Annotated in this window: 60 protein-coding genes, 2 tRNA genes, 1 pseudogene and 1 other annotated feature (2 of these 64 running past the window's edge); of the genes and pseudogenes, 53 read left to right on the top strand and 10 right to left on the bottom strand. The window is 45.2% G+C overall.

Annotation, left to right across the window (positions count from 1 at the left end; translation table 11 throughout):
- The 14 genes from QBE54_RS11265 to speE all read left to right on the top strand — a co-directional run.
- Positions 1-39, top strand: the 3' end of a protein-coding gene (locus QBE54_RS11265; protein WP_369018279.1) for a TRAP transporter small permease. It extends 435 nt beyond the left edge of the window; only the last 39 of its 474 coding nucleotides appear in the window; its start codon lies off the left edge, out of view; it ends in the stop codon at positions 37-39.
- Between the two features lie 3 nt (positions 40-42).
- Positions 43-1,329: a TRAP transporter large permease gene (locus tag QBE54_RS11260; protein ID WP_369018278.1), complete on the top strand. Its 1,287-nt coding sequence runs from the start codon at positions 43-45 to the stop codon at positions 1,327-1,329.
- Between the two features lie 26 nt (positions 1,330-1,355).
- A complete protein-coding gene (locus QBE54_RS11255) occupies positions 1,356-2,381 on the top strand; it encodes a uroporphyrinogen decarboxylase family protein (RefSeq protein ID WP_369018277.1) in 1,026 nt (341 codons plus the stop codon).
- A 105-nt stretch (positions 2,382-2,486) separates the two neighbouring features.
- Positions 2,487-2,748: a binding site (T-box leader), on the top strand.
- 29 nt (positions 2,749-2,777) lie between these two features.
- Positions 2,778-4,193, top strand: coding sequence for an anthranilate synthase component I family protein (locus QBE54_RS11250; RefSeq protein ID WP_369018276.1), 1,416 nt, complete (start codon positions 2,778-2,780; stop codon positions 4,191-4,193).
- On the top strand, positions 4,190-4,459 hold the full coding sequence (locus tag QBE54_RS11245) for a hypothetical protein (RefSeq protein ID WP_369018275.1): 270 nt from the start codon (positions 4,190-4,192) through the stop codon (positions 4,457-4,459). Before QBE54_RS11250 ends, QBE54_RS11245 begins: the two co-directional genes overlap by 4 nt.
- The gene (locus QBE54_RS11240; RefSeq protein ID WP_369018274.1) at positions 4,389-4,784 is read left to right on the top strand and encodes an aminodeoxychorismate/anthranilate synthase component II; all 396 of its coding nucleotides are present in this window, start codon (positions 4,389-4,391) and stop codon (positions 4,782-4,784) included. The genes QBE54_RS11245 and QBE54_RS11240 overlap by 71 nt, the downstream gene beginning before the upstream one ends.
- Positions 4,762-5,826: an anthranilate phosphoribosyltransferase gene (gene trpD / locus QBE54_RS11235; protein WP_369018273.1), complete on the top strand. Its 1,065-nt coding sequence runs from the start codon at positions 4,762-4,764 to the stop codon at positions 5,824-5,826. Before QBE54_RS11240 ends, trpD begins: the two co-directional genes overlap by 23 nt.
- Positions 5,810-6,613, top strand: coding sequence for an indole-3-glycerol phosphate synthase TrpC (trpC, locus tag QBE54_RS11230; RefSeq protein ID WP_369018272.1), 804 nt, complete (start codon positions 5,810-5,812; stop codon positions 6,611-6,613). Before trpD ends, trpC begins: the two co-directional genes overlap by 17 nt.
- Positions 6,600-7,235, top strand: a complete 636-nt coding sequence (locus QBE54_RS11225; RefSeq protein ID WP_369018271.1) for a phosphoribosylanthranilate isomerase — start codon at positions 6,600-6,602, stop codon at positions 7,233-7,235. Before trpC ends, QBE54_RS11225 begins: the two co-directional genes overlap by 14 nt.
- Positions 7,232-8,413, top strand: a complete 1,182-nt coding sequence (gene trpB, locus QBE54_RS11220; RefSeq protein WP_369018270.1) for a tryptophan synthase subunit beta — start codon at positions 7,232-7,234, stop codon at positions 8,411-8,413. Before QBE54_RS11225 ends, trpB begins: the two co-directional genes overlap by 4 nt.
- Complete coding sequence (gene trpA / locus QBE54_RS11215; protein ID WP_369018269.1) at positions 8,410-9,201, top strand: tryptophan synthase subunit alpha; 792 nt, start codon at positions 8,410-8,412, stop codon at positions 9,199-9,201. The genes trpB and trpA overlap by 4 nt, the downstream gene beginning before the upstream one ends.
- 18 nt (positions 9,202-9,219) lie before the next feature.
- Entirely contained in the window at positions 9,220-9,945 is a 726-nt protein-coding gene (gene pgeF, locus QBE54_RS11210; RefSeq protein ID WP_369018268.1) for a peptidoglycan editing factor PgeF, read from the top strand.
- A gap of 90 nt (positions 9,946-10,035) precedes the next feature.
- Positions 10,036-10,413 (top strand): adenosylmethionine decarboxylase, encoded by a 378-nt coding sequence (gene speD, locus QBE54_RS11205; RefSeq protein WP_369018267.1) that lies wholly within the window; start codon positions 10,036-10,038, stop codon positions 10,411-10,413.
- Positions 10,382-11,212, top strand: coding sequence for a polyamine aminopropyltransferase (gene speE / locus QBE54_RS11200; protein ID WP_369018266.1), 831 nt, complete (start codon positions 10,382-10,384; stop codon positions 11,210-11,212). Before speD ends, speE begins: the two co-directional genes overlap by 32 nt.
- Before the next feature lie 9 nt (positions 11,213-11,221).
- On the opposite strand, the gene hisD is transcribed toward speE, so the two are convergent.
- The 3 genes from hisD to hisZ are packed head-to-tail and all read right to left on the bottom strand — an operon-like array spanning position 11,222 to position 14,374.
- The gene (gene hisD, locus QBE54_RS11195; RefSeq protein WP_369018265.1) at positions 11,222-12,541 is read right to left on the bottom strand and encodes a histidinol dehydrogenase; all 1,320 of its coding nucleotides are present in this window, start codon (positions 12,539-12,541) and stop codon (positions 11,222-11,224) included.
- A complete protein-coding gene (gene hisG / locus QBE54_RS11190; RefSeq protein WP_369018264.1) occupies positions 12,516-13,175 on the bottom strand; it encodes an ATP phosphoribosyltransferase in 660 nt (219 codons plus the stop codon). Before hisG ends, hisD begins: the two co-directional genes overlap by 26 nt.
- Positions 13,163-14,374 carry an ATP phosphoribosyltransferase regulatory subunit gene (gene hisZ, locus QBE54_RS11185; RefSeq protein WP_369018263.1) on the bottom strand — a complete coding sequence of 404 codons (1,212 nt, stop codon included), beginning with the start codon at positions 14,372-14,374 and terminating at the stop codon, positions 13,163-13,165. The genes hisG and hisZ overlap by 13 nt, the downstream gene beginning before the upstream one ends.
- Before the next feature lie 119 nt (positions 14,375-14,493).
- On the opposite strand from hisZ, the gene purC reads away from it, so the two are divergent.
- The 7 genes and pseudogenes from purC (at position 14,494) to QBE54_RS11150 (ending at position 19,740) form a co-directional block, all read left to right on the top strand.
- Positions 14,494-15,525, top strand: a complete 1,032-nt coding sequence (gene purC, locus QBE54_RS11180) for a phosphoribosylaminoimidazolesuccinocarboxamide synthase (RefSeq protein ID WP_369018262.1) — start codon at positions 14,494-14,496, stop codon at positions 15,523-15,525.
- Entirely contained in the window at positions 15,525-15,920 is a 396-nt protein-coding gene (locus tag QBE54_RS11175; RefSeq protein WP_369018261.1) for a PspC domain-containing protein, read from the top strand. The genes purC and QBE54_RS11175 overlap by 1 nt, the downstream gene beginning before the upstream one ends.
- An 84-nt stretch (positions 15,921-16,004) precedes the next feature.
- Positions 16,005-18,059: a transketolase gene (gene tkt, locus QBE54_RS11170; RefSeq protein WP_369018260.1), complete on the top strand. Its 2,055-nt coding sequence runs from the start codon at positions 16,005-16,007 to the stop codon at positions 18,057-18,059.
- A 125-nt stretch (positions 18,060-18,184) separates the two neighbouring features.
- Positions 18,185-18,261 (top strand) — tRNA-Lys (locus QBE54_RS11165).
- Positions 18,262-18,885: 624 nt separating this feature from the next.
- The gene (locus QBE54_RS11160) at positions 18,886-19,155 is read left to right on the top strand and encodes a transposase (protein WP_369018259.1); all 270 of its coding nucleotides are present in this window, start codon (positions 18,886-18,888) and stop codon (positions 19,153-19,155) included.
- 192 nt (positions 19,156-19,347) lie between these two features.
- Positions 19,348-19,398: pseudogene (locus tag QBE54_RS11155) on the top strand (hypothetical protein); the annotation flags it as partial.
- Positions 19,399-19,407: 9 nt separating this feature from the next.
- A complete protein-coding gene (locus tag QBE54_RS11150; protein WP_369018258.1) occupies positions 19,408-19,740 on the top strand; it encodes a DDE-type integrase/transposase/recombinase in 333 nt (110 codons plus the stop codon).
- A 567-nt stretch (positions 19,741-20,307) separates the two neighbouring features.
- On the opposite strand, the gene QBE54_RS11145 is transcribed toward QBE54_RS11150, so the two are convergent.
- Positions 20,308-21,363 carry a hypothetical protein gene (locus QBE54_RS11145; RefSeq protein WP_369018257.1) on the bottom strand — a complete coding sequence of 352 codons (1,056 nt, stop codon included), beginning with the start codon at positions 21,361-21,363 and terminating at the stop codon, positions 20,308-20,310.
- Positions 21,364-21,579: 216 nt separating this feature from the next.
- Entirely contained in the window at positions 21,580-22,923 is a 1,344-nt protein-coding gene (locus QBE54_RS11140) for an ISNCY family transposase (RefSeq protein WP_369018256.1), read from the bottom strand.
- Positions 22,924-23,139: 216 nt separating this feature from the next.
- On the opposite strand from QBE54_RS11140, the gene QBE54_RS11135 reads away from it, so the two are divergent.
- The 11 genes from QBE54_RS11135 to QBE54_RS11085 all read left to right on the top strand — a co-directional run bounded on the left by QBE54_RS11135 (position 23,140) and on the right by QBE54_RS11085 (position 33,087).
- Positions 23,140-24,075 (top strand): LacI family DNA-binding transcriptional regulator, encoded by a 936-nt coding sequence (locus QBE54_RS11135; protein ID WP_369018255.1) that lies wholly within the window; start codon positions 23,140-23,142, stop codon positions 24,073-24,075.
- A 25-nt stretch (positions 24,076-24,100) separates the two neighbouring features.
- Complete coding sequence (locus tag QBE54_RS11130; RefSeq protein ID WP_369018254.1) at positions 24,101-24,925, top strand: TIM barrel protein; 825 nt, start codon at positions 24,101-24,103, stop codon at positions 24,923-24,925.
- A 244-nt stretch (positions 24,926-25,169) separates the two neighbouring features.
- Positions 25,170-26,513: a sugar ABC transporter substrate-binding protein gene (locus tag QBE54_RS11125; RefSeq protein WP_369018253.1), complete on the top strand. Its 1,344-nt coding sequence runs from the start codon at positions 25,170-25,172 to the stop codon at positions 26,511-26,513.
- Between the two features lie 130 nt (positions 26,514-26,643).
- Complete coding sequence (locus tag QBE54_RS11120; RefSeq protein ID WP_369018252.1) at positions 26,644-27,543, top strand: carbohydrate ABC transporter permease; 900 nt, start codon at positions 26,644-26,646, stop codon at positions 27,541-27,543.
- 13 nt (positions 27,544-27,556) lie between these two features.
- Positions 27,557-28,384: a carbohydrate ABC transporter permease gene (locus QBE54_RS11115; RefSeq protein ID WP_369018251.1), complete on the top strand. Its 828-nt coding sequence runs from the start codon at positions 27,557-27,559 to the stop codon at positions 28,382-28,384.
- Between the two features lie 87 nt (positions 28,385-28,471).
- Complete coding sequence (locus QBE54_RS11110) at positions 28,472-29,491, top strand: zinc-binding dehydrogenase (RefSeq protein ID WP_369018250.1); 1,020 nt, start codon at positions 28,472-28,474, stop codon at positions 29,489-29,491.
- 352 nt (positions 29,492-29,843) lie between these two features.
- Complete coding sequence (locus QBE54_RS11105) at positions 29,844-30,911, top strand: Gfo/Idh/MocA family protein (RefSeq protein ID WP_369018249.1); 1,068 nt, start codon at positions 29,844-29,846, stop codon at positions 30,909-30,911.
- An 18-nt stretch (positions 30,912-30,929) separates the two neighbouring features.
- Entirely contained in the window at positions 30,930-31,778 is an 849-nt protein-coding gene (locus QBE54_RS11100; protein ID WP_369018248.1) for a sugar phosphate isomerase/epimerase family protein, read from the top strand.
- Positions 31,779-32,111: 333 nt separating this feature from the next.
- Complete coding sequence (locus QBE54_RS11095; protein WP_369018247.1) at positions 32,112-32,309, top strand: integrase core domain-containing protein; 198 nt, start codon at positions 32,112-32,114, stop codon at positions 32,307-32,309.
- Positions 32,310-32,446: 137 nt separating this feature from the next.
- On the top strand, positions 32,447-32,737 hold the full coding sequence (locus QBE54_RS11090) for a nucleotidyltransferase family protein (protein ID WP_369018246.1): 291 nt from the start codon (positions 32,447-32,449) through the stop codon (positions 32,735-32,737).
- Complete coding sequence (locus QBE54_RS11085; RefSeq protein ID WP_369018245.1) at positions 32,734-33,087, top strand: DUF86 domain-containing protein; 354 nt, start codon at positions 32,734-32,736, stop codon at positions 33,085-33,087. The genes QBE54_RS11090 and QBE54_RS11085 overlap by 4 nt, the downstream gene beginning before the upstream one ends.
- Before the next feature lie 82 nt (positions 33,088-33,169).
- Here QBE54_RS11085 and QBE54_RS11080 read toward each other — a convergent pair whose 3' ends face one another.
- Positions 33,170-33,301 (bottom strand): hypothetical protein, encoded by a 132-nt coding sequence (locus QBE54_RS11080; RefSeq protein WP_369018244.1) that lies wholly within the window; start codon positions 33,299-33,301, stop codon positions 33,170-33,172.
- A 182-nt stretch (positions 33,302-33,483) separates the two neighbouring features.
- Here QBE54_RS11080 and QBE54_RS11075 point away from each other — a divergent pair, with 182 nt between their 5' ends.
- From QBE54_RS11075 to QBE54_RS11030, 10 genes are all read left to right on the top strand, one after another.
- Positions 33,484-34,374: a DUF4097 domain-containing protein gene (locus QBE54_RS11075; protein ID WP_369018243.1), complete on the top strand. Its 891-nt coding sequence runs from the start codon at positions 33,484-33,486 to the stop codon at positions 34,372-34,374.
- Positions 34,374-35,186: a tetratricopeptide repeat protein gene (locus QBE54_RS11070; RefSeq protein WP_369018242.1), complete on the top strand. Its 813-nt coding sequence runs from the start codon at positions 34,374-34,376 to the stop codon at positions 35,184-35,186. The genes QBE54_RS11075 and QBE54_RS11070 overlap by 1 nt, the downstream gene beginning before the upstream one ends.
- A 67-nt stretch (positions 35,187-35,253) precedes the next feature.
- A complete protein-coding gene (locus tag QBE54_RS11065) occupies positions 35,254-36,486 on the top strand; it encodes a M16 family metallopeptidase (protein ID WP_369018241.1) in 1,233 nt (410 codons plus the stop codon).
- A complete protein-coding gene (locus tag QBE54_RS11060) occupies positions 36,483-37,736 on the top strand; it encodes a M16 family metallopeptidase (protein WP_369018240.1) in 1,254 nt (417 codons plus the stop codon). Before QBE54_RS11065 ends, QBE54_RS11060 begins: the two co-directional genes overlap by 4 nt.
- 357 nt (positions 37,737-38,093) lie before the next feature.
- Positions 38,094-38,171, top strand: a tRNA-Pro gene (locus tag QBE54_RS11055).
- Between the two features lie 313 nt (positions 38,172-38,484).
- Positions 38,485-39,324: a carbohydrate ABC transporter permease gene (locus tag QBE54_RS11050; RefSeq protein ID WP_369018239.1), complete on the top strand. Its 840-nt coding sequence runs from the start codon at positions 38,485-38,487 to the stop codon at positions 39,322-39,324.
- On the top strand, positions 39,321-40,196 hold the full coding sequence (locus tag QBE54_RS11045) for a carbohydrate ABC transporter permease (RefSeq protein ID WP_369018238.1): 876 nt from the start codon (positions 39,321-39,323) through the stop codon (positions 40,194-40,196). The genes QBE54_RS11050 and QBE54_RS11045 overlap by 4 nt, the downstream gene beginning before the upstream one ends.
- Positions 40,197-40,271: 75 nt before the next feature.
- Positions 40,272-41,531, top strand: a complete 1,260-nt coding sequence (locus QBE54_RS11040; protein ID WP_369018237.1) for a sugar ABC transporter substrate-binding protein — start codon at positions 40,272-40,274, stop codon at positions 41,529-41,531.
- Between the two features lie 194 nt (positions 41,532-41,725).
- A complete protein-coding gene (locus tag QBE54_RS11035) occupies positions 41,726-41,905 on the top strand; it encodes a hypothetical protein (protein WP_369018236.1) in 180 nt (59 codons plus the stop codon).
- Positions 41,906-41,980: 75 nt separating this feature from the next.
- Positions 41,981-42,127, top strand: coding sequence for a UPF0236 family transposase-like protein (locus tag QBE54_RS11030; RefSeq protein ID WP_369018235.1), 147 nt, complete (start codon positions 41,981-41,983; stop codon positions 42,125-42,127).
- Positions 42,128-42,212: 85 nt separating this feature from the next.
- Here QBE54_RS11030 and QBE54_RS11025 read toward each other — a convergent pair whose 3' ends face one another.
- The 4 genes from QBE54_RS11025 to QBE54_RS11010 form a co-directional block, all read right to left on the bottom strand.
- The gene (locus tag QBE54_RS11025; protein ID WP_369018234.1) at positions 42,213-42,731 is read right to left on the bottom strand and encodes a TM1812 family CRISPR-associated protein; all 519 of its coding nucleotides are present in this window, start codon (positions 42,729-42,731) and stop codon (positions 42,213-42,215) included.
- Positions 42,644-43,042, bottom strand: a complete 399-nt coding sequence (locus QBE54_RS11020; RefSeq protein WP_369018233.1) for a TM1812 family CRISPR-associated protein — start codon at positions 43,040-43,042, stop codon at positions 42,644-42,646. The genes QBE54_RS11025 and QBE54_RS11020 overlap by 88 nt, the downstream gene beginning before the upstream one ends.
- Before the next feature lie 60 nt (positions 43,043-43,102).
- Positions 43,103-47,389, bottom strand: coding sequence for a PLAT/LH2 domain-containing protein (locus QBE54_RS11015; RefSeq protein WP_369018232.1), 4,287 nt, complete (start codon positions 47,387-47,389; stop codon positions 43,103-43,105).
- 281 nt (positions 47,390-47,670) lie between these two features.
- The gene (locus QBE54_RS11010; RefSeq protein ID WP_369018231.1) at positions 47,671-48,201 is read right to left on the bottom strand and encodes a hypothetical protein; all 531 of its coding nucleotides are present in this window, start codon (positions 48,199-48,201) and stop codon (positions 47,671-47,673) included.
- 157 nt (positions 48,202-48,358) lie between these two features.
- Here QBE54_RS11010 and QBE54_RS11005 point away from each other — a divergent pair, with 157 nt between their 5' ends.
- The 11 genes from QBE54_RS11005 to QBE54_RS10955 form a co-directional block, all read left to right on the top strand.
- Positions 48,359-48,679: an ArsR/SmtB family transcription factor gene (locus QBE54_RS11005; protein ID WP_369018230.1), complete on the top strand. Its 321-nt coding sequence runs from the start codon at positions 48,359-48,361 to the stop codon at positions 48,677-48,679.
- 7 nt (positions 48,680-48,686) lie between these two features.
- Positions 48,687-49,859, top strand: a complete 1,173-nt coding sequence (locus tag QBE54_RS11000; RefSeq protein ID WP_369019446.1) for a permease — start codon at positions 48,687-48,689, stop codon at positions 49,857-49,859.
- A gap of 22 nt (positions 49,860-49,881) precedes the next feature.
- Positions 49,882-50,133: a thioredoxin family protein gene (locus QBE54_RS10995; protein WP_369018229.1), complete on the top strand. Its 252-nt coding sequence runs from the start codon at positions 49,882-49,884 to the stop codon at positions 50,131-50,133.
- Between the two features lie 181 nt (positions 50,134-50,314).
- Complete coding sequence (locus QBE54_RS10990) at positions 50,315-50,635, top strand: ferredoxin family protein (RefSeq protein WP_369018228.1); 321 nt, start codon at positions 50,315-50,317, stop codon at positions 50,633-50,635.
- A gap of 110 nt (positions 50,636-50,745) precedes the next feature.
- The gene (locus QBE54_RS10985; RefSeq protein WP_369018227.1) at positions 50,746-51,294 is read left to right on the top strand and encodes a hypothetical protein; all 549 of its coding nucleotides are present in this window, start codon (positions 50,746-50,748) and stop codon (positions 51,292-51,294) included.
- Between the two features lie 253 nt (positions 51,295-51,547).
- Positions 51,548-52,534: an autoinducer 2 ABC transporter substrate-binding protein gene (locus tag QBE54_RS10980; protein WP_369018226.1), complete on the top strand. Its 987-nt coding sequence runs from the start codon at positions 51,548-51,550 to the stop codon at positions 52,532-52,534.
- A gap of 38 nt (positions 52,535-52,572) precedes the next feature.
- Positions 52,573-54,081, top strand: coding sequence for a sugar ABC transporter ATP-binding protein (locus QBE54_RS10975; protein WP_369018225.1), 1,509 nt, complete (start codon positions 52,573-52,575; stop codon positions 54,079-54,081).
- A 9-nt stretch (positions 54,082-54,090) separates the two neighbouring features.
- Positions 54,091-55,029, top strand: coding sequence for an ABC transporter permease (locus QBE54_RS10970; protein WP_369018224.1), 939 nt, complete (start codon positions 54,091-54,093; stop codon positions 55,027-55,029).
- Complete coding sequence (locus QBE54_RS10965; protein ID WP_369018223.1) at positions 55,026-56,009, top strand: ABC transporter permease; 984 nt, start codon at positions 55,026-55,028, stop codon at positions 56,007-56,009. Before QBE54_RS10970 ends, QBE54_RS10965 begins: the two co-directional genes overlap by 4 nt.
- Positions 56,010-56,071: 62 nt before the next feature.
- Positions 56,072-56,902: a hypothetical protein gene (locus tag QBE54_RS10960; RefSeq protein WP_369018222.1), complete on the top strand. Its 831-nt coding sequence runs from the start codon at positions 56,072-56,074 to the stop codon at positions 56,900-56,902.
- A 182-nt stretch (positions 56,903-57,084) separates the two neighbouring features.
- A protein-coding gene (locus QBE54_RS10955) for a thiamine pyrophosphate-dependent dehydrogenase E1 component subunit alpha (protein WP_369019445.1) crosses the window boundary here: on the top strand, positions 57,085-57,221 show its start. 820 nt of this gene lie beyond the right edge of the window; only the first 137 of its 957 coding nucleotides appear in the window; its start codon is at positions 57,085-57,087; the stop codon falls past the right edge of the window.

Here is a 57,221-nt window from a genome sequence, read left to right as displayed (position 1 = left end):
CAAATTGCTCTAAAAATTAAGAACTTGTGGAGGAGATAAACCATGTCCTTCCTTTATGCCGGTCTAACTTTTATAGTACTCCTCCTCTTTAACGTTCCTATAGCATTTACGCTGGGAATAACTGGGATAATGTACTTTTTAACCCAATCCAGTATTCCCCTTCCCATAGTAGCTCAAAGGCTGGTTTCAGGAACTCAATCTTTTCCCTTACTTGCCGTACCTTTTTTCCTTCTAGCTGGCCACCTTATGAATGCTTCCGGAATAACCGTACGACTTATTCGTTTAGCAGATGCCCTGGTAGGCCACCTACCGGGTTCCTTAGGCCAGGTGAGCTGTGTCCTCAGTATGTTCATGGGAGGAGTGTCCGGCTCTTCAAATGCAGACGCGGCAATGGAAACCAGGATTCTTCTCCCCGAGATGCGACGCAGGGGTTACGATGACGGCTTTTCTGCGGCAGTATTAGCCTGTAGTTCACTCAGTGCAGCAGTCATTCCTCCAAGCATTGGTCTCGTACTTTACGGTTACGTCGGGCGAGTGTCCGTTGGAAAACTCTTTATCGCCGGTATAATACCCGGCATACTTATGGGTCTCACCATGATGGGGGTAACCCACTGGAAAGCTGTGCGCAACAAGTATGATTGGGAAAGAAGAAGGAGAAGAAGTTCCACCCAGGAAATATTTACAGCTTTGCGTGAGTCAATATGGGCTTTGCTGTTTCCCCTGTTTTTGGTCATAACGCTGCGCTTTGGCATTTTCGCCCCGGTAGAAGCAGCAGCATTTGCTGTTTTTTATGCTCTCATTGTGGGTAAATTTATCCACCGCGAGCTCGACTGGAAAAAGTTCTGGGAAGTTATGCGAGATGCCGCCGAAGATACCTCGATAATCATGCTTATCGTCTCTATGGCCGCAATTGTCATGTATGCCCTGGCCTTTGAAAAAGTTCCTGCCAAAATGTCGACCTTTATATTGACCCTGGGCGCCAATCCCTTCTTGCTTATGCTCGCAATAACAGCCTTTCTTCTTGCCGCAGGAGCCGTCATGGAGGGAACGGTAAACATCCTGCTTCTCACCCCCATTCTTCTTCCCCTAGTGGTCCAAGCAGGCTTTGACCCCGTTCATTTTGGAATTATCATGGGTATTCTAATTCAGATTGGAGGAGTAACACCACCTGTGGGAGTCAACATGTACACAGTGTGTTCTCTGGGAGGCATTCCTGTAGAAAAATATATCAAGCATAGTTGGCCCTACATATTTGCATTGATCGGGCTGGTGATATTGCTTATCCTAATACCCCAACTGAGTCTGATCCTGGTTGGTTTAATGAGATAAACATTTTTTCAAAAGGGGTGAAAACAATGGACGATCATCGCTGGCAGCAATTCGTAGAAACTGTCTCTGGAAAAAGAAAGGAAACCGCTGTGGCATTGATAGTCGACAGTCCCTGGATTCCAGGGTGGTCAGGCATTTCCCACTTTGATTATTATCTTTCTTTTGAAACCTGGCTGGAAGCCAACTTAAAAGTCTATCAAACCTATCCGCATATCATATTTCTGCCCGGTTTCTGGGCAGAATATGGAATGGCTACCGAGCCGTCAGCATTTGGTTGCAAAATAAACTGGTATGAGTCAAGCACACCTACTATCAATCCCGTACTTCAGCAAATTGAGGATGTAGATAAACTTTCCCTGCCCGACCCCAAAAAAGATGGGTTAATGCCCTTTGTACTATGGTGGTATAAAAAAGCGAAAGACAGCGATATCCGCGTACACATGGTTGCCGCTAGGGGTCCACTAACTCTTGCTGCTCATCTTCGGGGTTTGACTGATTTTTTGATGGAACTCAAAACAGAACCCGACAAAACCAGGAAATTCCTTGACTTAACTACTGAAACTGTTATTAGCTGGCTTAAAGCACAGCTTGAAGTAGCATCTCAAGCTGAAGGAATAATGGTGCTTGACGACGTAGTTGGTTTCTTGTCCAGAGCTGATTATGAGAAGTTTGCCCATCCTTATCTCAAAGCCATCTTTGATGCCTTTCCTGATAAAATACGAGTCTACCATAACGATGCCAACATCCTTCCCTTTGCAGATTTGCTACCTCAAACCGGTTTGCAGGTGCTCAACTTCAGCCATACCATCGATATCGAAACGCTCGCGGAAAAAGTAGGGAACGAAATCTATCTTATGGGCAACATTCCTCCTCTTGAAGTGCTGGTCCAGGGTACCCCTGAAGAAGTGAAAAACTCCGCCCTTCAGTGTCTCTCCAAAGCTAAAAGGGCGGGGGCAAAACTCATCCTTTCGGCAGGAGGAGGAGTTTCACCGGGAACACCAGGAGAAAACCTGGCTATCCTGGAAAAAATAGCAGGAGGTTCTTCCAATTAATCGGATGAGTACATAAACTCGGGTTACAAAAAAACCGGCAGTAAAAACAGCAAGCTCCTTGACAAACCAGGAAACGGATGTTTTAATATAAGCAAACCAATAAGGCTTAAAGCGAGGAAGAGGACGAGTAGCTTCTTTCTCTGATCAGAGAGAGCCGGGGGTAAGGTGGGAGCCCGGTATCAGAGAGGAAAGCGAATGGACCTCGGAGCAGCTCACCGAAAGCCAACAGCAAGTAGGCTGGGCCGGGGCTTTCCCGATAAAGAAAGCAGGGTATCGGTCATTAAGACCCGTACCTGGTCGAGAGGGTAGGTATGGGTATTACCTACCAACAAGAGTGGCACCGCGAGCAAAAGCCCTCGTCTCTTGACGAGGGCTTTTTTTGTTGGGGTGAAAGCAATGAACATCAAACCCAGTATCGAAGATTTCGGGAAAATAGAACCAGGAGAATATGACCTGGTTCCCCTGAAAACTGTTTTCCTGGCCGACCGGTTTACTCCGGTATCGGTAACTGAGCTTTTTCAAGACAAAAAACCATTGATTCTCCTGGAAAGCGCTGAAAAGGGTGAGCGTTGGGGAAGGTTTTCCTTTCTGATTTTTGACGTTGAGAAAGTGATAACCATAAACAAGTTTACCGACGTAATTGGTAAACTGGAAAGAACTTTCCCTCTCCGAAAACTCTATCCCGGGCTGGAAACTTCTTTCAAAGGCGGAGCGGTAGGTTTTTTAAGCTACGATGCTGTAAAAACCTGGGAAAAAACTGTTCCTCGAAAACCCCTTTCCTATCCTCTGGCCTACTTTGTGGAAAGCAGGCGTTTCGTGTATTTTGATCACTTGCGTCATCAAATTGGCATTGTTTATCTTGCCCAAGCCGGAAATGAAAAAGACTACCAGCAAGGCAAAGCCTGGATAGAAGGGGTCTGGGAAAGGATTTCTGCATCTCAGCATATCTCTGAAGACGATGAATTTTCCATTCAGGGCGAAGTGTATTCAAATTTCGAAGAAGAGGCATTCAAAAAAGCGGTGAGCAAAGTCATAGACTACATTGTCGAAGGACATGCCTCTCAGGTAGTCATTTCACAACGTTTCAGTGTCCCCTATCAGGGAAATCCCTTTACGGTTTACCGCTTTTTGCGATCGCTAAATCCATCACCGTATCTTTTTTATTTGAATACCGACCACTTTCAGCTGGTAGGCTCTTCCCCAGAAATGCTGGTCAAGCTTGAAAGCGGAAAGGCGGTAACCAAGCCCATTGCTGGAACCAGAAAGCGCCTGCCAAATATTCCAGAAGATGCAATTATCAGAGAACTTCTTGATGACGAAAAAGAAAACGCCGAACACGTTATGCTCCTTGATCTGGGAAGAAACGACCTGGGCAGGGTATGCATTCCGGGGAGCGTGCAAGTCGAAGAGTTTATGGAAGTAGAACGCTACTCGCACGTATTTCACATCGTATCAACGGTGTCTGGAACGGTCCCCGAGGGAAGCAGTGCCTGGAAATTGCTCCAGGCTTGTTTTCCCGCTGGCACTGTCAGTGGAGCACCAAAAGTGCGTGCTATGGAAATAATCGAAGAAATCGAGCCCGATGCACGTGGACCTTACGCGGGGGCACTGGGTTATGTTGGTTTTGATGGCAACATGGACACCTGCATCATCATTCGTACCTTGTTTTTTAAAGACGGCCTGGCTTCAGTTCAAGCTGGAGCAGGTATTGTTTACGATTCAAAACCTCAAAATGAATACGAAGAAACAGTGAGCAAAGCTCAGGCTTTGCTCACTGCCTTAAAAATGGCAGAAGGGAGGATAAAAGCATGATTCTGGTCATTGATAACTACGATTCCTTCACCTACAATCTGGTGCAGTACGTCGGAGAGCTTTCCAGAGAAGAAATACGAGTTTTCCGAAATGACGAAATTAAACCCGAAGAAGTGAATAAGCTCAGACCTTCACACATCATTATTTCTCCGGGTCCCAAGGACCCTCAGTACGCAGGAGTGAGCAACGAAATTATTGCACGCTTCGCCCCTTCTATTCCCACCCTGGGGGTGTGTCTTTGGCCACCAGTGCATTGCATATGTTGAAGGCGCCAGGATTGTAAAGGCATCAGTACCAAAACATGGCAAAAAATCCACGGTAATTTTGCTTTCTTCGGTTCTTTTTAAAGGGCTTCCTCCCAAAATCGAAGTGGGTAGGTACCACTCCCTGGTAGTGGATCCTTCGAGCCTCCCTCCCACATTAAGGGTCATTGCCTGGACAGAAGACAAAGAAATAATGGCCATAGAACATGTAAAATATCCACTTTTTGGTGTGCAATTTCACCCCGAATCAGTGCTCACTCCCCACGGAAAGCAAATTTTAAAAAACTTTCTGGAGGTGAAACCCGGTGGAAGCCCCAAAAATTCTTGACAAAATAATCTCTGGGGAAAAGCTGGATTTTAACCAGGCTGCTTCACTCATGAAAGCTATAATGGAAGAAAAGCTTTCTCCCTTACACACTGCCGCCATTCTGGCCTCCCTCCGCCTGCGGGGAGAAACACCAGAAGAAATAGCCGGCTTTGCCTCCGCCATGCGTGAAAAAGCCGTACCTTTTCTTATCCCCACCCAGGAAGTTGTGGATAATTGTGGCACCGGTGGTGACGGGAAAAGCACCTTCAACGTCTCCACTGCCAGCGCGCTTCTGGGCTGGGCCTGTGGAGTACCGGTGGTCAAGCATGGTAACCGCTCCATATCCAGTAAAAGCGGCAGTGCCGATCTTCTGGAAGCACTGGGCATAAAAATTAACCTTGTTCCCCAAACCATGCAAAAAGCATTTTTGGAAACGCAATTTGCCTTTTTGTTTGCTCCGCTTTACCATCCAGCAATGAAAGCAGTACAGCCAATTCGCAGAGAACTGGGTATCCGAACCGTCTTTAACATACTGGGACCATTAACCAACCCTGCTCCCGTGGCCTATAGAGTGGTAGGTGTTTATGACCGAAAACTCCTTCCTTTGGTAGCCGAAGCAATGAAGCGACTCAAAGTAAAACGCGCCTGTATCCTTTGGGGAGAACCCGGCATTGACGAAGCAAGTATCAGTGGAACAACCTATTTCATGTTGGTAGAAGAGGGAGAAGTGAAAGGTGAATTCACTCTTCATCCAGAGGAAGTAGGCTTTGAGTGCCTACCGCTTGAGGAAATAAAAGGAGGCAATCCTTCTGAAAATGCCCGCACCTTTTTGAGGCTACTGGAAGAAAGAAGAGTAGATACTCCTCTTTCCAAGGCTATAATGCTCAACACAGCCTTCTTGCTCTACATTTTCGGCAAGGCTACCACGCTTTCAGCGGGAATAAAGATAGCCAGGAAAACTCTGGAATCCGGAAAAGCACTGGAAAAAATACGCTCACTCATCGCTTTCCATCAAAGCATAGAGCAGAACGGACAAGGTGGTAACCATGGAAGACATTCTTGAAAAAATCGTGACCACCAAGCGTAAAAAGTTGCTTTATCAGAGGCATCCTTCCCTGACCGAGCTCGCAGATTTGTTTTTGAATCGAACACACCAGGGAGAAAACAAATTCTACCAGGCTTTAAATCAGAACCCAGGACCCAACATTATCGCCGAAGTGAAATTCGCCTCACCCTCTAAAGGGAAGCTACTGGAACGTTTTACTCTTCGGGAGCTGGTATACAGGTATCAGAAAGCAGGAGCTTGCGCCATATCAGTGGTCACTGAAGAAACTTTCTTTAGAGGATATTCAGAAATGGTTCGGGAGGTAAAAGAGTGTAGCACGTTGCCAGTTCTCCAGAAAGACTTTGTGATTGAAGAAAGCCAGATTTATCAAGCGGCAAAACTTGGAGCCGATGCCTTACTACTTATAGCTCGCATTCTTTCTTTGCAGCGCCTCAAAAAGTTTGTCGAGCTCTGCCAGCTCCTGAACATAACTCCCTTGGTAGAAGTGCACGATGAAAGCGATATTCAGAAAGCACTGCAAGCAGAAGCACCCGTGATTGGCATCAACAATCGCAACCTGGCCACCTTTGAAGTTTCCATCCAAAATACTATACGCTTACGCAAATATCTTCCTAAAGAGAAAATCGTGGTAAGCGAGAGCGGCATCGTTTCTTTCCAGGATATAGAGCTGCTTCTCAAGCAGGGAGTACACAATTTTCTGGTTGGAGAAAGCCTTATCAAGGCAGAGGAACCCGACAATAAACTCCTGGAACTCAAAGGAGGAGTCAAAATTGGTACGCATTAAAGTATGCGGTATCACATCAGAAAAAGATGCCGTGCAAATCGCCCAGCAAACCAGTATATGGGCACTGGGTTTTATCTTTGTTGAAGAAAGCCTCCGTTTTGTAAACCCTGATAAAGCTCGTCAAATCATACGGAACCTCCCTGCTTCCATTGCAAAAGTGGGAGTATTCAGAAACCACTCCCTGGAAGAGGTGCAATTTATCCGGTCCTTTTGTCATTTAGACCTGGTACAGCTCCACGGAAGCGAACCCCCTCAGTTCTGTGAGAAGTTGGGGAAAGGGGTTATCAAGGCATTTGGAGTGGACGAATCATTCGACCCATCGCAACTTGATGCCTACAAAGAGGTAGTGGATTTTTACCTCCTGGATAGCACCCAAAATGGGAAAAGCGGGGGCTTGGGAATTCCTTTTAACTGGGATAAAATAAGGAACATAAAAACACCAATTGCGAAGCCTCTCATAGTGGCAGGAGGTCTCAGAAAAGAAAATATCGTCGCCTGCATTCGGGCTTTGCAGCCTTTTGCGGTGGACTTAAACAGCGGTGTGGAAAGTGCACCTGGTAAAAAAGACATAGAGAAACTGCGGGAAATTATTCAAATCCTGGAAAGGGAAGTGAAAAAATGATTCAAAAGGGTTTTTTTGGAGAATTTGGAGGACGCTTCGTTCCCGAAATTCTGGTGCATCCCCTTGAGGAACTTGAAGAAGCCTACAACTTTTTTGCCAAAGATGAAAATTTTCAGAGAGAACTCAATTACTATCTGAAAAATTACGCAGGTCGTCCTTCTCCCCTCTATTTCGCCGAGCGACTGAGTAAAAAAATGAACCTGAAAGTGTATCTCAAAAGGGAAGACCTGAATCACACTGGTTCCCACAAAATAAATAATACGTTGGGGCAAGTGTTACTTGCCAAAAAAATGGGAAAAACTCGCATCATAGCCGAAACAGGAGCAGGCCAGCATGGAGTAGCCACAGCTACCGCCTGTGCCCTTTTAGGACTTGAATGCCACATTTACATGGGAGCAGTAGATGTGGAAAGGCAAAAATTGAACGTTTTCAGAATGCAGATTCTGGGCGCAGAGGTAATTCCGGTGAAAACTGGAAGCCAAACTCTCAAAGATGCCATTAATGAAGCCATGAGAGACTGGGTGAGCAACGTGGACACCACCCACTACGTAATTGGCTCTGTGGTAGGCCCTCATCCTTATCCTAAAATGGTTAGGGACTTCCAGTCGGTGATAGGTAAAGAAGCCAAGCAGCAAATATTTGAGGCAGAAGGTCGCCTCCCTGATTGTGTTCTGGCTTGTGTCGGTGGAGGTAGCAATGCCATGGGTATCTTTCACGCTTTTGTGCCGGACAAAGAGGTTCTGCTTGTAGGTGTTGAAGCTGGCGGCCTGGGATTAGAGACTTCCAAAAACGCTGCCAGCATTGGACGTGGTAAAAAGGGCATACTGCATGGAAGCCTCAGCTATATACTCCAGGACGAATTTGGGCAGATAGAAGAAACCCACTCCGTAGCGGCTGGTCTTGATTACCCCGGCGTAGGTCCTGAACACAGTTTTCTTTTTGCCTCTGGCAGGGCCCGATACGTCAATGTGACCGACCAGGAAGCACTGGATGCGTTCTGTGAACTCTCTCGCCTGGAGGGCATAATCCCTGCTCTGGAAAGTGCTCACGCCATTGCCTATCTCAACAAACTGAGAAAGGAACTGCCTCAGGATTCGATAGTCCTGGTGTGTCTCTCGGGAAGAGGAGACAAAGACGTTGAACAGGTAATGAGATATCTCAAGGAGGAATCACGATGAAAGACATCCTGGGAAGCGTTCTTCGCGAAAAATCGCAAAAACGAAAACTGCTTTTACCTTACCTCACTTTTGGCTATCCAACCATAGAAAGTTTCCTGGCAATACTTGAAAATCTTAACCCCGATTTCATAGATGCCCTGGAAATAGGTATTCCCCACTCTGACCCAGTAGCAGATGGACCAGTAATTCAGGAATCCTCACAAAAAGCACTGGCTCTGGGAGTAACCCCCAGGCTGGTTTTTGAAAAAATGCAAACTCTGAAGCTCTCCTTTCCACTTATTGCTATGACTTACGGAAACATCGTCTATCAGTATGGCATAAAAAAATTTGGACAGGACTTTAAAGAAGCCGGTTTCTACGGGCTCATCGTAGCTGACTTTCCCTTAGAGGCCAAACCGTTGCTTGATAAATTGGAAAATCTACTTTCGATAATCCTTCTTGCCTCTACCACCACACCTGAAGAACGTCTGAAAAAAATAGCCCGAGAAAGCCAGGGTTTTGTATATTTGGTTTCTGGCAAAGGAGTAACTGGCAAAACCCGCATTCAGCAAGAAGAACTCCGTGAAGTTGTAACTATTATTAAGTCAGCCACCGACCTACCGGTTCTGGTGGGATTCGGCATTAATTCCCCTGAAAAAGCAAAAGAGATAGCGTCCTTCTGTGATGGAGTAATAGTGGGTTCAGCATTACTTCACTTTGTAACACAAAACAAACACCACAAAGACTTGCCCCAGCTGGTAAACGATTTTCTCAGCAACTTTCGGAAAGCTTTGAACGAAATCGAGTAAAAGAAAGAAGGAAACGACTTGGAAAAAGTTTCCATTAAGGGGATTGACTTTTTGCGCTTTTCAAAACTTTCTGTATATCAACCCCTGTTCCACGTGTTCACCACTCGCTTGTTGCCCTTCAAGCTACGTAACGAAAAAGACAGGAAGCACCTTGCTTCATTGCTTGATGTTCCTCAAATCCTTTTTCCAGATCAAACACACGGAGATGATTATTTCCTTTTGCCTGCTAAGCCCACTCCTGGTGTTTCTCCACCAAAGGCGGATATTCTCCTAACACAGAACTCGTCCTGGGGAGCGGGAATTCTGGTTGCCGACTGTGTTCCCATATTGTTTTTCGATCCCCAAAAAAGATGTTTTGCTCTGGCCCACGTTGGCTGGAGAGGAGCCCTGCTCCACACCCACAAAAAGGCGGTACGCCTCCTTTGGAAACACTTCAAAACTAGCCCCGAACAGCTATTTGTAGGGCTTGGACCCAGTATAAAATCGTGCTGCTTCGAAGTGGGGCAAGACATAGCTGAACGGTTTCTGGAAAGGGACTCTCAGAGTGTGATCTTGAGAAACGATCGTTTTTTTGTAGACTTGACTGGTTTTATTGAAAGAGAGCTCTGCGCAATGGGGGTATCTCGGCACAATATCGAGATAGCCCCCTGGTGTACCTCTTGCGAACAGGACCTTTTCTACTCCTTCAGACGAGAAAAAGAAAGAGCAGATCGCATGGCGCTCATTGCTTGGTTACGCAATTGACTTCACCAATCCTCAAAAAATTGTTGCCAATTGCCCCTATTTAATATTTAATTGTTTAGTGAACTTCCACAATGGAAAGGGGGAGAAGCCTTGAACAATGCAGTGGCTCACCATTTGCTGATAGAAATCATTGGTTCTGCTTTGCTGAATGATGCTCGCCTTGTAGAAGAATTTTTTAAAGAATTGGCCAGCACTTACCAGGGAGAAATCCTGGGATTGAAAATACACCAGTTTGAACCTCAAGGTATAAGTGGTCTTTTGATAATGCCTGAATCACATATCGCCATTCACACCTGGCCTGAATACGGGTACGCATCTCTGGATATATTTCTGCAAGCCGGATGGGATCCCCAAAAGAGCGTGCCTATCATCCGGAAATTTTTTAAACCCCAAGACGTAAAAATTGTAGAACTGGAAAGGGGCGTGAAAAAACAAAATGGAACTCTGGTATTTCCAAAGCTACATTGAAAACTATCAGATGGGCCTCAAGGTGAAAGAAACGCTTTTCTGTGGTAAAACCCGCTTTCAAGAAATTGCCATTCTCGATACTTTTCTTTACGGGAAAACTCTCATTCTGGATGGAATCGTGCAAACCACGGAAAAAGATGAGTTCATGTACCACGAAATGCTGGTACATCCTGCCATGTTTGTACATCCTAATCCTCGAAAAATCTTCATTATAGGCGGTGGAGACGGTGGTGCTTCGAGAGAAGTGCTTAAACATCCAGTTGAAGAAGTGCACCTCGTGGATATTGACGAAGGGGTAATTGAGCTATGCAGACGCTACTTCCCACAGCTTGGAAACTGGGAAGACCCACGCTTAAAGGTTCTGGTTGAAGACGCTGCTCGGTTCATCAAAGAAAGTGACCAAGTTTTTGACGTTATTATCATGGATTCCACAGATCCTATACCTCGAGGAGTAGCCGAACCACTCTTTTCCAAGGAGTTCTTTCAGCAGGTGTTTGAGCATCTTTCACCAGAAGGTCTTTTTGTTTCCCAGATAGAACCACCCTTTTTCGAACCCGAACGAGTTCGCAAGCTATGGGAAAATTTGGATATGTTCCCTATTGTAAAGGTATATTGGGGATTAGTGCCTACTTACCCCGGCGGAGTGTGGACGTACGTAGTCGGCTCGAAAAGTCTGGACCCTCAAAAGCCTCTGCGCAAACCCGATTTTCCAACCAGGTATTACTCACCAGAAGTTCATCAGGCCGCTTTCACTTTACCGGTATTTTTCAAACAGTTACTGGAAGGCAAGGAGTCGTAGGGATTACCCCTACGACTCCTGATATTCACGCCTGATATCGGCCTGCAAATCTCGATTCATGCGAGCAAGCAAAGATTTTTGATGAAAATATAGGCCCTCTCGTGCAGCGAGTTCGGCAAAAAGCTCAAAGTTTATGTTTGGATCTGAGGCGGGAACCACTACCGAAGACGCAACCACAAAATCCCTGACTGAGAGAGGAGAAGCAAAACGGCTACTTCCCTGGGTAGGTAATACATGATTGGGGCCATAACCATAGTCTCCCAGAGCAACCGGTGCGTAAGGCCCAATAAAAATAGCTCCTGCACTCTTCACCTTATCCACTACTTCAAACCCCCGTGATACCATGACTTCCAGATGTTCCGGGGCAATGGCTTCAACAATTTTCCAGGCCAGATCCAGATTCTCCAGCTGATAAAGGTAAATAGGAACTGTTCGCTCCAGGGGATTGCTGGCCCATTCCCGTTCCACTTTCTTTTTAACTGTAACCAGGAGTTCCTCGCTATCCGACAGCAAAATGCTTTTTGCAAGAGGGTCGTGTTCTGCTTGAGCCAGCAAATCCAGAGCTATCCAGTCTGCTCTTGCACCTCGCTCAGCAACAATAACCACCTCTGACGGCCCAGCCAGAGCATCAATACCCACCACACCGTAAAGCAGTTTCTTGGCAGCAGTAACATAAACGTTGCCTGGACCAACTATCTTGTCCACAGCAGGGATAGATTCAGTACCAAAAGCGCAGGCTGCAATAGCCTGTGCACCCCCCACCCGATACAGGTTATCTATCCCGAGGTAAAAGCAGGTCGCCATTATCTCAGGCGATACGTTTCCTTCCCGGTCGGGAGGCGTAAACACCATTATGTTTTTGACCCCCGCTTCTTGAGCAGGTACCACTCCCATTATCAAAGAAGACGGATACGCAAAGCGCCCTCCAGGAACGTACACTGCGCAACTTTGCAGGGGGCGCATCCATTCACCCATAAAAGAACCCTGTTCACTCAGCCACCAGGAATTCGTTTTTTGCAAGCGATGGAATCTGCGTACTCTATCTACAATTACCTTCAATGTCTCTTTAAAAGAGGAACTTAAGCTTTCCCAACTCTCCTCAAGCCTTGCTTGAGAAATCAAAAAATCGGTAACATTGCAACCATCAAACTGCCTGGTGTAGTGAGAAACTGCAGCATCGCCTTTTTCGAGCACGTCTTCTACGATTTTCCGAACCCTCTCAGTAGCCTGCTCAAAAAAGCGAAACGTTTCCCGACGCGAAAGCGCAAGGTCGGAGAGAACTTCCTCCTGGTCAAAAACGGGTTTAAGAATCACGGGAATGCTTTTCAAGCCTCACCACTTCCTTTAATTCACCAGCCAGTTTGGCAATCTGGCTGGACTTAGTCTTAATGCTTACTCGATTAGCAACCAGGCGCACCGAAACAGGTGCTATTTCTTCCACTACATGTAATTTGTTTTCTCGCAAAGTTTTCCCCGTAGAAACAAGATCTATAATGCACTCAGCAAGCCCTATGGCCGGAGCGAGCTCTATAGAACCATACAGAAAGACAATATCAGCGTGAATGCCCCGTTCTTGAAGATAAGAGCGAGTAAAATTGGGATACTTAGTAGCCACACGTAGACGTTCCCTTTCAAATATCACTTCAGCATCCGTTCCCTCAGGAGCTGCCAGCACCATGGCACATTTGCCAATTCCCAGGTCCAGAAGTTCATATACCTCGTTCTGGCGCTCTAAAAGAATATCTTTTCCCACCAGTCCCACATCAGCAGCTCCATATTCCACATAGGTGGAAACATCCTTTGGGTGAGTCAAAATGAAACGCAACGGAAAATCAGCCGACTCAAGAACCAGTTGTCGGGATTCAAAATCAAGGTTTTCAGGCCATCCCGAAAGCAGAGACAAAATCTTCAACACTTCACCCTTGAGCCTACCAGTAGGCAAAGCCACGGTCAGCTTTTCCATGTCCCAAACTCCCTTTTTATAAACTCTTCAAGCTCGGCTATAGCGCTCTCAGGAAATTCAACGCTCTGGTCCTGCCAGGAAACCCGGCAGTGCTTTTCTGGCCATTCCTGAAGAACAAGCGATATGCCCTGCTCACGAAGCCTTTCAGCTACCCCAAAAATAGCCTTGCGCACTCGAGAAGAAAAACAAACTTCAAAGACCAGATGCGAAGCTCTGGAAGTAAACGAACTCTCTTCAATAACTTCCATCAAACGTTCCACAAAAAGGGCAAAACCACAGGCCGGGGCGTTTTTCCCAAAAACAGAAAAGAGCTCGTCGTACCTACCACCGGCCAAAAGAGGATGTCCTGCCTGCGGAGAGAAACCCTCAAAAACAATCCCGGTGTAGTAATCAAAATCCCTGATCACACCTAAGTTCAAAAAAACCCGTTCAGAAAGACCATAATCTTCAAGAACGGTCAAAACCTCTTTGATTCTTTCTACTATTTTTAAAATTTCTTCTTCCTCGGCAAAACGGTTTTCGACTTCTTTTATAAGTTCCCAGCGCCCCCTTAAAAAGGGCAATTCGACAAAAAAGTCTCTTAGTGAAGCCCCAGCAAAGAGCATCTCTCCAAGCAGAGCTTTGAGCGCAACAAAATCGCGTTTCTTCAAGAGCTGCTTTACCAAACTTTCTTCAGGTGGGGAAAGCCCAAGCTTCTTGAGAAGGACCTTAAAAAAACCCGCATGCCCTATATCTACCTCAAAATCCGTAATACCAGCCCGCTTCAGAGAAAACAAGGCCAGGGCAATGACCTCTGCATCGTCCTGGGGGCTGTTGGTTCCAATGTTTTCAAGGCCTATTTGGGTAAGCTCGCTTTCGGTCCGGAACGAAGAAGAAGGATAGCGAAAAATCTTTCCATCGTAGTAAACCCGGAAGCTAAGGTGAGGATCTCTACTCCTTGAGCAGAGCATTCGGGCTACGGAAGTGGTAAATTCAGGACGCAAGCAAACCAGCTCTCCACTGCGATTTATAAACTTGTAGGTCCTTTCCTTGAGATCCCCTCCCAGAGCTTTTTCCAGAGTGGCATAGTACTCAATAGTCGGAGGCTCAATTTCTTCATAACCCCAGCTCTCAAAGAGAGACCTCAGTTCATGTTCGATTCTTCTTTTCAATTTCACTTCCCGTGGATAAAAATCTTTCATTCCAAAAACCAGCTCCAAGCTCCTTTTCCTCCTTCCCAAACTCAATACCAAGTATAATTTATAACCATCAAGCTTTGCAAGGAAAATAAACTCGTGTACAATAGGCCTTAGCAGACCAAGGAGGTCAGAACTAAGCGATGGGCAGCGTCAAAGACCTGATTGTTCTTGCTTCACCCATTGAAGACCGGCCGGGTAAGGGAAAGTTTATCTTCTCAAATCGCTACTCGGTTTTTGATTGGGGAGAAATGCCCGACCATATTCCCAGAAAGGGGGAAGCGCTCTGCCTCATAGGAGCCCATTTTTTCGAAAGGCTTGAAGAGCAGGGGATAAAAACCCACTACCTGGGTCTGGAAGAAAACGGAAAAGTCAAAAGACTATCAGAACTGGAGAACCCCTCAAAAGTCATGCAGGTTCAATTGTTTAAAGTGATCCAGCCTCCACTTCTTGGAAATGACTATGACTACTCCATTTACCAGAATGTCGCTGGGAATTTCCTGATACCCTTCGAATTTATATACCGCAATTTTCTTCCCCAGAATTCGAGCTTCAGAAAAAGAGTAGAAAAAGGGGAAATAAACCTTTCCGACTTTGGCCTTTCCAGACTCCCCAACCCTCAAGAACCCCTTCAACCACCACTGCTTGATGTGTCTACCAAACTCGAAGAACAGGACCGATACTTGAGCTGGAGCGAAGTTCTCAGCTACCAGATCATAAACCAGAAAGAACTGGAGTTGATAAAAGAACTGGTACTCAGGGTCAACCAGCTTATTTCTCGAGAGATCGAACCTCTGGGTTTACGCAACGAAGACGGGAAAATAGAGCTGGCCTTTGACGCAGAAAGAAATCTGGTAGTGGTGGATGTGGTGGGAACGCCCGATGAATGCCGCTATACCTACCAGGGACTGCAAATGAGCAAGGAAATAGCCCGCCATTTTTACCGGCAAACCGAATGGTGTAAGGAGGTCCAGGCAGCCAAGCAAAAAAATAAGTTGGGCTGGAAAGCATTTGTCAACTCACAACCACCTCATCTTTCCGAAGAACTCCTGCAATTAATAAGCTTGGTCTATCAGCGCATCGCCAACGATCTCACCAGAAGAGAATGGTTCAAAGAAGTGCCTCCTTTGTCAGAAATAGCTTTTCGCTTAAAGAAACACCTTGGGGGTGAATAATGGAAAAGAGGTTGTATCGCTCCAGAAGAGAAAAAATGATAGGTGGGGTATGCGCTGGAATTGCCCAGTATTTCGACATAGATCCCACCATAGTCAGGCTTCTTGCGGTTGCGCTACTTCTTGCCGGAGGAACAGCAATTGTTGCTTACATCATAGCCTGGATAGTCGTTCCTGAAGAACCGGAAAACTCAAAAAGTGTAATTGAGGCAAGTGAAGAAAAGCCCAGATCGCAAAACCGGCGAGAGGTCCTGGGATGGATTCTGGTTATAATCGGTGTGTTGCTGGTTGCTCGATACCTTATGCCCATCAGTCTTATCTGGTTTCCCTGGGGTGGAAAGCTCTTCCTGGGGGTTATCATACTGATTGCGGGCATACTGTTTTTAGCGAGAAGTTGAGCTTTTTAGTTTAAAAAGATTTGCGTATACTTATGCTGAAAATCGCTACTAAAGCTACTAAAATCACAAAAGGGGTGAATGTTGATGAGCACCAATCTTGACCAACTTGCAGTTACTACCCTTCGCATGTTAGCTTTGGACACCATTCAGAAAGCCAATTCTGGTCACCCAGGCCTGCCGCTCGGCGCAGCACCACTCACTTACGTTCTTTTTGACCGCACAATGAAGTTTAACCCTCGTAACCCGGCCTGGTTTGATCGGGATCGTTTTATACTTTCTGCAGGTCACGGCTCAGCACTTCTTTATTCCCTACTTTACCTATATGGTTATGAAAAAATGACTCTTGAAGAATTGAAAAATTTCAGACAATGGGGCAGCAAAACCCCCGGGCATCCCGAATATGACATCGAATGTGGCATAGAGACCACCACCGGGCCCCTGGGTCAGGGATTCGCCACCGGAGTAGGCATGGCTATAGCTGAAGCACATCTGGCTGCCCGTTTCAATCGTCCGGGCTTTGAAATCATCAACCACTATACTTACGCTTTGGTAAGCGATGGTGACTTGATGGAGGGAGTCGCAGCAGAAGCAGCTTCCCTGGCAGGCCACCTCAAACTCGGCAAGCTTATCTATCTTTTTGACAACAACCGGATAAGTCTTTCCGGAGAAACAGCGATTTGCTTCACTGAGGACATCAAAAAGAGATTTGAAGCCTGTGGCTGGCAGGTGCTAGAAGTTTTAAACGGAAATAATCTGGAGGAAATTCAGGAAGCAATCGAAAAGGCAAAAGCTTGCACTGATGCACCGTCACTGATTATGGTTTCCACCCACATAGGCTACGGAAGCCCCAAACAGGACACTTTCCACATTCACGGCTCACCTCTTAAACCTGAAGAAGTCATAGAGACTAAAAAATTCTACAACTGGCCAGCGGACAAAGAATTTTATGTGCCTGATGAGGTGCTTCAGCATACCCGCCAGGCTGTGGAACGAGGAGAGCGAGCCGAAAAAGAGTGGAAAGAGCTTTTTGAAGCTTATGCTCAAAAATATCCTGAACTGGCTAAGGAGCTCAAAGATTTGATAGCTGGAATTCTTCCTGAAGGGTGGGAAGAAGCCATCCCCGTTTTCAAGCCCGAAGATGGAGCCATGGCTACCCGTTCTGCTGGAGGAAAAGTCCTCAACGCACTGGCTGAAAAAATTTCTGCTCTCATCGGCGGCTCCGCAGATCTTGATCCCTCAACCAACACCGTCTTAAAAGGAAAGGGAAGCTTTCAGGCACCAGGTGTTTGCAACCCCAACACCCAGGGAATAGTCGATGGACCTCTGGGCTATGAAGGACGCAACATTGCCTTCGGAGTACGTGAACATGCCATGGGAGCAATACTGAACGGAATTGCTTTGCATGGTGGGTTAATCCCCTTTGGAGCTACTTTCTTTGTGTTTTCTGACTACATGCGGCCAGCAGTGCGTATTGCTGCTCTTTCCAAATGCAAAACAATTTATGTCTGGACTCATGACTCAGTGGGGGTTGGAGAAGATGGACCAACTCACCAGCCGGTAGAACACCTGGCTAGCTTGCGTGCAGTACCCAACCTGGTTTTAATTCGTCCTGCTGATGCAAACGAAGTGGCACAGGCCTGGCGAGTAGCCATTAAACATCAGGGTGGTCCAGTAGGCCTGGTACTTACCCGCCAGAAACTGCCCATCATAGACCGCAAAAAATATGCCTCAGCAGAGAACCTTGAAAAAGGAGCTTATGTCATTGCCGATTGTGCTCCGGAAGAACCCCAAATCATCATCATAGCAACTGGCTCAGAAGTGCATCTTGCTCTTGAAGCATATGAAAAACTCTCTGCAGAAGGCATAAAAGTGCGAGTGGTGAGTATGCCCTCCTGGGAGCTTTTCGAAGCTCAATCAGCGGAGTACAAAGCATCGGTGTTACCTGAAAAAGTCAAGAAGAGAATTGCCATCGAAGCTGGTTCTACCTTGGGCTGGCACAAATACGTAGGAGAGGAAGGAATTGTTATAGGCATCGACCGCTTCGGCGCCTCTGCACCGGGCAAAGAAGTGCTTGAAAAACTGGGCATCAGCACAGAAAACCTGATCAATAAAGCCAGAGAACTTCTTGGCAAAAAATGAACCTTGCTGGCTGTGGGAAGAAGAACCTTCCCACAGCCAGGAGCGAGCTATTCTCCAATTTACAAACTGTCTGGATTGCAAGTTGACTTTACGTTTCTTTCATTGTATATTTAATGTGCTCTGGTGGGCCGTTAGCTCAATTAGGCAGAGCAACTGACTCTTAATCAGTAGGTTGCAGGTTCGATTCCTGCACGGCCCACCATTTTGCTTTTGAAGGTGCTTCCAGGTTCTCCCAAAATCCTCCTTTTTTCGCTGAATCAGTTGCTCATGAAAAAGGAGTATTTGGGAAAACTGTCCGTAGTGAGGGAACTTGAGCAAAATTAGTCAGCGAACCTTCGGCTTGGAAATTTCCACGATAACATTTTTTCACTCCTCACACATAGCTAACTTCTTTACACACATGTCAATCATTTAAGTATGTAACCCAAATACCCCTTATTGAGTCACATAAGATGTAACTGAACGAGGTGTTTGCCTCTTTGAAGGGCAAACCCTCAATGACCTATTTTCTCCTGATAAACCTTACAAAGCTTGTGCAGTTTATCCTCGATGTTTCTTTTGAACTGGGCAGGATTCAGGGAAAGATACAGGGCTTCTAGTTCTGCTTTGGTTTCATCTGATACAGAGGGAGAATTCATGATTCTCTCTGGTAAGGAGTTTGAGGAGAGTCATACTTTCTGTGAACCTTTCCTTCGCCCGGGTCTTCTCTTTGAGCTTCATCACCGGCTGAAAAAAAGTTCTTGTAAAGCCTTAGCTCATTTTGGTCTTCCCCCAGTTTAGTGAGGACAAAGAAAAGAGAGTATAATCAACTGGGGGCGCAAAAGAAATGGAAAATGGAAAAAGTATAAAAAGGCAGTACGATCGGGAATTCAAGTCAGAGATTCTCCGTCTCATCAAAGAGGAAGGTCACTCCGTAGCTCAGGTTGCCAGGGATTTTGGTATCCGAGATAGTCTCATATATAAATGGAGGAAGGCCTTACGTGAAGAACCTCAGGAACCTTTGCCTGGAAAAGGGAATCTCAGAAAAGAAGAGGTCTATGTCCGCCAGCTGGAGAAAGACTTAAAAAGAGGATTACCGAAGAACGGGGTATCTTAAAAAAACACACAGCTCACCTTCTCAAAGACACTAAGATGAAATTCTCCTTTTTGGAAGACCACCGCTCTATGTTTTCAGATGGTGCGATGGCCAAGGCACTGTAGGTTTCCTTGAGCGGGTATTATGCTTTTTTGAGGGCGAGGTGAATCAAAAAGAGAAAGAGGAAAGCAGAAGAACCTATGGGAGCCCAGAATAACCACCCTTCTCAAAAAGAAAGGTTATATCTGCAGTGAGAACCGGGTAGCCCGACTGATGGAAAAGTGTGGCTGTGCGGCCAGGACCAGAAAACGATACCGGGTTACCACAGATTCAACCCATTCCTTCAAGAAAGTTCCCAACTTGTTGAACCAGAAATTCCAGACTGAAAAACCAGATATCATCTGGTGCTCTGATATCACCTATATCCCCACTCAGGAAGGATGGCTCTATCTCTCGGTGATCATGGATCTTTACTCCCGGAAAATCATTGGTTGGGAAGACAATGGGAAATTGAACCAGGATCTCACTCTCTGTGCCCTGAGGAAAGCCATTGAGAGAACAAAACCACCTGCTCCTTTCCTTCACCACTCTGATCAGGGAATCTAATACGGCTATCCCCAATACCAAACTCTTCTCTACAGGCATGGTATGGTCTCCAGTATGAGCCAAAAGAGGAATTGCTATGACAACGCTGTGGTGGAATCATTTTTCAAAACTCTGAAGACCGAACTGGTTCATCAAAAAGATATGAAACCCGAGGAGAGGCAAAACGGAGCCTCTTTGCCTACATTGAGGAATTCTATAATTTAAGGAGACTTCGTCCAGCATTGGGGTATAATCGTCCTGAGGAATTTGAGAGAAGGCATAATTTAATGTAAAAGTGCCTCCACTTTTTGGGGGAAGTCCACCTTGCTGCTTCCGACAGAAAGTAAGGACCACCAACCTGGGAGAAAGCTTTTTCAGACACCTGAGGACTTTCCTGAGACGCTTTCCTGGACTAAAAGACGAACAACATGCTGATTATGTGATGGCTACTTATCTCTTGAGTTTAAAAGAGAAGAAAACAAAAACCAGGAGAAATAACCCCTATCAATTTAAATTAATTTTCAACACTGGAGGTCGGCAGTGCCTGACCTAATGCGGGGTATGTTACTTCTAAGATCAAGTCACACTTTATTCCCCAGCTTGAAATGTCACACTCTTCTTTTTCCAGGACCTTCTCCAGGGATGATCTTGGGGTGGAATATATTTCTTTTTTGGCTTTTTCTCAGGAAGTAAACTCCTCATACTCAACACCTCCTCCTTAAGCTGTTTATGGGTTTGCTTATCGAAAACCTGATAAGGGGTTGATTCACCCTGGTAGAAAAGCTGAATGTTGCCCTTCAGGATCTCACGTACCTCTATCCAACTCCCAGCATAGCTTCTGAAGCTGCAAGCAGGGAGTAGCTGGTATATTCTTCCCTCATAGCTTATGGTGTTGTCCTTTCTGACCTTTCTTCGCTGTTTGATGGAAAAAATCAGTGAAAGATCTACCCCTTTGGGAATCTCCCGATAGACACTTTCCACTGAGAGAGTGTAGCGCTGGTTACACCAGGGAAGGAACTCTTCTTCGAGGAAGCGGTTCGTTGCTTCATAGTCTTTGATTCCTCTGAGTCGCAGTTCCTTGATGAGCCGGCCTTGAAAGAAACGGAAAGCTCTTTCTATTCTCCCCTTGGCTTGAGGGTTGCTGGCACTCACCCGGGCAATACCCAGTTCCTCTAAGGCTCTCTGAATTTGAGTGTTTCCATATTCAGAGAGGGTATCATAGTGCAAGCCACCATGGCGGGTGGTGGTGAAGTGGGATGCCCGATCCGTGTAGAGAGCCATGAAAATCCCTCTTTGGACAAGGTAGTTCTTTCTCAGGGTTTCATAGCTCAGGGCAATGCAGTGGTTTTCAGAGAGCTTCTCCCTGAAGTGCAGGAGGTTGAAGTCATAGTACAGTTCCTTTCTCAACTGCAGAATCTGCTCTTTGAGTTTTGGGGTTACTCTCCAGTGGGGAGGGTGTGAAGGAGCTTTTCTCAACAACCCCTCCAGTCTCTGAGCTACAAAGCACTTCTTGAGGCGAAGAGTTTGGCAATAACTCAGCCCCAGAAGCTCTGCTGCAGCTTTCAAGGTTATCAGTCCTGAGACCACATTCTGTAGTACAGCATACCTTTTCATCTCTACCTCCGTAACTGAGTAGTACTTCATTTCCTTTCCCCCTTAAAAGAACAAACACCAGGTCCTCTCTTAAGGGGGAGTTTATCCTTGTAAGTGACACTTTAAAGTAGTAATTGAGTTTGGCTTTTTAAAATTGTAACCACAGGGTATGTCAATAGTCTATGAAAATGTCACCCAAAACAGGGGATAATTATTCTCAGAAAATGTCACTTTGCAGGGGCACAAAAATAATCAACTCCTGCAGGGTTAAGCATAATTTTTCAGGAATATCTCTTCGAGCATTTGCAGGATTTCAGCATCACTTTCTGCAAAGCTCAGCTTAGGCCATAGTTTGCGCCCGTACTTGTAGCAGTGATCTTCAGGTGGATGATAAGTTCTTTTCTCTTTACAGGAGATGGAGGTCTTTCTTCTTTTTGCTTGAATGCAGGGAATAGCTTCATAGATGGCATTCTGGTACTGAACCCGTATCCCAAAAGCAGGACTTACCAGACCCTCAACTCGTGATTTTGGTGGTATAGAAACAACACCTCCCTGAGAAGTCACCTGGAAGTGCTGGCCTTTAAAAGAAAACACTCCACTGTTGTCGACAGTTCTTGTTTGTTTACAGCACAGAATATGGTCAATAACCAAACCTTCCTTAAGAGAAGTAAAAGCAGTTTCTGAAACTGCCGAGCTCACTGCAAACCTGGCATTGAAGGCAGGAATGTAATACATGAAGAACTGGTTTGCCTTGCGAAGATCCGCAATCCCAGCTATCTTCAATTCCACCGGGAGTCTGCCTTGTAGGGTATCCCACAGCCTTTCAATGCGTCCTTTAGCCTGAGGGGAGCGGGCAGGGATAAGGGTAATACCCAGTTCATTCATGGCTCGTCCAAACTGGGTCCTGGGAGCTTCTTTGCCAGCCAGTTGTTCTTTAAGGGGAATCCGAGCAGTCTTTGGGGAATGGAAAATGCTGTGTCGATCGGAGTAAATACTGGCTGGAATACCATGGTTTCCAAGTATCCGCCTTACCACCTCAAAGTAGCCCTGCAGACACTCCTTCCTGGCAAGATAAAGGCCAAGAATCTTACCAGTTGCATCATCAATAGCACCATGCAAAGTGTAGTTCTGGTCAGTGCCAAACCAGGCAAAGGGGGTGGCATCCATTTGAATGAGCAGCCCTTCTTGAGCTCTGCGCTTGCGCCTATGGTGGGCTTTCCCTTTACGTCGTTTCTTAGGGCTTTTGAAACCAGCCCTGGTTAAGATACCATAGAGAGCCTTGTAGCTGATTTCAATGCTCTCATGCTCTTTTAAGAGTTCCTGGAAGTGAAGGAAATTAGCGTTCTGGTAATTTTCACTTTTTCTGAGTTCAATTATTCTCTTCACCAAGGCATCTGGAATGGCATGCACAGGTTTGCAGCCAGTGTTTTTGTGGATGAGAAATGCTGGACCTTCTTCACGCACTCCTTTCCTCAGTCTTTTTACCTGGCGTTCACTCAGGCCTAACCTTTCTGCAGCTTCTTTGGTGGTCACCTGACCTTCAATGAGTTTGGAAAGCACGATATATCGATTAAGTTGTTTTTGAGACATAAGATATCGCACCTCGTTCATGGTGACATTTTATCGGAATAACTATAAGGTGACATTATCACGGAATAAACACAATGTAACCACAGGGTATTGACTCTAAACATGGGATTTGATAAAATTCGTTATTGGTTACGTTATCGATTACGTTATGGGAAAACAATGAAGAAACAACGGCAACGGTTAACTCTAAAAACTATTGCTTCAAAAGCAGGAGTCTCTCCAGTTACTGTTTCCAAAGTGCTTAATAATCGGTACGATGTTAGCCAGGAAACCAGAAAAAGAATTTTAGCAATCATTGAAGAGTTAGGATACGCTCCAAACCATCTCGCAAGAAGTTTACGGATGGGACAAACAAAAACGATTGGAGTTGTCATTTCTGACGTGAGTAACCCCTTCTTTGGTTCGGTTATTAGTGGTATAGAAAACATTCTACGAGAGGAAGGGTACTGTGTGCTCCTTTATAATGCTAACGAAGATGCCCAACGAGAAGAAGAGGTTTTTAAAGTTCTTTTGGAACGTAGGGTAGATGGCGTTATAATTACTCCTGTTGACGAAAGCAATTTCTCTGCTCTTCTCTCGCTTCTCCAGAAAGCGAACATACCATGCGTTTTTTTAGCTCGTTACGCTAAAAATATTCCTGTCAGCTATGTTATAGCTGACGATCTTCTCGGTAGTTTCCTTGCTACCGAACATCTTCTCAAGAAGGGACATAAACGAATTCTTTACCTTGGTGGTCCACCCTTTCTCACAACTTCGCAAGAACGAATCCAAGGATACAAAAAGGCCCTTGAACAATATGGTCTTCCATCGGACGAAAATCTTATAAAACCTTCAAGAGCTAAGATGGAAGATGGCTATAAAATTGTTAAGGAAGCTCTTTTTCAGAAACTCGAATTCACGGCTATTGCTTCTTTTAACGACTATCTTGCTTTTGGCGCTCTTCGTGCTCTCCGCGAAAACGGACTTAGTGTTCCCCGTGATGTAGCTGTGGTGGGTTACGACGACGTTGAATTTGCTTCTATATCTTGGGTTCCTCTGACTACTGTACGAATGCCAAAGTATGAGCTTGGCGTTGAAGCAGCAAAAATCCTTCTGTCGCATATTCGAGGAGAAGCTGAATCGATTAAAAAAGTAGTATTAAAACCAAAACTAATCGTGAGGAGTTCGACTTAAAAAATCCAAAAGGAGGATGTTTTATATGTTCAAATTTGCTTACAACACATTAGTTTATTGGGGTGAACCAATCGAAAAAAGCATTGAACGCCTAGCAAAATTTGGTTATGACGGCGTGGAATTTGTTGGAGAACCGTCGATGTATGATACTCAGATTCTTCGTCAATTACTTGAAAGGTTTGGACTAGAGGCAGCGGGTATATGCAGTATTTACACTCTCGAACGGGATTTAGCAAGTCCTAAGGAAGAAGTTAGAAAAAATGCACTCATGTATTTGAAGAGTGTTATCAAAATGGCTTCTGAACTTGGTACTGGTGTCGTCGTGGACGTTGTGCCTTCTGCGTGTATGAAAACCGTTTCTGAAGCACCGAGGAACAAAGAAATAGAGTGGGTTGTACCAGCAATTCAGGAGGCAGCTGATTACGCTGCGGAGCTAGGGGTCCGATTAGCAATCGAGGCATGGAATCGCTACGAAACGTATTTTCTTAATCGTTGCGAACAAGTGCTGGATCTGGTGCACAGAATTAACAGACCTAATGTTGGAGTTTGGCTTGACACTTTTCACATGAACATCGAAGAGAGTTCTATACCTGATGCAATTCGGCTTGCTGGAAAAGAGTTGTTTTATCTTCATATTGCTGACAGTAACAGAGCGGCTCCAGGGAGAGGGCATATTGATTTCAAACCCATAATCGAAGCGTTGAAAGATATTGGTTATACAGGATACCTCTCCATGGAGTTGTTGCCGGCAGCAGCTGATCCATTCAGCGTGTTAAAAGCTGGTGGTGCAGAGGAATTTTATGATCAATATACTAAGGAAAGTATTAGGTATTTGAAATCCCTTCTTTGATAAATTTTGTATTTTTGTGTGCATTTTCTCAATGAGAAAACATTGTAGAAATTTCAAATCAATAAAAATATGGTTAATGCTAAGCTTAATTAAGATGCTGTTTTACAAATAAATGTTTGCTTTGAGTTTTGAAGGGGGGTGACAAACAAAAGAGAACTGTTTTTCTCTGAAAAGCGTGTATCCTACCAGTAAGAAGTACAAAAAACGATCTTTAAACAACTAAACGGAAAGGGAGGAAAAACACATGAAAATGAAAAGTCTATTAGGGTTCAGTGTGTTGATTTTAGTGATTACGGTTTTTACTTTTTCGGTGTGGGCTGAAAAAGTTGTTTTAAATGGTATATTTTTGGGTGCGAGCTGGGGCGTAGCAGCTCAGAAACTCGCAGAAGAATACGAAAAACTTACGGGCGTTAAGGTAAATATAGAACTTATTGGTCGCGATGCAATTTACGAAAAGCTAGCGTTAGAGTTTGCTTCCCGGGCATCCCGCTATGACATCTTCAACATCGATTACAACTGGTTACCCCAATTTGCTGGAGCAGGGCACTTAAAATCAATTGATGAGTACATAACTCCTCAAACGGAATTGGAAGATTTTCTCCCTAAAGCACTCGAAATAACCTGTAAATGGGGTGGCAAGCTCTATGGTCTCCCCCAAACAGTGCATCCTCACTTGTTGTGGTATCGAAAGGATCTTTTCGAAAATCCAGAATACAAAGCTGAATTCAAGGAAAAATACGGTTATGAATTAATGCCTCCGCAAACGATGCAACAGTGGCGTGACGTAGCTGAGTTTTTCAATGGTAGAGACACAAATGGTGATGGAAATCCCGATTTGTATGGCTGGGCTGCGCAAGCGGCAAAGGGATATGGTAATGTACACACTTGGTTAACATTTGTCTATTGTTTTGGCGGAGACGTCTTTGACTGGGAAACAATGGAGCCCACACTTACGACTCCCGAAGTTATCGAGGCTACTAAGTTTTGGGCTGATATGTTGCAGTTTTGTCCTCCTGGAATACATGAATACACATTTGCTGAAGTAGCTAAAGACGCAGCGGTGGGAAGGATAGCAACTGCTCTTCACTGGTCTTGGTCGAGCTGGGAAGTTGACGATCCTAACACTTCGACAACTTTAGGCTTATGGGAGTTTGCTCAAGTACCTAAGCAAGTTGAAAGTGCCCCACACTTAGCCGCTTGGTCCATTGTTGTATCTGCCTATTCTAAACATCCCGAGGAAGCTTTTAAGTTCATCGAATGGCTTGAGAATAAGGATAACGACGTTAGACAAACACTTATGGGCGGTGGAGATCCAGTTCGAATCTCAAGCTATAGCGATCCAAGAATTTTAGAAGCAAAAGTTGAAGGAACAGACATCCCCAGGTTCCGTAGGCTTCCCGAGGTTTTAAAAGCAATGGAAACTACAAGACCCCGTCCGCTGATCCCTCAAGAGGAGCAGTGGGAAATCGTTGTGTCGCAATACCTAAGCGCTATTCAGCTTGGTCAAATGTCTGTTGAAGAAGCACTTGAAGTAGCAAACGCTCAGGTTAGGATGATGATGGAAAGGTCTGGTTATTATAAACAATAGATGGCAAAAAATATAACCAGGAAAGCAGCGTGTGGAAAGCAATCCACACGCTGCTTTCCTTACTCAAACAGGATGGCAGCAGAAGAGATATGAAGGGGAAACCAATTGTTGTTGTAAGGAGGATATCTCTGTGAAATTGATAAAGCCAAGCTCTAAAAGAAAGCTAAAAATGCTACCTTATTATTTCCTTTTGCCCCCAATAATCTTTCTTGCTGTTATAGTAGTATATCCTTTAATTTTTTCTCTAAAGCTTGCACTTTTTGACTGGAATCTTATAAATCTACGGGAAAGAGAGTTTGTAGGTCTTGGAAATTTCTTGCGCCTCATAACAGATGGTTCTTTCTGGAACTCTGTTCGAGTTACCTTCACTTATGCAGCCTTAGCTACAAGCATAGAGTTTTTTCTCGGCTTATTACTTGCTCTTATTGCATCTCAAGAATTGAAGGGAATTAGGTTTTTAAGAACCCTACTCTTGGTGCCCATGATGGTAGCACCTCTCGTTGTAGGATTAATGTGGAGATACCTTCTAAACGCTAACTATGGGGTAATTAACTATTTTATTAAGCATTTCCTCAGAATTATCCCCCCTGAGTGGTTATCGCACCCTTCTTGGGCCCTACCAACTCTGATATTTGTTGATGTTTGGCAATGGACCCCTTTCATGTTTATCATTTTACTAGCAGGTATCCAGTCTCTTCCCAAATATCCAAGTGAAGCCGCCCAAATTGATGGAGCGAAAGGTTACCAAATATTGTGGCATATAACTCTCCCTTTGTTACGTCCAGTTATTTTAGTTGCGCTGCTGCTAAGGTTGATCGACTCCTTCAGAGTTTATGATCTTGTTTACTCTATGACGCGAGGTGGACCTATAAACAAAACTGAAACTTTGAGTTGGTATATTTATCAAGTTGGATTTAAATTTTTCGATTTCGGTTATGCTGCAGCTCTCTCGTGGGTAATGCTTGGCATAACTATGGTGATGTGTTCTCAACTTTTTAGAGTTATTAGCCGTGGAACGAAAGAACAATAGGAGGTAACAAATCGTGAAAAGGACTAAGCATTACGTGAAATTGCCTTCATATGTTGTTCTTATTGTAGCTATTCTGTTTTTTATATTCCCGATATATTGGGCTGTTGCGACTTCATTTAAGGAAGCGAAACTGGCTTTTTCGGAATCGCCAGTGTGGTTATTTAAAACTCGCTTTGAAAATTACAAGGTAGTTATTTTTGAAAGAAATCTTCCCAGGTTTCTGATAAACAGTGTGATAGTTACTCTACTATCTACTCTTTTGACCTTAGCCTTGGGAGTATGTGTAGGTTACTCCATTGCTATACGCAAGATTAAAGGAGGTAACCAAATAGCTTCTTGGATTCTTTCCTTGAGAATGGTTCCTCCTATTGTTACAGCCGTACCTATTTATCTGATAGCAAGAAGACTTAATCTTTTGGATACTCACCTTGTGTTGATATTGGTTTACGCTTTTATGAATTTACCAGTTGCATCTTGGTTAATCAAGAGCTATTTCGAGGATATACCCCTAGAGCTTGAGGAAGCAGCTATAGTTGATGGTTGTACTTACTCGCAAGCTCTCGTTAAAATTATTCTGCCTTTAGCCTCTCCAGGAATAGCTGCTACTGGTGTAATTTGTGCTATTTTTGCCTGGAACGAATTTCTATATGCAAACATCCTTACTGGTAACGTTGCCAATACTGCTCCAGTAGCCCTGACTGCTTATGCTACCCCTGTAGGCATACTGTGGGGGGAGATATTTGCAGCAGGATCTCTTATAATGCTCCCAGTGATAGTAGCAGGCTTGGCTCTCCAGCGATATCTTGTGAGAGGCCTAACACTTGGAGCACTAAAAGAATAGTCTGGTTGGAGTTGCGCTTTATTTTTAAATCAGTATATTTTAACAGCTTAGAAAATAAATACCAATTATTCGTAGGAGGTTTAAACTATGCGAGGTTTAAAGTTTCTTGGTAATAGGCAATCTATTCTTCAGGATTTTCCCACGCCAAAGGCTAAAGACGCTTGGTTGGTAGTTAAAGTTTGTTCTTGCGCCCTTTGCGGAAGCGATTTAAACACAAGATATCGACCGGACAACTCAGTAGCATATAAAGGAAACACCTCAATTCCGGGACACGAAATAAGTGGTGAAGTAGTAGAAGTAGATAAATCTGCAGTTTTTAAAGTAGGCGATCGAGTTTCAATTTATCCCCTGATTACTTGTGGCACATGTACTTACTGCAAAAACAAACTTTGGAAGCTTTGTCCAAATAAACAAATAATCGGATACGATTTGGACGGTGGTTGTGCTGAGTATGTCACCGTCCCAGAATGGTCTTGTGTAGGCATTCCTCCGGAAGTAAGCTATGACGAAGCTGCTTTGCTTTGGGATCCAGTTGGTGCTCCATATGGAGCTATCGAACGCCTCAGAGTAAATAAACGTGATGTAGTAGCAGTATTTGGGGTAGGACCTATGGGCTTAGGAGCTGTAAACATATGCCACCTTTTAGGTGCAACCACTGTCGCTATCGACGTTATTGACAAACGCCTAGAATTGGCCAAAAAACTTGGAGCAGACTACGTTCTTAACTCAAAGGCTTGTGATATAACCAAGGAACTCGAAAAGATAACCAAAGGACAAGGGGTCGATGTCTTTCTAGAGTGTACTGGAAAAGAAGAAGTGTTGCATCAGATATTTTCCTTGGCTCGTACTGGCGCTCGTTGTGGGCTTATTGGGGAACTTGGAGTGGTTAATAGAATAGATGTAAGCGAAGAAATACTTCACAAAGACTTAACTATAGTTGGAAGTTGGATGTATGATTTGGAAGGATTCTTTAAGCTCATAAGCCTTCTGAAAAAGGGGTTAAATGTTCTTGAGCTTGTAACGCATCGATTCCCTTTGGAAAAAGCTGTAGAGGCATGGGCTCTATTTGATAAAGGAGAAACGGGGAAAGTTATTATTAACCCGTAAGTAGATACAGATAAAAATGAACTGGAATATATGGCAAGAAATTCTACAAGATAACGATTATTTCTGTTAGGAAAGCTTGGGCATATGATTGTGGTTAATACGAGCTTCCCACAAAAGTCATAAAATGGCAAGATGTAAGTACTTAGCAAAACCTTCAGGGAGTGAGGTTTGCAGCCGTTGAGTGTGCAACAAAGATCCTAAGCAAAGGAAATGTTTTTCAGGCTTGGTACGTACGGCTGTCTCATTATAAGGTAAAGTGCTTAAAGTTAACTTCTAGACAAATATGACTAAGTAAGTATGAATCGTTGGGGGAGTGACACTCCTCCCCCTCGTCTACCTAGAGGGCAAAGAGATGTTGAATGATGTAAAGGAAAAGATGCGGCTTTTACAAGTAGGCGTTGGTGGATGGGGTTACAGTTGGGCCTCTTTAGTTAAGCAGTCCCCTTTTTGGGAAGCTGTGGGATATGTAGATATTTCTACAGAGAGTTTAAATCTAGCTGCACAAACCTATGGAATGGACACAAAAAGATGTTTTACTGATATTCAAATCGCTTTAAGAGAGCTTGATTTTGACGCAGTCTTGATAGTTACTCCACCCGAAACTCACTATGAACTAGTACTTAAGTGTCTAGAAGAAGGAAAGCATGTGCTAGTAGAAAAGCCCCTTTCTAATAATATCGACAAAGCCGTGGAAATGGCTCGAAAATCTGAAAAATGCAAAAAAAAACTGATGGTAAGCCAAAATTATCGTTTTAAAAGAGCCGTTCGTACTGTGAAGCACGTTTTAGAGAGTGGTCTCACGGGCAAACCAGAGAGTCTTTTTGTTTATTTCCTAAAATCCCCCAATTTTGGGGTTTCCAATTTTCGTTCGAGAATGGAGAATCCCTTGTTAATGGACATGGCAATCCATCACTTTGATCAAATGCGATATTTGCTTGGATGTAACCCCCTTAGAGTATGGGCTAGGAGTTATAACCCATCTTGGAGTTGGTTTAAAGGAGATGCAGTAGCAGATGTGATAATTGAGTTTGAGGGGGATATTCAAGTTTCTTACCATGGGAGTTGGGTTGCACGGGGCTATGAAACTACGTGGGATGGAAACTGGAAAATCGAATGTGCTCTGGGAGGAATTAACTGGGCAAATAACGAAGTTGTTTTTGTTCCGAGGGAGATATTCAACAGCGTTTTTAATCCTGGGATGTTTGAAAGGGACGGCAAGATGGTGGTAGAGTTGGTTCCAATGGAATATGAAGATAGAGCCTATTCTCTTTTCGAGTTCTATCAAGCAATTACTTTGGACAGGGATCCAGAAACAAGTGGCAAAGATAATCTATACACCTTAGCGCTTACGTTTGGAGCAATTAAATCCGCTCAGGTTGGAGGTTGGGTTTACATAGACGAAATTATGGCACAAAAATAATCTTGGAGGTGGAATAGAGTGAAATTTGGTATTAGCACTTTTGTTTGGGTTTCACCTTTCAGAACGGAAGCTTTTGGTGTTTTAGAGAAGGTAGCTTCTTTTGGATTTGATGTTATAGAAATTGCTTTCGAAGATCCTAACCTTATAGATGTAAAGCAACTAAAAGACACAGTAAAGAGAATTGGATTAGAAGTAGCCACATGTGGTGTTTTTGGAGCTAATCGGGATCTTACTAGTGATGACCCAGATATAAGAGAAAACGCAAAGCGATACATAAGAACATGCCTTGATTATGCAAGTGAGTTAGAGTCTCCCATTTTTTGTGGTCCAGCCTATTCGGCAGTGGGCAAAACGCATCTCTCCGAGGAAGAGCAAAAGAAAAAGGAGTGGAAGCTAGCGGTCGAAGGACTACAAGAACTCGGCGAATACGCCCGACGTCGTGGAGTGACAATTGCACTGGAACAGCTAAACCGGTTCGAGACAAGTTTCATAAATACAGCTGCCGACCTTGTTCGACTTATTAGGGAAGTTGGGTGTCCTGCGGTTAAGGGGCATCTCGATACCTTCCATATGAACATTGAAGAAAAACATCTTGGAGAAGCCATAAGGACCGTTGGCAAGGATCTTGCTCACTTCCATGCTTGTGAGAACGACCGTGGCACACCAGGTAGTGGCCATATAGAGTGGAAAGAAGTAAAAGAAGCCTTACAGGACATTGGATATGACGGTTATGTAGTTATTGAGAGTTTCTCCACCGAGGTAAAAGAAATAGCTAGAGCTGCCTGTATCTGGCGACCCTTGGAAAAGGATGTTGATACTTTGGCTATCAAGGGATTAGCTTTCTTAAAAAATTTGTTAGAAAAATAGGTATGTGATATTTATCATTCTAGGCCCGTAAAAAAGTTAAAAAACTAAAAAGGAGGCACGTTCTACGAAACAAATACATTTAAATCATTTAAATTTAAAGCACAAAAAAGGCCATAGTCAACGCTCTCATACCTGATGGCGAAAAGACGGGAAGCTCAAATTAAAGTACCTAAGGAGATCATCGGGGGTATAACTTCGGGGAAAACCCCGGAGTTTGCGTTTTTGGGAAACGAAGGTAAAAGCAAAAACTCTGTCAATCTTGGCAAAGCAAAGTAATCTGTAGTACCCTTTGAAGGAAGCCTAACTTTTCAAACTTAATTAATTAATGGAATAGTGGAAAGACTGAACCGCACTTTCTGTGAGGAGTTCTGGAACTACTACCATGATGCAGTGGATCTCGAGACCATGCAACAGCACCTTAAAAGGTGGACAGAGGAAGTGTATAACAAGAAAAGACCACACTGGAGTTTAGGATACAAGAGTCCCTGGAGATATTTGGAAGAGACTGGACTGGTTAAGTGTCCCACATGATGTGAACTTAAACAGGAAGTAGAACATGAAGGACCTGCAACTCTTATAGAGGAAAGGAAACGATTTCAAGGCAGAAAGAAATTTTGGGTGGATTAACAAAGGATTAAAAATTAGAAGAAACTTGTGAGTGATGGAACATGAAAACCTTACATGAAATAATAAGAGTCTTGGGCGAACAAAAAGAAGTGTTAAAAAAGAAGCATAAAGTCAAAATGATAAAGATCTTTGGTTCTTATGCAAAGGAAGAGCAAAAAGAGTCAAGCGATATAGACCTGATAGTTGATTTTGAGGAACCACCCACGTTCATTGAATTTATAAGGTTTCAGGAAGAACTGGAAAAACTCCTGGGGGTAAAAGTTGACCTGCTTACTGAAGAAAGTATTAGCCCATTTATAAAGCCATATATAAAAGAGGTTGTGGAGATATGAAGCTTGCAAAACCATACCTCGAACACATATTACAAGAATGCAGGTTCCTTATAGAAAAATCCGAAGGACTCTGCTTTGAAAATTTTACTAAAGATCCTGTGCTTATGCGTGCTTTTGTTAGGAGCCTTGAGATAATCGGCGAAGCGGTTAAAAATTTACCAGAAGACTTTAAAAAAAGATATCCCGAAATTCCCTGGAAAGAAATAGCTGGAATGCGAGATAAACTCATACACGAATACTTTGGAGTAAATTACAGAATTGTATGGAAAACAGTTCAACAGGAAATTCCCAAACTTAAAGTGCAGGTTGAGGAAATCATAAAAAAAGAGGGCTGGGAGCACGAAGTTTGAAGACTTGCCAGAGAGTTGGAAGGTTGTGAGATTAGGGAAGGTAGCGGAGATAATTAGGGAACCATCATCCCCCTTCAGAGACTTACAATACGGAGGGTATAGGATTACCTTTTTGCAAGGCAGGGGAGAATTTGGAGAGATATCCCAGCCATTCTGCTTCTGAAGGCACTTCCCGCCATTTTCCAATTCTTCTAAAATCCCCTTTTCGCTGCATCATTTGCTCACGAAAAAGGAGTATTTGGGAAAAACTGCCCGTAGTGAGGAAACTCGAGCAAAATTATTCAGCAAATTCCAGCCGAATAAACCACCCTACTCTGACCAATAGCTAATTTATCCACACATTTTATTTTCCCAACAGTACGTGTTAAGATTGATATACAAGAAGGGGGTGTTACTATGAAACTCCTGAAGGCATTGCTGTTTTTCGCCCTGTTTTTAATGTTCCTGGGCACGTCCCTTTGTTTTGCACTGGAAGAAAGGGTAGAAAGAACTTTTTATCTGGATGGGCCAGGCAAGCTTTCCATTTCAACGGTGGTGGGAAACATAGAAATTGTTACTCACAAAGAAAACACTATCCAGATGACGGCCACCAAGAAATTGGTGGGTCTACCAACCGATGAGGCACGAAAAATTCTTAACGCTATCAAAATCAAGACTGAGCAGGTGGGAAATCAGATATTTATAAAATCCGAATATTTTCCCATGGGATTTGCCAAATTCTGGTTTGACTTGAAACAGCTCTTAACCTCAGGAAAAACAAGCAACCTGGAAATCAAATATCGCCTCCTGGTTCCTGCAGAAACAGAAATAAATTTTTCTACAGTAAGTGGCGAAGTGAGCATCCAAAAAACTCGGGGTCGCTGCACCGGCAAAACGGTCAGTGGTTCGGTGATATGCGAAGAAGTGGAAAAAGAATTGTCCATCTCCACAGTGAGCGGAAAGATGAAAATTGCAGGTCAGGGTAAGCTGTTCTTAAAAAGCGTAAGTGGAGATGTCTGGGTTGATGTTCAAAAGAGCGAGCAAGCTCAGAACCTGATAGTTTCAACAGTCAGCGGCAAAGTAACCGTTGTTTTACCCGAAAACACCTCTGTCAACTTATCAGTAAAAACCGTTTCAGGAAATTTTGATTCTGAATTTCCGATACTGCTTGAAGGGGATAATCGCGTTTCTGATAAGCGGTTCCAGGGCAAAATTGAAGGTAGCGCCCGGCAAATCGTAAACTGTAAAATAGAAACCGTCTCCGGCAACATCAGTTTGCGCAAAAAAGAGGAGGTAACCTATCTTTGATGACCAAAAGATTTTTGGGAGCAATGCTGCTGGCCTTACTGGGTATCTCCAGTACCGCCTGTGGAGCAGAAAACGTTTGGCAAGCAAAAATTGTTGATTTCGTTGAAAAGATTTCTGCCTGGGGAGAACCAATCATACTGGAGAACACAACCCTTGTTCCCTTGTTTGGGTTACGCCTGCAAACCAAGGAAGGGGAAATATTGGTTGAAGCCACACCTCAGGTAGTCCTGGTTCTGGAAGCCGAAAAGTTCTACACTATAAACCTTGAAAGCGAGTCCTTGCCCTCCGAAATAACGGCTGAAGAAATATATAACGCGCTTCTAATCAGCGCCCAAAAATACCTCGCTAACAATGACTTCGAGAAAGCAAGAGCGTTACTCGAGAAAAATATCTCTATGTTCCCAGAAAAAGCTGAAAGCTATGCCTTACTTGGCAAGGTGTTTTTCAAGCTGTATCAGAACGCCCCGGATAGCCTGGAAAAAGAAGAGTACGGGGTTAGAGCCTTTGTGGAGTTTGCCAGGGCACTTGATATTGACCATCAAAACCAAGAAGCACTGCTTGCCCGAGCCCGAGCAAGATTAGAAGTGCCAGAACCCTTAGGAAGCCCTGAACTGGCCATTGAAGACCTTTCCCAGGTAATTCAGCAAAATCCTGACCGGCCTGAAGCCTATATCTTACTCGGCAAAGCTTACCTTGCTCTAAACGACCCCGAAAGAGCAAAAATCAATTTTCAGAAAGCGCTGGAACTCGCCCCTGAAAACGCAGAGGCGAAAGAAGCTCTTCTCCAAATTGAGAAAAACCCGCAGAATTAAAAATATCGCCTATTCCAGAGCCGTTCCAGGAAAGCTATAATAAAGCAGGTGATCTGGCTTGTTTATAATGGACTATACCAAGAAAATTTTGCCTTCCGGAATGCGGGTTATTTTTAGAAAGATGGAATCACCGCTGGTAGCACTTAACCTTTGGGCTAAGGTAGGCACTAAAGACGAACGACCGGAAAAAAACGGTATTTCCCATTTCTTTGAACACATGGTATTTAAGGGAACCCAATCTTTTCCACAAAACACTTTAGCAAGGAAGGTGCAAGCCCTCGGAGGATCCATAAATGCTGGAACTTCGCTGGATACAACTAATTTCTATCTGGTTCTGCCTGGTGAAGAATGGGAAGCTGGCATCAGGATTCTTGCTGAACTGGTCACGAATCCCCTTTTTGAAGCAGAGGACATTGAAAAAGAAAAGCTGGTAGTTCTGCAAGAAATCAACATTGACGAAGATAACCCCGAAGAACGTTTGATTCATCTCCTTTACCAGGAAGTGTTTGCTGAAACACCCTATGGCATGCCCATCCTGGGCAAAGAAGAAACTGTAAAGACATTTACCCGCGAAGACTTGTTAGAACACAAAAGACGTTACTACCACCCTCTTAACCTTTCCTTTGTGGGAGTTGGAAACATTGAAGAAAATGAGTTTTTTTACCAAGTTGAAAAGGCTTTCTCTGAAACTCCTTTTTCTGAAATCCCTTGGACAGTTCAATCCTCAAAATGGTGCTTCAAACCTGGAAAGTTTTATCGGGAAGCGAAGGATGTACAGCGATTTTATGGAGCAATAGGTTTTCCCTGTGCCAGTTTGAAAAGCGAGGATTTTTATGCTTTACGCTTTGCATCCGTGCTACTTGGAGAAGGTCTTGGTTCAAGATTAAACATCTCCCTCCGAGAAGAAAAACAACTGGTCGACGCTATCCATACTTCGTATTCCTATTACGAGCGGGCGGGTTTGTTCGGCATATTTTATTCTTTTTTGAAAGGTGACCCACTTCAGGTCCAAGAAGCAATCTGGAAGGAGATTGAACTGCTCACCAATTCCCTCTCTAAAAAGGAACTGGAGCGAGCTCGCAATTTGCTTAAATCATCGCTTTACCAGGTAGCAGAAACTACCCTGGGAAGCAGCGAACTCTTGGGTCGTCTCGATGTGATAGACACTGCAGATAGAGTCCTTAATTATTTTATGTACCTTGAAGGTATGCAAGAAGAGAAAATTCAGGAAGTTATTACCAAGTATTTCAAGCCAGAACAGGCAACACACATTGTCATATCTCCGGAAGGGGCCACATGAAAGAAATAGTTAAACGCGTACAGGAAAAACAACTCAAAAATGGTCTTAAACTTATTCTTTTACCGGTTGCAAGAAGCTTCACATTTACAGTAAACGTCTCTTTGTCTCTGGGTAACCTCTATGAAGAACCTGCAAAGCTCGGAATTTCTTCTCTTCTTCAGGAAAGCATTCTTAAAGGCACCCAGCACAGAAATGCTTCCGAGTTCGCCAAAACTCTGGAAAGTTTTGGTGCTTCGGCTCGAAGCAGTGCCAACTACTTCACTGGCAAATTAATATTTGAAGGCCCTGCACAAAACTGGCAGGCTATCCTGGAACTTTTCTTTGAAGCAATTACCAAACCAGCTTTCCTGGAAGAAGAAGTGGAAAAAGAAAAGAACTATGCGCTCAGTGTGCTGGCTTCACTGGACGATGACCCACTCAAAGCGGCTTTTATGCGCTTTAAAAAAGCTTTCTTCGGTGAACATCCCTATGCTTTCTCCAGCCTGGGCAAAATCGATACCCTTCAGAACCTCAGCAGAGACGAGATCCTAAACTGGTACCAGCGTGTTTATGTTCCTAACAACATGGTAGTCGCAATAGCCGGTAATTTTGAACCTCAGAAATTGTTGGAAGCATTTGAATTACAAACTGAAAATCTTCCACCATTACCAGCTCCCGAAATACAGGGGGGAAATTTAGAGAATTTTCGTCCCGGTTCCCAGAAAATAATAGAACGTAAGAAGATTAAAGACAGCTGGTTAGTCCTGGGCTATCCTGCACCCAGCATTACGGATTTCAAAGGAAAAGTAGCATTCGACATTGTAAACAATCTACTGGGAGGTTCAATGTACTCCCGTCTATTCCTAAAAGTCCGCGAAACAGAAGGCTGGAGCTATGAGGTAGGTTCAATATTTTTGCCTCTTGTAGGTCCATCCTTTATCTGTGCTTACTGTGGTTTTCCTGCGGTCTATTTTGATAAAGCGGTAGCCACGCTCCGCAAGGAATTCCAGGAAGTAACAAATCTAAAGCGGGAAGAGTTTGAAGAAACCAAAAACTACACCCGAGGAACCCTTTTGCAAAGCCTGGAAACACCATCTGGACTTGCTGCACTTTTCTCTTTCTATGAAAAAATAGGTTTAGGATGGGATTTTGTATTTCGCTACGAAGAACTGTTGCGAAAGATTAAGCTTAACGAAGTGAAAGATATATATGCTTCCTACATAGGAAGCAAAGAGGCAATAGGAGCAGTAATTCCAGAAAGTCAACAGTAAAACATCTATAACCAACACAATGATCTCTTTTAAGAATAAAAGCTAACTTTGGCCGAGCTCAAGTAAACCCCAACTTAAACTTTCAAAAAAATTTAAAAATTTTCCTTTAAGGGTGGTTGACAATAATTAAAAAGCAAATATAATATCTCACGGCAAGAGTGAATGAATTCAAAAATTGAAAAAGTGAATAAAGGTTACCCCCACAAGCACCTCCTTAAATAGAAGTCTTTCCCCTCCTTGCACCTAAGGGAGGCTGGTGAAAGCCAGCCTCCCTTAGGTGTTTTTAGGGGAAAAATCGAAAGCTAAAGGCGCCTCTGACTTCACAAGATATTCCTACTCTGGTATAATCCTGGCCGTCGGGGCGTAGCGCAGCCTGGTTAGCGCACCTGCCTTGGGAGCAGGGGGTCGGCCGTTCAAATCGGCTCGCCCCGACCAGGTTAAAAGTTCCTCAAAAAGCTAGCTCCAATTGTCGTAAATCCTACCTTCAGCCCGAGCGATGGTTAGTCAGGTAAATAATACCGAGATAAAATCTTGGTTATTTTGAGACGATTTCCACTTAAAGAAAGATGTTTTCGTTGCGGACAACCCAACATACGCTCCTTTAAAAACAAAGAACATTTCACAGGATTGACAAAATTGAAAAGTTTGTGCTACATTGACATCGATGACATAAACGGGTGTGAAGCTTATGTCCTCAAGAATAAGGAGAGGGATTGCGTTTTACTTTATCCTTCCAGCTTTTATATGCATGCTTTTCGTTCATATCATTCCCATCCTGTGGGGCGTATACATTGCCTTTATCGACTTAGACATCTACACAATTACCCAATGGATGAAAGCGCCTTTTGTAGGACTCCAAAACTTTTTTACCGTTTTCTCACCTGCTACTGACACAGGCATAAGGTACCTGCGCTCAATCTGGAACGTGGTTTATTTTGGGCTAGTTACCATCCCAGCAGGGTACGTAATTGGCTTGCTCGTGGCTCTTCTTCTCAACAGAGAATTCTCTGGCAGAACCATCGTAAGGGGCTTAATCTTGCTCCCCTATATTACTCCTGATTCCGTGGCTTACAACGTATGGAGATTTATTTTTCAGGCCCGCATTGGCATTGTAAACAAATATCTCCTCGCTTTGGGGCTTATAAAAGAACCAGTTCTGTGGCTGGTGGGCGATCGAGCCATTTATACCGTAATGATTGCTAGTATATGGAAGGGGTGGCCTTTCGCTTGCCTTATTCTGCTTGCAGGTCTCCAGAATATTTCTCGAGAACTCTATGAAGCGGCAAAAATCGATGGAGCATCTTCGTTCCAGCTTTTCCGATTTATTACCTTTCCTCTATTACGTCCTGTAAGTGCAACTTTGCTTTTGCTTTCGGCCATCTGGAACTTTCACGCTTTCAATCAGTTTTATATCCTACTTGGAACCGATCCAGGAAAAGCTCATGTGCCATCGACCTTTATCCTCCAGGAAGCTTTTACTAACTTCCACTTAAGCCGAGGAGCGGCAATGTCGGTTTTTCTGACTGTGCTTATTTTCCTGATGACCGCCATTGTCATTTATGCCCGCAGAGGGAGAGAAAGAGAGTGAAAAAAGCACTTAAGAAAGTATTCTCCAAGCTTTTCTTCTATGTTGCTCTTTTCATAGTGCTTGCTGTTGTTCTTATTCCCTATTTATGGATGGTTTCGGGATCCTTCAAAACCACTCTTGAAATTCAATCTGCAGATGTCACCAAACCAGAATTATCCCCCAGCTGGATTCCTCGAAAATTTACTTGGGAAAATTATCTCAGGGTTAATAGAACAGTTCGTATGCTGGATTACTTCCGCAACAGCCTCATAATCAGCATAGGCACCATGATTTTCTCGGTTATTATTAGCCTTTTTGCAGCCTATGGGTTATCCAGGTTCAACTTTTCCTGGAAACATGGATACACGCTTCTAACTCTTTCCACTCAAATGTTTCCTGGAATATCTTTCCTTATACCTTACTTCATGATGTTCGTCCTTATAAGATATTATCTGGGTATCCCCATGCAAAATACCTACTGGGGGATGATTTTTACCTACACCTCTTTTGCGCTGCCCTTTTCCGTCCTTATGCTACGCAATTTCCTTGACTCTATCCCTCGAGAAATAGACGAACAAGCCCAAATTGATGGCTGCACTCCTTTTGGCGCCTTAATGAGGGTAATTCTTCCTCTTTCAAAACCTGGCATTGCAGCAGTAGGAATTTATTCATTCATCATGGCCTGGAATGAGGTGCTCTTTGCTACGGTTCTCACTGGTCGAGAAACAAAAACTGTCGCACTGGGACTCCTTGAATATATAACTGCCCAACAGGCCCGCTGGTCAGGAATGATGGCCGCCTGTATTCTGGTCTCAATTCCCGTTTTGATACTTTTCAGCTTTATGCAGAAGTACATTATTGAAGGCTTGGTAGCTGGCGCAACAAAGGGATAAAGGAGGTGAGAAAGTTTCAGACCAAAAGAATAATCAGTTTGCTCCTACTTAGAACTCAAAGAAAGGAGGATCAAAATGCGTAAATTGCTGATTTTGATTATGGTTTTAATGTGTGTTGTGTTGATACCGATGGTCCTGACGGCTAAAGAAAGTATTACTTTCTGGCTCATGCCTAATGCACCAGATGAAACACATATTCCCTGGCTCGAAGAAAAAGCAAAGGAGTTTGAAGCTCAAACCGGTTACAAAGTAAACTTTGAGATCATCGGGTGGGGGGAAGCATGGCAAAAAATTTCCGTTGCCCTTGCTTCCCAGAGTGGCCCAGATGTGTTCCAGGTTGGCACAACCTGGAATCCTCAATTTGCTGCCACAGGAGGACTCGAGAAAATCGACATTGCTGAGTTTGGCGGTAAAGAAGCATTTATGGAAGCAAATTATATTTCCACAACCTACAAAGGTGAGAGCTACGGTGTACCCTGGTTTGCAGAAACTCGCTGTCTTTTCTACAACAAAGAAATGTTTTCCGAAGCAGGCGTGCAACCACCAAACACATATGAAGAACTCAAAGCGGTTGGCAAAAAAATAGTGGAAAAATTTGGCGAAGGTTCCGCCATAGCAATCGCTGGAACCAATGCCTGGGACCTTTTGCATAATTGGGCAATTGTTCTCTGGGCCTATGGCGGAAACTTGCTTACCCCCGACAATAAAAAAGCTGCTTTCAACGACGAAGCAGGGATTGAAGCCATGAAATGGTACGCAAGCCTCATAGTTGAAGGTCTCGCTGCCAAGGCCTGTGCAGAATACAACCAGCCCCAGGCTGACGCAGCCTTTATCAATGGAAACGTAGCAATGTGCTTCATGGGACCCTGGAACATCGCTGGCATTGAGCAAGAAAATCCGGATCTGCCTTACGACGTAGTAGAGCCCCCTGCTGGTCCGGTGAAAAGAGCCTCCTTCTCTGGAGGAAGCAACTTGGTAATCCTGAAGGGAAGTCCCAACAAGGATGCTGCTAAAGAGTGGATCAAATTTTTACTCAGCAAAGAAAATCTCGTGGACTACACCAAAAATCTCTCCCACATGCTTCCCGCCAAAATCGAAGCTTTTGAAGACCCCTATTATGACACCGGTGTATGGAAAGTTTTTAAGAAAACTTTGGGATACGCCACAGCATATCCACCTCTCGCTGTTTGGGGAGATATTGAAAATGCGGTTGTCCAGGAATTTCGAAATATTCTCACTGCAGTTGCAAGCGGTGAATATTCTGAAGAAACCGTGAAAATGTATCTTGATAAGGCAGCCGAAAGGGTCAACCAAGCCCTGGCCAAAGAGCGGTAAACACCAGTTACAGCCGCAGCGAATATAATAAAAAAGTCTTCAAGGGCTTTGACTTTGGCGTTAGTGTAAATTTATTGTAGGTCTTTAACAACCAGAGAAAAATAAAGAGACCTCACCATCCAGAGTATGGTATAAGAGTGTTGTTTATACACAAGAAGCACAACAAATACCACAACCTGTGGAGGTGAGGTCTCATGAACATAGTACAACAAATTCTCAAAGGATTCCAGAGGATGCTGGAAGTATCTCTGGAGTTACTGGAGAAAGGAATCAACTTTCAGGAGTTTGAAGAAAAGCTCTGGGAAATCATGCACAGTACTGGCAAAGATATTCTGAAAGCAGTTCTGGAGGCCAGGGATCAGGAAATCTATTAGGAGAAAGCCAAAAGAGAGGGTTTCAAAGTAATCCGCAGGAATGACCCAAGGACCATCCTGACCCTCTTTGGCGATTTGCATTACCGAAGAACCTACTACCAGTATCAAAACACCGGAGAATACCAACATCTCCTCCCTGAAGAGCTTGGTTTCAGAAAAAGAAGAAGAATTGACCCCGTATTAGATCAAAATTCCATGTCCCTGAAATTGGGTACTGGTTAGATCATGATTCTGTCCCTGAAGTCTTCTTTGTTTATTCTTTAACTTCTCTTCAAGTAAGTCAATTGACAACTCGTCAAGTCTCCTTTTACAAACGACGAGTTTTCCCGTGAAGCGTATGGGCAATGGCAAGGTAGAGCCATACCGGAGCCTGGCCGGTGAGAACAACGTCATTTCCTTCTCCGGCGAGAGATTGTGCTTTGTCAAGGTAATCAGGCAGCTCATCCAGTTTGGCAACCTCACCATAGAGCTCTTTCAGGTTGATAACCACACGACGCCCATATACCACATGGTCAGCCGTGCCCTCAAGAAGCGACTGCAACCATGTGGGAATCTCCTCAGCCTTATTCTTAATGGTGCTCATTCTGAGTGGTTCTTCAATCATTGCACAGTGGGCAAGAGTATTGCGCAATTCCACAAGTGAGGACCAGATTTTGGTGAGCTCCTGCGAACTTGGAAAGGAGCCATACCACTCTGGAACTCCGACCTCTTCCTTCCGCAGGCGCCTGTATGCGTTGTTCAGAGCTTCTTCTGCCCCTTTGCGTTGTTCTCTGGAAAGCCAGGAACCCCCTCCCCACGCTGCAGGATGACCCAGCTCACCAACCACTCTCTGGCCAGGGTCACTGCCTGGACGATCAGTCTCCTCCGGAGGCAGTAACGTATTAACTCGAGTTGATGGTGTAAATTCTTAGTGTCCAGGTCCTCAGGATGGTGGTAAGCCAGGCTCTGTACCTCTTCACGTAATGGTTGCACGACCACAGCAAAAGGTGGTGACCAGTGTTGTATCTCTTTTAGTGCTTCATCAAGCAAAGGCAACAGTCGATGTGCATAGTGCATGACGTCCAGGGGACGGCTCAGGTGAAGAGCTTTAGAAAGCTCTCGCAAACATCCTGTCCAGGATACGGAGAAGAACTCCATCCAGCGCTCCTCGATTTCTTTGCGATGACCGGCATTCAGGCGGTGACTCCCTAAGGGATTCTACGGCTCAGGGAGGAGACAGACGTTGACGAGAATGCTCCCTGCCTGGATGATGGTCTCAAGGAGGGGCTCGTAGACATCGAGGGCGTATCCGGTGTCGGTAACCGGGTCATGGGGGAGGATATTAAGGAATCGGTCGCTGCGATAGATGGGGTGGCCTTCTTCTCGCCAGTATTTGACATTGGCCATGGCGAGAGGAAGTAAAACCCCCAGGGGGTAATCGGGCACTCCAGGTTCGAGGTCGGTAACCCCCAGGCTCTGGTAACTGATGACGTGGTCGGAGAGGTTGGGGCTCAGGGGATTGTTCCCCACGGCAAGCGTTTTGAGGTTTGAGAGCGCAAGCTGGCACGATGCAGGGTTATCTCCCTCCAGATAATCGATGATTTGCTCCACAAGTTCCTTTCCCTTTTGTAGCAGGAGATCGATCTGGTGGAGGCTTCGGTCATTCCTCCCCAGTTCGTTGAGGAGGACGACTTTGTACGCCTGGGCTACAGCCTCTTCCATGACACCTGGAAGTTTCAGTGACCACCGGTAGACGTCGTAGAGGGTCGTGAGCGCCTCTACGGTGCCGTGTGCCAGGGCTGGCGTATAGCCAAAGCGTTGCAGGATGTCTTCTGCGTTCTCCAGGTAGGATCCGGTGCATTCTGAAAGCGTGTCCACAAGGTAGCCATCGGGCGAGGCGCCGAAGATGGAGAAGAAGCTCACCCCGTAGTCAATGGCCAGCAAAGCGGCGTTGGTAGGGTCAGGCTTGAGTTCCGCCAGGTACTTCCGGATGGTTTGGGCGCACAGAAACACATCGGTCTTCCCTTTGAGGGGATAGAGGGCCACTGCCTGGAGTGCCTCCTTCCGGTAATGCGCCCATTTTAGCGGGAACACCCAGACCACCCTTTCCTTCACGTCCTGGCCCTGCTGGATTTTCACCAGAAAACGCTCTGGACGGACAAGATTTGCCGTATCGAAACCCACTCCCCACTCGGGTTCGGGGATGTAGGGTGGTTTCCGCTTCCTTCCGGAAGAAGGCTGAGTACCGACGAGACTGCCATCCTGTCGGTAGACCTCTATCGTCTTCGCGCCGTCACTGCAGGTGAAGTAGAACCGGTCAAGATTCTCGGGGAGGATGAACACCGTATCGCTCACCTCAATGAGGTTGTAGCTCTTGCGGTCTCCTTCAAGGATGATTCCCGCCGGGTAGGGACTGGCAACAGGGGTAAACTCAGCATAGGTTTTGTGGTCTTCTTCATCGAGAGCCAGCCACCGGTTGGGGACAAACACCCATTCCTTCTGGGATCGGGTGTCCTGGACTTTCAGGCCCCCAACAAACCAGCCAGGTCGGTCACCAGAGTTATCGTGGAGGAGCGCGATGTGGTCGAGATCCTTCACTTCCCTTCCCGTGACCTGGAAGACATCGATTTGACCCCGCTCCATGGTGGGTTCTCTGCCGGAGAGTTCCATGACCCCTGAACCGTAGACCACCCCTTCTTGCTCACGAGGTTCGTAGAGTGCCAGGAACACCCGAGCGTCAGTGCCAGCATTCTCCAGGTCCCCGGTGAACACCTCCACCCTGTAGGTGGTGGTGTTCTGCCGCACAAATGCCGGGGGAATGGTGACCCGGCGTCCACCAATAACTCGCTCCATGTCGACAGCCACTTCACGGGTGATGCTGGATTCCCGGAGCCGGTCGTCGGTCACCGTGAGCGTTATGGGGAGAATCTGGGGGGCAGAAAATGCCCGCGCAAATTCCCTTACCTCCAAGGGTATTCCACCGGGCCACGACCACGTGTAGTTCACGATCACCCCGTCAGGGTCCCGAGAAGGACTTCCGTCAAAGGATGCGACGCGAAAGTGGGTTGTCTCATCGTCGACGAGGACAAAATCAGGGTTTGGCGGGGTGTTGGGTGGAAGCGGCAAAATGAAGCGAGGCGGTGTGAAGGTGGAAGGACGGAGAATCGCCGCCGCGCTTGCCTGCGGAAAGGTGAAGGGGATGTCCCAGCTCCCTTTGAGAGGAGGAGCGACTACTCGCTCTTTGGCGCTTCCAAGTCGGGGCTGAAACTCAAAGAAGCGCTGCGGTGTCTCCCAAGTAAGGTGGAGCGAAAGTGATGAGGCAGGAAAACCAGGCGCAAGACCCTGGACCCGGACCGTATAGGTGTCCGTTTTCTCGAAACGGAGGCTCTGGGTGATATCATTCCCCGCAGCATCGAAAACCCTAAGGTACTCCTGGATTTCCTCGGCGGAAAGGTACCACCATCCTCGTTCCGGATCCTTCTGAATCCGGACCTCAAAAGCATACTGAGGCTTTACTGGAAGTGGCGCTTCAAATAATGCCTCGGCCTGCCCGCGGCGAGAGGTCACCCGGAGCGTCACCGATGCGGGGATGGTGTACCCGTTCCACTGGGGCTGCATTTCTTCCCCATAGAAGAGCCGTGTCAGGGAGAACGTTCCATGAAGGACTTCGCCTCGTGCGATTCGTCCTGGCCAGGCATCGCCCTGAGAAAACTGGAGATTGGTGGTTTCAAGGTCAAAGCGCAGATCATCGATGTCCACTGGAGAATGATTCCTGAGGGTCCAGTTGAGAACGAGCACATCCCCGTCGTCCTGGTACCGGGAAACCGTCAGCTCAAGAGGGTTGGGCAGTGGGACCACCGTCATGGGGAAGACTTTCCGGGCAGGTCCCAGAGAGGCCACAAGAGCAATCGCTTTCGGAGTGCCCCCCTCAAGTCCTGGCGTGAGCCAGGTGTACGAGAGTCTTTCCTCGCCTCTCGTGATGCTGACCGCTTCCACGCTCACGGTGAGAAGTTCCTCCAGGGGCGCCAGGGTCTTGAAACGGAGCTTTGTGGGGATATCCTCGAAGACCTCGTAGAGGCTTTCCCCGTGAGGGGATACCTCCACGAGTTCCACCGGAAGTGGAAAGCTTTCCCCGGAAACGTCAAAGGCAACAAGCGCTGGTTTCTCGATGCCCGACTCCCTTTCAAACTGGTTGTAGAGGAAGGTGAACCCTTTTCCCTGGTAGACAAAGACACCTTCCCCTGGGTCGTACCCGGAGGGGAAGGTGTAGACAGCGGTGATTTCTCCCTGGGGCAGGTTGTAGCGGAAGACGAGGTGACCATCGGAAGAGGAGGAAAGGAGTTCCCGTCTCTCGATAATCCGACAGTGCGTCACGCTGACCCCGGGGGGCCAGAGCACCTTTTCCTGCAGGCGCTCTCCAGAAGCAGAGAGAACCTGGAGGGTGGTTTCTTCCGGTCCGGTCTCTTCGATGACCCCAATGTTCCCGTCTTCGAGGAAAAACGCTTGAAGCGTGGTTCGTCCCCGGGGCGCAAAGGTGCCCAGAGGGGTGAGGGAATCCCCTCCATCGGCGACCAGGAGGTGAAAGTTTCCCCGCTCGTCTTCAATCCCGAGAAGCACCCTGCCATTGAAGGCGTCAAAGAAGTGGAGTGATGAGGGAGAAAGGCGCAAGGGGAGCCCAAGGCCAGAGAGGTGGAAATATTTCCCGAGTCTGCCCCTTTCGTCGAGAAATGCAAGCCGTACACCTTCAGCGTCCCCGAAGAGCACAGGGAGGATACCACCCGGGAAGGTCCACCGGTTCTCCCAGGTGTGTCCGGCATACTCCGGAAAGAAGAAAGGCCTCTCGTCGTCCAGCTGTTTAAGGGGGAGAGTACTGCGGGTTGGGACGGAAAAACCAAGGTAGCCGCGGGGGTTGTGGGATTCATCCATGGTGGGGAAAAGGACGAGGTCTCCCAGGGCCACAATGGTGCTACTCGGAACCAGATGGCTGAAGAGAAGTTCCCCACTCTGGAGGTCAAAAATGTGGAGGGTCTCTCTCTCACGGGTAACGAGAAACCCCCCTTCAGTTACGAGCACCAGGGTCCCGGGGAAGGTGCTCTCCTTCCAGTTTGCCACCGAGAGTACATTTGTTTTTATGTCTTTCCCCACATAGTATATGACATATCCCCGGTACAGGCCGTGGAGGATACACTTCTCTGGAAATTCCTGCCTGTGGAGCACTTCCTGGGTGGCCAGGTCCACAAGGACTAAGGTTCTCTCCCGGACCACAAAGGCCAGGAGATTTCCATCCTGCAGGACATCCTGGGGCCGGTCGGATGTTGAAGCGATGATCCTCGGAACACCTTCGGATACCTGCAGGGGTTCCCACTGGTAGATAACCTGAAAGAGGTGAGAGAAAGCGCCACTACCTTCCTGGGCGTAGAGAGGAGAAGGCGCGAAAGCAAGAATGCTCGCGAAAAGGAATGGAAAAATCCAAAAGGAAAGTAATTTTGAGAAACAGATCAGCATCTCTTTCCCCTCCCTTTTGCTATTTTAGCACTGGATACAGGCAGAGTAAATGTTCCCTACCAAAATTGAAGTTCTCGAAAAACTCTTATTATATATCCTCTCTGCGGTCACAACCGATGGTTACTCTGAAGAAAGGGTAAAATGGCTCTCGACAAGAGAGCTCAGAGGGTAGGTGGAGCCCTGGCCAAAGAGCGGTAAACACAAAAACCCGGGGACGGAGAAGTATGATACAGCACTTCTCTTGTCCCGGGTTTATCCTCAAAGCTGTGCCGTCCCTCAGTTCAGTAAATCCTCCATTCACCTTCGTATTTTCGCAAAAGCAAGGTCTCTGAATCGATTAAAAACTCATTTTCAAAGCAAACCCATTGATTAAAGGGAGAAACCTGGGGCGTCGATGGTGGCTCAGGGTATACATATTCTTCCTCAGCAGGAAGAGGATAGGGTATTATCCAGCTATTTTCACAAAAACCACAAACTTGCCGACTTTCCAGAGTTACTTCTGCCCATTCGCCTTTGACCAGAAGACGCACAATTTTCACCCCAAAAAGGGGTAAACTGCATACGCCTCCTGAGTATTCAGGTTGAGCCTGCAAAATGCCTTGAATGCGGGAAAAATTGGTCTCAAAATTCTGATCGTGTGGCCCTCCCGGGAAAAGACAATTCCTCGCTTCCTCGTAATCACCATCGAGCAAGGCATTACCGTAACGGTCAAGAAGCGCTTTAACTTCTACTTCTTCCGGCGTCAGTGAAAACCCACTACACCCAGCGAGAAGAACCAAGCCAAGCATGACCAGCACCAACACATTCTTCACAATCACACCCCCTTTCTTCATAGTTACGCAGAAAAAGAAAGAAAGTTTTAAAACAACGAAAAAAGCATTCACAAACCAGGTCAAAAGACTTGTAGCTTGTTTTACTATATGCTAATATGGTAATATAGTTCAAAAATTGGCTATCAGGAGGATAAAAATGGCCGCGGATGTCTATGAAATGTATGCTAATATCTTTCGGGCTCTGGCCCATCCCAAAAGAATCAAAATAATCGAACTCCTTGAGCAACAAGGAAAGATGTGCGTATGTGAAATAGTTGCCCAAACTCAAATTGACCAGCCTTCTGTCTCCAAACATCTGAGTATCCTCAAAAACGCTGGAATTATCGAAAGTGAAAAACAGGGGTTAAGGGTGGAGTGCTGGTTGAAAAGCCCCGTGGTTTCTGAATTGCTTAAAGGAGTTCAGGAAATCCTGAAAAAAGATATGGAAAGTCGCTATATTGCTTCTTTAAAGAGGTGATAGCATGCTGCAAAACAACTGGCAAAAACTTAGCATTATGGTTGCGGTTTTTCTAGTAGCATATTTCATGCCCCTTAACAGTCCCCGCTTCACGGGAGCCGTTCTTGAGGCCCTGTACATGCTTCAAGAATATGCACGCTTACATGTTTTAACCTGTCTCATCCCTGCTCTTTTCATTGCTGGCGCCATAGCCTACTTTATATCCCGTGAAGCAGTGATGAAATATTTTGGTAGTAAAGCTAAAAAATGGGTAGCTTACAGCGTAGCTTCTGTATCAGGAGCTATCCTGGCAGTCTGTTCCTGCACTGTGTTACCACTTTTTGCAGGCATTTACAAAAGAGGCGCAGGCTTAGGTCCTGCTATAGCCTTTCTGTACTCCGGTCCTGCTATCAACATCCTGGCTATCGCCATGACAGCCAGAATTTTGGGTGCGAGGCTGGGCTTGGCCCGTGCCATAGGAGCTGTGGTGTTCTCTGTGGTCATTGGCCTTTTAATGGCTACTATTTTTCACAAGGAAGACTCCGAACGGCTTCAGGGGTTCTCAATCCAGCAAAAACCAGAAACCGAAAAAAGGTCACTCGCTCAAACCCTTTTTTACTTCATCAATCTCATTGCCATACTGGTTTTTGCCACCTGGGGCAGGTCGGCACAACCAGGAGGCATTTTGAACGCAATTTACAGTATCAAATGGTACCTGGTCGTTCTTTTCCTTGGACTTTTAGCAATTATTCTTATTCGCTGGTTTGAACGGTTTGAGATCTCCATGTGGATAGAATCCACCTGGAGCTTTGCGCAACAAATTCTCCCCTTACTCTTTGTAGGTGTTCTCTTAGCCGGTTTCCTTACCGGAAGGCCAGGAACCGATGCCGGTATCATTCCAGCAAAGTATGTGCAACTGGTAGTGGGCGGAAACTCCATAAGAGCCAACTTTCTCGCTTCTATTATCGGTGCATTTATGTATTTTGCCACGCTCACTGAAGTACCCATCCTCCAGAGCCTACTTGGCTCTGGAATGGGCCAGGGACCGGCTCTGGCGCTTCTTCTTTCCGGACCAGCGCTGAGTCTGCCCAGCATGCTGGTCATAAACAGCATACTGGGCCCTAAAAAAACTTTTACTTATGTGGCTCTGGTGGTAGTCATGTCAACCATAGCAGGCTACATCTTTGGGGCAATATCTTAACGTTCAAGGGAGGTAGATAGAAATGGAAATCAAAATCCTCGGCATGGGCTGTCCAAAATGTAAAATGCTGGAAGAAACCACTCGCAAGGCTCTGCAGGAACTGGGCATTAACGCAGAGATTGAAAAAGTTCAGGACATCGAAAAAATAATGGAGTACAATGTCATGTTTACGCCAGGATTAGTCATAAACGGAGAAGTCAAAGTAGCCGGCAAAGTGCCTTCCAAAGAGGAAATAAAGAAAATTATCCAGGAATACAAAGAACAGGCTGGATAATAGAGAGGTAAAACAGGGGAGCAGAAAAATTGCCTTCTGCTCCCCCAAGGTAAAAAGAGCCCCATGAGCACAGCCTGAACACAAGAACGGTTAGGATGATTAGAGAGTTTTGTATATCATGTTTTGAAAAAGAAAAGTGCGGAAAAAGCCGCGAAATACGAGATCAAAAGGAAGGGTTAATATGAATTTACCCGAAAAATTTGCCTACTGGAAAGGGATACCCCGGCAGGAAATATACTGGTATCCCACCATTGATGAAAGTAAGTGTGCCGGATGTGGCATGTGTGTGACCACTTGCGGAAGAAACGTTTTCGACTATGACTGGGAAAAGAGAAAAGCAATCGTTGCCAGACCACTCCAATGCATGGTAGGGTGCACTTCTTGCCAGGTATGGTGTACATATAACGCCATATCTTTCCCCGATCCTCAGTACGTAAAGGATTTGATCAAAAAGAGAAACGTGCTGGCAACCGCAAAGAAAGAGCTTCTCAACCGTTTATGACCATCAATTCAAAATCTGTTTACAACCAATTCCTGGCTTCTTCACAATTTCGCCACATTAGAAAGCTATACTGAAAGCAGAAATGAAAAAACTAAAAAGAGGTGATTAAAATGAGGAAAAGCTTTTTCGGAATAGTTCTGGTAGCAGTTTCGGTGCTGGCCCTGGCAAGTGCAGCCTTTGCTCAGGGTAACCCCCAGAGTCCAAAATGGGGGCAGAAGCTAAGTGGTAAAGTGGTAGAAGTATCCGGGGCCATTGAGAAGCTGGATTTGGAAGCCCCTCAAACCGAAATCACAATTGTAACCAACGACGGAGACACAGTAGAGGTAGAACTGGGTCCAGTGTGGTTTCTTGAAGGGTTAAACTTAGAAATTGGCGATTTGATAACCGTATCCGGTGAGTGGGTCGATGAAGACACTATAGTAGCCTACCAGTTGAAAGAAGGTGAGACAACCCTTACCTTGAGAAGCGAAGATGGAACACCTCTCTGGAGCGGAAATGCTGAGGAAAGTCAACCCGAAGAGAGAAATACCTACCGTCACCAGAGTGGACCTCAGGATGGAAGTGGTAACCAGTGGAGAAACACCTGGCAGGAAAGCAACCAGAACACAAACCACAATCAACAAAACAATCGTCAAAGAGGACAAAACCGAGGAAGATAAAAGCGCAAAGCTAAACTCCCTGGAAAAATGCAGAGAGATACTCTCTGCATTTTTCCACCCCAAAATCACGACCTCAAAAAATCTGCCTTGATGGCTACAAGTAAAAGGACTGAGCTGCTTACACCCGACTTAAGGTGTGAAAAAGGAGAAAATCTCTTCGCTCTAAGAACATTTTCTCAGACCACCCATTGACACCCTAAATGAGGTAAGGTATAAACAAACTTAGTAGTACCAATAATGAGGGGGGGTAGTTATGCGTTTTAAGTCTTTGCTGGTTTTTCTGCTAATTGCTACAGTTTTGTTTGCTTTTTCCGGCTTAGCTCAGTCCAAATACAAAATAGCCTTTGTGCCCAAGTTGATTGGTATTCCTTACTTCAACGCCATGGAAGAAGGCGGCAAGAAAGCAGCTCAGGATTTAGATGTTGAATTTATCTATACTGGACCGGTAACTGCCGACGTTGCCAAACAAATAGAAGTGGTTGACAACCTGATTACCCAAGGAGTCGACGCTATTGCAGTAGCCCCTAATGACCCAGCAGCTATAACCCCGGTTCTCAAAAAAGCCAAAGAAAGAGGTATCTTGGTCCTAACCAGCGATACTGATGGAGCACAGGAAGTGCGTGACCTCTTTGTGAATCAGGCACTTCAGGATCAAATCGGCTATACCATAATGGATGAGTTAGCAAAAGCTATGAACTACGAAGGAGAATTTGCCATTGTCTCCTGCGGGCCAACCGCCTGGAATTTAAACACCTGGATTCTTTACGAATTGCAGCGGCTGGCTGAATATCCTAAAATGAAATTAGTCACTATTCGTTATGCCGAAGAAGACGTGCAACTGGCCATCAACGTAACTCTTGACCTTATCAATGCTTTCCCCAATCTAAAAGGCATCATTGGTCAGTGCAGCACCTCCGCACCAGGAGCTGCAGAAGCGGTAACTCAGGCTGGCAAAATTGGTGAAATCGTCGTCACTGGCCTATCAGTTCCATCGATGATGCGTCCCTACGTCAAAAACGGAGCGGTAAAAAGCTTTGTTCTCTGGGATCCTGTGGATTTGGGATACCTTACCGTGTGGGCTGCTAAATATCTCCTCGATGGGAACACCTTCGAAGAAGGTGTAGAATACGAAATACCGGGCATTTCTACCAAGCCCTGGTACATTGCCAAAGACAAAATGTTAGTTCTTGGACCACCAAAGGTCTTCGATGCAAGCAACGTAGATGACTACGATTTCTAAGCACAAGGGGGGTTACCCCCCTTGTCTTTTAAACGTAAATGAGCAACCAGCTTCTGAGCTGTCAGAAAATTGAAAAAACATTTGGTGGTGTTCGGGCTTTAAAGGGCGTTAATTTTTCTCTCCATGCTGGAGAAGTTCACGCTCTGGTTGGGGAGAATGGAGCTGGAAAATCCACTTTGATAAAAATAATCTCTGGAGCTTTGTTACCCGACGCTGGTGACATCTTTGTTAGGGGACAAAAAGTAAATATTTCATCTCCCCGCATGGCTCAGGAAATGGGTATTTCCACTGTTTACCAAGATCCCCTCATTTATCCGGCCCTGAGCGTTGTAGAAAACATCTTCTTGGGAAGAGAAATACGCACCCCTCGGGGCAATATTGATTGGAAAGCCCAAGAAAAAAGGGCTCAAGAACTTTTCCAATCTCTGGGTATTTCAGCCACCTTCCTACGCAAGCCTATAGGAGAGCTAAGCGTAGGACTGCAGCAACTGGTTCTGATTGCCAAAGCCCTGGCTTATGAATCCAAAATCATTATTTTCGATGAGCCAACTGCCATCCTCACTGAACACGAGGCAGAGAGATTGTTTGACATTATAAAACAGCTTAAAGAACAAGGAGTAGGTATAATTTACATAAGCCACCGCCTTGAAGAAATTTTCCAGATTGCCGATCGAGTCACGGTGCTCAGAGATGGTACAGTAGTTGGATGTTTTCCTATTCAAGAAGTAAAACGCGAGAAAATAATAGAACTTATGGCTGGGAAACTACTGGTTGAAGAAATTGAACGCGCCGGGCGTAAGAGCGATCAACCTCTCCTCGTGGTAAATTCTCTAACTAAGGCAGGTATTTATCGAAATATTTCTTTCGAAGTCTTTCCTGGTGAAGTGCTGGGCTTTTTTGGTCTGGTAGGGTCGGGAAGAACCGAGGTTGCACAAACTATTTTCGGTATCATCCAACCTGATCAGGGAGAAATTCTCTATCAGGGAAAACCCTTCCGGCCTTCTTCACCCCTGGAAGCCATGAAGCGAGGAATTGCCTATCTGCCCGAAGACCGAAAAGAACAAGGTCTATTCCTCATCCTTGATGTGGGTTATAACCTCACCATAAGCATACTGCCCATGATTTCAGGACCCTTGGGCACCGTAGATTTTCGCAAAGAAAGAGAGCAGGCCCAACGCTATATAAAGGAGCTTAACATAAAAACTCCCAGCATTAGAACCAAAGTTTTTTCTCTTTCCGGAGGTAATCAACAGAAAGTAGTACTTGGAAAGTGGCTGGGGGTTGAACCTCAAGTACTGATTCTCGACGAACCCACGCGGGGCATAGATGTTGCAGCCAAATCTGAAGTTCACCACATAATAGCCCAATTGAGCAAGCAAGGTATGGGGATAATGGTTATATCTTCCGAGCTACCGGAAATATTAAAACTTTCCGATCGAATAATCGTAATGCACGAAGGAGTTATTACCGGGGCTTTCTCCCGCGAAGAAGCCTCTTCAGAAAAAATACTCCGAGCGGCAACTGGAGAAAGAATGCTCCAAAGATAAGGGAGAAAGATGATTCACTGGGAAACCATTGTTAAAAGAAGAGAGTTCAGCGTATTGATACTTATCGGTGCTTTGGTCGTAGTTTTTTCCATTTTTACGGAACGTTTTTTAAGTATTAACAACATTTCTAACCTGCTTTTGCAAACAGCGGGGATTGTTACTGCCTCCATAGGCATGACTATGGTAATTATAACTGCAGGAATCGATGTTTCGGTAGGCTCTACCATGGGTATGGCCTGTGCAGTATCAGGCCTTGCTTTGACTGCAGGTTTACCTGCTTTACTGGTTTTTATTGTTGCCATCGCAGTAGGTTTAATTATCGGTCTTTTCAACGGAGCCTTAATAGCGTACGGCGAGATCCCGCCCATCATAGTTACTCTGGGCACTATGAATCTGGTAAGAGCATTAATGTATCAGGTTCTTGGTGGAAGATGGATTTCCGGAATTCCTCCCACCATACGTTTTATAGGTCTTGGTAAAATGCTGGGAATACCCATTTCAACCTGGATTGCTGGCTTCCTAATAATAGCCTTCACTTATTTTTTAAACATGCGACCCCTAGGTCGCTATATCTATGCAGTGGGCAATAATCAGGAAGCAGCTCGTATTAGCGGCATCAACTTAAAAACGACGCTGGTTTTTGTATATGCACTTACTGGTGCCCTGGTGGGATTTGCAGGACTTATTTACGTCGCACGTACTGGAATAGTACAAACCAATACCGGCATGGGCTTTGAGCTGGATGTCATTGCAGCAGTGGTGCTTGGAGGAACCAGCATCCTTGGTGGCCGAGGTACTGTAGTAGGAAGTCTACTGGGAGCACTTCTTGTGGGAATCATTAAAAACGGCATGATTCTCCTCAATGTACCTGCTTTAAGTGAAGGACTGGTCATTGGTGTCTTGATTATTGTTTCAGTGTTGCTCGACCTTTTGAGGAGCAAAAGATGAAAAAGTTTTGGGATTTTGTGATCGAAAACCGGAGTTTGTTTTTGGCTTTCGTTTTTCTTGGCGTTTTCTTGGTACTTTCGGTTCTGGTGCCTGGTTTCTTTACCCTTTATAACCTTACTAACATGACTCAATACGGCGTAGAGCTTGGCCTGCTTGCCTTTGCCGAAACTATGGTCATCATATCTGGAGGAGGAGGAATAGATCTTTCGGTGGGCTCAATGATGAGCCTGGTCGCCATAGTCATAGGAGTGCTTATTGGAAGAGTGGGAATTCCGCCCCTTCTGGCCATACCAGTGGGTCTTATGTGTGGAGCAAGCATGGGTCTTGTAAACGGAATGCTGGTAAGCCGAATAAAAATACTTCCTCTGATCGTTACCCTGGCTGGTCTTTACGTATACCGCTCGCTGGCGCTCATTGTGGCAGTGGATCCTCAGTTCGGTCCTAATCCCATGCCGGTCTCCAACTTTCCAGAATCTTTCTACTTTGTCGGACAATATCGTATAGGCGGCATACCTTTTCAAGTGCTTTGTATATATCTTCCAGTACTCATTCTGCTTCACTTTATACTTACCCGAACAGGTTATGGAAGAAAACTTTACGGAGTTGGAAGCAACGAGAAAGCTGCATTATTTTCGGGTATCAACGTAAAAAATATTCGTCTGTCAGTGTACATCATGTCTGGTATACTGAGTGGATTGGCTTCCTGGATTATTACTTCTCGTATCGCCAGTGCTCGTCCAGATATAGGAACCGGTTTTGAATTACAAGCCATAACCATCGCTGTTTTAGGTGGGGTAAGCATACAGGGAGGAGAAGGAACTGTTTTGGGAGTAGTTCTGGCTACTTTTATCATCACCATGCTCAACAATGGATTGCAATTGGCTGGTATCCACCAAATATGGCAACTCGGAGCACTGGGCGTGGTGTTGATCGGCAGTACTCTACTTAACCAATTTCTAATCAAGAGAAGAAAACTCTAAAGCAGGCAGTGAGCTTTACAAAAGGGTCTAACCGGTTTTCGCTTGCCCTCTGGTTTTTGGTTTTGTTTCTTTTGGTTCTGCTTTTCATAAACGATCCAGGAAAAGCAGTTCCAAAAACACCCATTTTTACAGCTTTTCCCGACCAAAAAAGTTACTTCTACGTTTTTTTGAAGACTTTCTTAGAAAGAGCCTCTTTTCGGATAGACGAATTGTCTTTGCCCTTACATCCTCCGCCCGAAGAACAATATTTCCTCCTGATTGGAGAATTTCCGGAGGAAGAGGTAGAAAACCTACTAACTAAGCTAAACAGTCCGCCTGCCCTGACCTTTTATCTCAACTGCAAACCACCAGATTTCCCCCACCGAAGAGTTATCCTAAAAACTGACTGGTCAAAAGCAAGTCAAGAAATTGGCAACTTCTTCAAAAAATACAATGTAGAACGCATTTTCCTGATAGGCAAAGAAACATCCTCTCATTATAATTTGCACGCAAACATCCAAAAAGAACTTAAAAAACCGATAATATTCATGGAAAGCAGCGTTAAAAGGAGCTCACAATATGCTTATTTCAAAAAGAGAAGTGCTTTCGTGTTTACCTCGCTTCTTGCCTTTAAAGATTTTTCAGCGTTAAGCAATTTTTCCCCCGAATTGGTAGTGCTCCTGGAAAGTCCTCCCGAAGCTCTGTATCTCCTCTGGGAAGGCAAAGTGCAGGCCGCACTTGAACTTTCACCCTCGCTTTTTGCACAAAAAATCCAGGAAATAATTCGAAGTTTTGAAAGTAACGGTTATCTCCCAAAAGAACCCATTCTAATTCCACCCCTTCTTATCACCAGGTCAAATCTCAAAGAAGCTGATGCAAAAGAAGTGTTTTATCGTTGCCCTCTCTGTTACTAAGCTTCCACAACTCTCAAACCATGAAAAAGCAAGTAAACCCAACGTTTCCGTTTCCCGTCACTTTTAAATCATGACAATTTTCTCAAATCTACTTGCTTTATTTCACCAATCAAATATAATGTAGACAGGTTGCGTGAAAAATTAAATGAACAATTTCTCACAATAGGAGGAAAACCAAGGTGCTGGACCTTCAGCAAAAACTCAAGCTTTATTACCAAATGTTGCTCATCCGTGATTTTGAAGAAACTGCTGAGGAGCTATATATGGCTGGTAAGGTCTGGGGAACCTTTCACCTTTACGTGGGAGAAGAAGCCGTGGC

Source organism: Thermatribacter velox, assembly GCF_038396615.1.
In the GTDB taxonomy this organism is placed as follows: Bacteria; Atribacterota; Atribacteria; order Atribacterales; family Thermatribacteraceae; genus Thermatribacter; species Thermatribacter velox.
The sequence above is the reverse complement of the archived record's forward strand: the minus strand, read 5'-3'. Positions and strand labels throughout refer to the sequence as shown.

What these genes read in the sequence shown, in the direction of transcription:
- QBE54_RS11260 (WP_369018278.1), top strand. Translation starts at nt 43, where the DNA reads ATGTCCTTCCTTTATGCCGGTCTAACTTTTATAGTACTCCTCCTCTTT.
- QBE54_RS11255 (WP_369018277.1), top strand. Translation starts at nt 1,356, where the DNA reads ATGGACGATCATCGCTGGCAGCAATTCGTAGAAACTGTCTCTGGAAAA.
- QBE54_RS11250 (WP_369018276.1), top strand. Translation starts at nt 2,778, where the DNA reads ATGAACATCAAACCCAGTATCGAAGATTTCGGGAAAATAGAACCAGGA.
- QBE54_RS11245 (WP_369018275.1), top strand. Translation starts at nt 4,190, where the DNA reads ATGATTCTGGTCATTGATAACTACGATTCCTTCACCTACAATCTGGTG.
- trpC (WP_369018272.1), top strand. Translation starts at nt 5,810, where the DNA reads ATGGAAGACATTCTTGAAAAAATCGTGACCACCAAGCGTAAAAAGTTG.
- trpB (WP_369018270.1), top strand. Translation starts at nt 7,232, where the DNA reads ATGATTCAAAAGGGTTTTTTTGGAGAATTTGGAGGACGCTTCGTTCCC.
- trpA (WP_369018269.1), top strand. Translation starts at nt 8,410, where the DNA reads ATGAAAGACATCCTGGGAAGCGTTCTTCGCGAAAAATCGCAAAAACGA.
- speE (WP_369018266.1), top strand. Translation starts at nt 10,382, where the DNA reads ATGGAACTCTGGTATTTCCAAAGCTACATTGAAAACTATCAGATGGGC.
- hisG (WP_369018264.1), bottom strand. Translation starts at nt 13,175, where the DNA reads ATGGAAAAGCTGACCGTGGCTTTGCCTACTGGTAGGCTCAAGGGTGAA.
- purC (WP_369018262.1), top strand. Translation starts at nt 14,494, where the DNA reads ATGGGCAGCGTCAAAGACCTGATTGTTCTTGCTTCACCCATTGAAGAC.
- QBE54_RS11175 (WP_369018261.1), top strand. Translation starts at nt 15,525, where the DNA reads ATGGAAAAGAGGTTGTATCGCTCCAGAAGAGAAAAAATGATAGGTGGG.
- tkt (WP_369018260.1), top strand. Translation starts at nt 16,005, where the DNA reads ATGAGCACCAATCTTGACCAACTTGCAGTTACTACCCTTCGCATGTTA.
- QBE54_RS11160 (WP_369018259.1), top strand. Translation starts at nt 18,886, where the DNA reads ATGGAAAATGGAAAAAGTATAAAAAGGCAGTACGATCGGGAATTCAAG.
- QBE54_RS11150 (WP_369018258.1), top strand. Translation starts at nt 19,408, where the DNA reads ATGGAAAAGTGTGGCTGTGCGGCCAGGACCAGAAAACGATACCGGGTT.
- QBE54_RS11145 (WP_369018257.1), bottom strand. Translation starts at nt 21,363, where the DNA reads ATGAAGTACTACTCAGTTACGGAGGTAGAGATGAAAAGGTATGCTGTA.
- QBE54_RS11140 (WP_369018256.1), bottom strand. Translation starts at nt 22,923, where the DNA reads ATGAACGAGGTGCGATATCTTATGTCTCAAAAACAACTTAATCGATAT.
- QBE54_RS11130 (WP_369018254.1), top strand. Translation starts at nt 24,101, where the DNA reads ATGTTCAAATTTGCTTACAACACATTAGTTTATTGGGGTGAACCAATC.
- QBE54_RS11125 (WP_369018253.1), top strand. Translation starts at nt 25,170, where the DNA reads ATGAAAATGAAAAGTCTATTAGGGTTCAGTGTGTTGATTTTAGTGATT.
- QBE54_RS11110 (WP_369018250.1), top strand. Translation starts at nt 28,472, where the DNA reads ATGCGAGGTTTAAAGTTTCTTGGTAATAGGCAATCTATTCTTCAGGAT.
- QBE54_RS11105 (WP_369018249.1), top strand. Translation starts at nt 29,844, where the DNA reads ATGTTGAATGATGTAAAGGAAAAGATGCGGCTTTTACAAGTAGGCGTT.
- QBE54_RS11090 (WP_369018246.1), top strand. Translation starts at nt 32,447, where the DNA reads ATGAAAACCTTACATGAAATAATAAGAGTCTTGGGCGAACAAAAAGAA.
- QBE54_RS11085 (WP_369018245.1), top strand. Translation starts at nt 32,734, where the DNA reads ATGAAGCTTGCAAAACCATACCTCGAACACATATTACAAGAATGCAGG.
- QBE54_RS11080 (WP_369018244.1), bottom strand. Translation starts at nt 33,301, where the DNA reads ATGCAGCGAAAAGGGGATTTTAGAAGAATTGGAAAATGGCGGGAAGTG.
- QBE54_RS11075 (WP_369018243.1), top strand. Translation starts at nt 33,484, where the DNA reads ATGAAACTCCTGAAGGCATTGCTGTTTTTCGCCCTGTTTTTAATGTTC.
- QBE54_RS11070 (WP_369018242.1), top strand. Translation starts at nt 34,374, where the DNA reads ATGACCAAAAGATTTTTGGGAGCAATGCTGCTGGCCTTACTGGGTATC.
- QBE54_RS11065 (WP_369018241.1), top strand. Translation starts at nt 35,254, where the DNA reads ATGGACTATACCAAGAAAATTTTGCCTTCCGGAATGCGGGTTATTTTT.
- QBE54_RS11060 (WP_369018240.1), top strand. Translation starts at nt 36,483, where the DNA reads ATGAAAGAAATAGTTAAACGCGTACAGGAAAAACAACTCAAAAATGGT.
- QBE54_RS11050 (WP_369018239.1), top strand. Translation starts at nt 38,485, where the DNA reads ATGCTTTTCGTTCATATCATTCCCATCCTGTGGGGCGTATACATTGCC.
- QBE54_RS11040 (WP_369018237.1), top strand. Translation starts at nt 40,272, where the DNA reads ATGCGTAAATTGCTGATTTTGATTATGGTTTTAATGTGTGTTGTGTTG.
- QBE54_RS11035 (WP_369018236.1), top strand. Translation starts at nt 41,726, where the DNA reads ATGAACATAGTACAACAAATTCTCAAAGGATTCCAGAGGATGCTGGAA.
- QBE54_RS11020 (WP_369018233.1), bottom strand. Translation starts at nt 43,042, where the DNA reads ATGGAGTTCTTCTCCGTATCCTGGACAGGATGTTTGCGAGAGCTTTCT.
- QBE54_RS11015 (WP_369018232.1), bottom strand. Translation starts at nt 47,389, where the DNA reads ATGCTGATCTGTTTCTCAAAATTACTTTCCTTTTGGATTTTTCCATTC.
- QBE54_RS11005 (WP_369018230.1), top strand. Translation starts at nt 48,359, where the DNA reads ATGGCCGCGGATGTCTATGAAATGTATGCTAATATCTTTCGGGCTCTG.
- QBE54_RS10995 (WP_369018229.1), top strand. Translation starts at nt 49,882, where the DNA reads ATGGAAATCAAAATCCTCGGCATGGGCTGTCCAAAATGTAAAATGCTG.
- QBE54_RS10990 (WP_369018228.1), top strand. Translation starts at nt 50,315, where the DNA reads ATGAATTTACCCGAAAAATTTGCCTACTGGAAAGGGATACCCCGGCAG.
- QBE54_RS10985 (WP_369018227.1), top strand. Translation starts at nt 50,746, where the DNA reads ATGAGGAAAAGCTTTTTCGGAATAGTTCTGGTAGCAGTTTCGGTGCTG.
- QBE54_RS10980 (WP_369018226.1), top strand. Translation starts at nt 51,548, where the DNA reads ATGCGTTTTAAGTCTTTGCTGGTTTTTCTGCTAATTGCTACAGTTTTG.
- QBE54_RS10975 (WP_369018225.1), top strand. Translation starts at nt 52,573, where the DNA reads ATGAGCAACCAGCTTCTGAGCTGTCAGAAAATTGAAAAAACATTTGGT.
- QBE54_RS10970 (WP_369018224.1), top strand. Translation starts at nt 54,091, where the DNA reads ATGATTCACTGGGAAACCATTGTTAAAAGAAGAGAGTTCAGCGTATTG.
- QBE54_RS10965 (WP_369018223.1), top strand. Translation starts at nt 55,026, where the DNA reads ATGAAAAAGTTTTGGGATTTTGTGATCGAAAACCGGAGTTTGTTTTTG.